We start from the raw sequence: 55,522 nt of genomic DNA on the forward strand, positions 1-55,522 counted from the left end.
GCCGACAACCTCAGCGTAAATCATTCTCATTTGTTTCGTCAATACAAACGAGAATCTTTTTTAATAAAGCAGGGGCCTGGTCTCGACTTGCCCTCAGGTCAGCTGCATCCACAGCGGCAGGCTGATCATCGCCGCCAGGGTCTGGGCGGTGATCAGTCCGGCCATCAGCTCAGCGTCCCCCCCCAGCTGGCGTGCCAGAATATAGGCGGAGGTGGCGGTGGGCAGGGCGGCGTACAGTAGCGCCACATCCTGGCTGACAGGGTCGAGGCCCAGCAGCCACGCCAGCACCAGCACCAGCGCCGGCATCAGCACCAGCTTGACCAGGCTCGAGACCCACAGGCCAAGATCGCGCCTCAGCAGGGCCTGGGGTCGCAGTGCCACCCCTACGGCCACCAGCCCCAGCGGCAGCGCCGCTCGTCCCAGCAGCTCCAGGGTTCCCGCCGACCAGCCCGGCAGGCCGATATCCGAGAGATTGAGCCCGATACCGATCAGGCAGGCGAGGATCAGCGGGTTCTGGGCCAGGGCGAGCAGTGAGCGCCATAGACCCGAGCGGCCGAGGGTGCCCGCGGCGATAAAGGTCAGCACGCACAGCACATTGACCGTGGGAATCATCAGCGCCAGGGCCACCGCTGCCACCGTGGCGCCCTGGGGACCGTGCAGCGCAGCGGCGCCGGCGACGCCGACATAGGTGTTGAAGCGCACCGCGCCCTGGAAGACAGAGGTAAAGGCGGCGGCGTCGAGATTCAGGCGGGGCTTGAGCCACCACAGCAGGGTGGAGAGCACCAGCATGGTGCCCAGCAGCACCAGGGCGAGCCTGGCCACCGGTACCTGGCTTATGTCCGCCCTGGCCAGGGTCGCCACCAGCATGGCGGGAAACAGCAGAAAGTAGATCAGGCGCTCCATGCGCGCCCAGAAGTCCCCGCCTGGGATGCGTCCGACACCCAGCACGGCGCCAAGCAGGATAAGCAGAAAAAGCGGGCCCAGGGCCGCAGTGATGGAGGCCATGTACGTTCCTTGTCCGGGCGAGGCCGGTGGCAGAATAGTGCGCCGTCGAGCGTGAGTAAGCGCGCGTTGACGGCTGCGACATTGTCGCGCAGGGGGCGTCGGAGTTTTGCTGATAAGCTTACCCTACGCCCATTCCCTTTGGAGGCAGCCCTCCGACATGCATTCGCGCCAGTCCCCAGCCTCGCGCGGCGCCCGTCGTCCTCGGCTTCGCCTGCTGATCACGGTGACCGTGGTCACCTTGCTGATCGCCCTATGGTACCTGCTGCGCTACGAGCTTGGCGATCACCAGGAGACGACCTGGTATCCGGCCGCGCCCGGCTGCGATCTGCACCAGGGGCCCTGCGGCGTCGGCCTCGAGGAGGATGAGCGGCTGACCCTGGCGATCCCGGTGGAGGGTGACATCCGCCCGCTGGAGTCGTTGCCCCTCGAAGTGCGCGTCGACGGCGTGGAAGCGCAGAACGTACGGGTGGTGTTCGAAGGGGGCGGCATGGACATGGGCGAGCATCGCTTCCACCTCGACGCCGTGCAAGGCGGCGAACCGGGCCGCTTTCAGGGGGTGGGACAGCTCGGCATCTGCACCCGTGAGCGCATGACCTGGCGTGCCCGGGTCAGCTTCGATGCGCCGCGTGGGCGTCTCGGAAGTACCTTCGATCTGGACGTGGAGCGAAGCCTGCCATGACCCGACGGCAACGACAGCAGCAACGACGACACGGCTTCGATCGACGGACCCTGGGGCTGGTCCTGGCGGCGGTGGTGATGCTGGCGGCGGCCCTGTTGTGGACCTTCAAGCCCTGGCAGCCCGCCCAGCAGGACGGGCTGGTCGCTGGTGAGATACGCCTGGCGTCGACCGTGGGCGACTTTGCGCTGAGTGATCTCGATGATGACCAGCTGGCGGTGATCTTCTTCGGCTACACCTGGTGTCCCGACGTCTGCCCCATGAGCCTGGCGGTGGTGCGCCAGGCGCGCCAGGCACTGCCCGAAGACCAGCGTCGGCGGGTGGTGCCGTTGATGATTTCGGTGGACCCCGAGCGTGACACCCTGGAGCGGTTGTCGGAGTACCTTGAGGCCTTTGGCGACGACTTCATCGGCGCCACCGGTAGCCAGGCCGAGCTTGTCGATATCGGCGAGCGCTACGGCGTCGTCTGGCGCAAGGTCGAGACGCCGGAATCCGCCGTGGAGTATATGGTGGATCACTCAGCCTCGCTCTATCTGGTGGACGCCAGCGGCGAAATCATCGAACGGGTATTGCACGCGCCGACCCCGGGGCCGCTTTCGGCGGCGCTGGATCGGGTGTTGAACTAACTTCCTGCAGCCTGTCGACCATTTGGCTCAGGGCGCTTCCTGCAGTCTGTCGACCATTTGCATCAGGGCGCTGACCTGACTACCGTCCCGGCTGTCATGCAAAGGGTCGCGCTGCCAGGTACTCTCGCTGAACCCCCACCAGTCCCAGCATCCCTTGGGATTGGCCAGGCTGGCCTCGGCCTGGGGGTAGAGCACCACCAGGTCGTTGCTCTCGGCGTAACGGTTCAGGCCGCTTGCCCGGGTGAATGGCGTCGCTGCGCCTTCATCGTCGTCCACGCCCATCTGGCAGCCATGCAGCGCCACCAGCAGTGCGCAGTCGCCGCTCTCGCACTGCTTCGGCAGATAGACAAAGCCGGTGTCGGCGAGTCCCTTGGCGTCGAACTCGCTCTGGTCGAAGGCCTGCAGGCGCTGGTCGTCGGCCTCGCCGGCAGGCGCCAGATCGTCCCACCACCAGCCCAGCGCCTCGCCGGCCAGGTCCAGGCCGCAGTCGAGCAGGAAGGGCGCACCGCCCTCTTCGCAGTCGGCCAGGCCCGCCTCGCCAGCGGCGTCCAGCGCCGGCCAGCCGTGCCCCGCGCCGTCCTGAAACACCGTCTTCAGTTGATCATCGTCGGCGAGCCAGTCACGCCATTGTCGAGCGGCGGCGTGTCCGACGTCGGGATCGATGGTGCCATCGTCCTCACCGTGCCAGAGATACACCTTGAGGTCGTCGAGCGATTCAGCGCTACCCGCGCGATCGAGCTCGCGGTAGTCCGCAAGGCGGCTGTCGATCGCCGCCAGGTCGGGGTCGCCAAGGCGAGTGAACATGCACTGACCCAGCGCCACTCCCAGCTCGCCCCGGGCACAGCCCCAGGGGCCGGCGGCGACCAGCCCGAGTGCATCGAAGCGCTCGGGCCAGGCCACCGCCAGCTGCGCGGCCATGTAGCCGCCGGACGAGACGCCGATGGTGGCCAGACGGTCCTTCGAGAGACCCAGCGCGGGCAGGGCGTCGGGGGAGTCGGCCGTGGCCTGAGGTGCCAGCACGAAAAACGCCAGCCCCGCGAGGAGGCTGGCGTTGGCACGACTAAGGTGAGTCATCGACTCAGCCTTCGTCGCTGGGGTTCACGTCAAGCAGCTCGACCTTGAAGATCAGGGTCTCGTTGGGGCCGATGGGGCCCTGGCCACGCGCGCCGTAGCCCAGCTCCGGCGGAATCACGACTTCCCAGGTGTCGCCCACGTTCATCATCTTCAGGGCTTCCTGCCAGCCCTCGATGACCTGGCCCACCTGGAAGGATACCGGCTCGCCGCGCTCGTAGGAGCTGTCGAACACGGTACCATCGATCAGCTTGCCTTCGTAGTTGACCTGCACGGTGTCGCCGGCCTCGGGGGAGGCGCCGTCACCTTCCTCGAGCTCCTTGTACTGCAGCCCGGAGTCGGTAGTGGTAACGCCGTCCTTGTCGGCGTTCTCGGCCATGTAGGCCTCGCCTTCCTGCTTGTTGGCGTCCGCCTGCTGGGCCATCTCTTCGGCACGTTGCTGCTGTTCTTCAGCACGCTTGGCCATGGCCTCTTCCTGGAACTTGGTCAGGGCGGCGGCGATCTCCTCGTCGGTCATGTCGAGGCCGTCGTCGGCGAACACGTCCTTGATCGCCTCGCTGAAGGCATCCGTGTCGAGGTCTTCCACGTCTTGCTTGATGCTCTGGCCCAGGGTCACACCCAGGCTGTAGCTAAGCTTTTCCTGGTCGCTCTCGGGGGCGGAAAAGGCCATGGGAGCGGCGCCCAGCAGGGCGATCAGGGAGGCGGAAGTCAGCAGTGTCTTCATGGAAATCCTTGGCTGGCGCGTTGGCCGTAGTGTGAATGTCGTTGTTGTGACTGTAACAGGGGCAAAAGGGTTCCGCACCCGCCGTGCGTTACCCCCTACGAGGCAGGCCCGGGCATGACCCGGGCCTGTGGTTGCGGCTACGTCTGTGGTAGCCGTGATGAGTGTGGCGCTAGACCACCAGGGTCGGGCACTGCGCCGACCCCGACACCCGCTGGGCGACACTGCCCAGGATCAGGCTGGCGTCGCCGTTGGTGCCCTGGGCGCCGATCACGATCAGGTCGCACTCGCGCTTGCGAGCGAAGCGCACGATGGTGCGCGAGGGGCGGCCTCCCTTGACGAAGGCGCGCACCTTTTCCAGCGGCACCCCCAGTTCCACCGCGTGGTTCTTGGCATGCACTGCGATCTCCGAGGCGTACTCCTTGAGGGCATCGTCGGGCAGGTCCAGCTTGTCCGGGCGAACCATCGACAGGGAGGCCTCGAGCAGACTGTGGTGCTTGAACACGCACAGGATGTAGAGCTCGGCGCCGGTCAGGTACTGCAGCCCCACGGCCTTCTCCAGCGCCTTGAGGGCGCCCTTGGAGCCGTCCACCGCCACCAGGATTCGATTGAACATCGGTCTCTCCTCAAGCTTGGTCTCCGCGCATCCGACAGACGCCGCCTAGCGGAAGGCGACGTCGCGCAGGAACAACGCAATCTGCGGGAACATGATCAGCAGGGCTGCGGCCAGGATCAGCAGGAACACGAACGGCGGTGTGCCCTTGATCACGTCCAGATAGGGCCGCTTGAAGATCGCGATGGCGGTGAAGATGTCGCAGCCGAAGGGTGGCGTCGCCGAGCCGATGGCCACTTGCAGGGTGATCAGGATACCCACCAGTACCGGGTCGAGTCCGGTGGCCTCGATGGCCGGCGCGAAGATCGGCGTCAGCACCAGGATGACCACGATCGGGTCGACGAACATGCAGGCGACGAAGAAGGCGATGCAGATGGCGATCAGCACGCCCGTGGGACCCGCTTCGTTGATCCCGGCCGCCTCGAGCATGGCCTGCGGAATCTGGGCGAAGGAGATGATCCACGAGAAGCCGTTGCCCACGGCGACCAGGATGAACACCACCGCGGTGATCAGGCCGGTGGACTTGGCGATGGCGTAGATGTCGTTCATCTTCAGCGATCGAAACACCACGAACTCCAGCAGCACCGCGTACAGCACGCAGGCCGCGGCGGCCTCGGTGGGGCTGAAGATGCCGCCGTAGATGCCGCCGACGATGATCACCGGGAAGCCCAGCGGCCACAGCGCCTGACGCACCGCGGAGAGACGCTCGCTCCAGGACGCCTTGGGCTCGGTGGGGACGTCGCGGATCACCGCGTAGAGCACGCAGTAGATGGAGAACATCAGCAGGATCAGCAGGCCTGGCCCGATGCCGGCGATGAACAGCTCGCCGATGGAGGTACCCGAGATCACGCCATAGATGATCATGCCGATGCTGGGCGGGATCAGAAAGGCGATGTCACTCGAGTTGATGATCAACGCCAGGGTGAAGGAGTCGGAGTAGCCGGCCTTGAGCATGCGCGGGCGTAGCGGCGAGCCCACCGCCACCACGGTGGCCTGGGTCGAGCCGGACACGGCGCCGAACAGGGTGCAGGAGGCCGCGGTGGATACCGCCAGGCCGCCCTTCACGTGGCCGATGAAGGCCATGACCATGTTGATCAGGCGCTCTGCCGACTGGCCGCGGGTCATGATGTCGGCGGCGAGGATGAACATCGGCACGGCGATCAGCGAGGCCGGCCGGATGCCCGCCATCATCTGCTGGATCAGCGTGTCCATCTGGTCCAGGCCGTTGAACATCATGAAGAAACCGATGACCGCCGCGGTGATCAACGGGATCATCATGGGGAAGCCCAGCAACAGCAGGGCGATCATGGTGGTGACCATTATGGTTGTCATTGGGGCTGTCCTCCTGCTGCCACCGTCACGTCACTCATACTTCGGTCTCCGTATCCTTGTAGCCATCCAGCACGCCGGTCGACAGGTAGACGTCGCGGGAGGTCAGGTTCTTGATGGCGGTGAGCAGGTACTGGATACCGGTGATCAGAAAGCCCAGCGGTACCCACAGGTAGATCCAGAAGATCGGGATGCCAAGGGCGGGCAGAATGCGCCCCTTGTCATACAGGTCGACGATGTAGATCACCGAGTAGTACAGCAGGAAGAACATCACCAGAGAGGTAAACAGGGAGATGAAGATCATCAATGCCTTGCGGCCACCCACCGGCAGGGCATCGTAGATCGCCGACATGCGAATATGGCGCCCGTGGCGCGCCGCATAGCCGATACCGGCAAAGGTGATCATGATGATCAGAATGCGGTTGATCTCGCCGCTGAAGAAGATGCTCTCGCCGAGCACGAAGCGGCCAACGACGTTGGCGATGGTATTGGCCGCCATCAGCAGCACACCCACTGCAAGAATGATGGCTTCCAGCTTGCTGATCCACGTATCGATGGTGCCCAGAAAACCAGGCAACCCCGAGTGGTAGTGCTGTTCGGATTCTTCTTCGGTCATGATGGGATCCTTGGTCGGGAATTCCGGGAGAAACGCACGTACCTGTATCGCAGCGTACGCCCTCTGGGTCGCGGTTCGCAGCCATCTGGTCAACGCTGGATGCACGCAGCGCGCCTGGCGTGGCGGCGACTGTCGGGTCGCTATTCAGGGCTCTGGAAACACAAAAGGGGCAGCCGGGTAGGGCTGCCCCTTTCGGGAGCGATGGCTCAGACGAGGATTACTCCTCGCCGGACTGAACCGCTTCCAGGTCAGCCTTGAACTGGTCGAGCAGTTCCTGACCGCCTTCACCGGTCATCTCGATGAACTTCTCCTCGACCTGCGGAGCGCGATCCTTGAAGGCCTGGATCTGTTCGTCGTCCAGGCGAGTCACGGTGACCTCGTCAGACGCTTCCTGGATCTTGCCGAGTGCTTCTTCGGCGAGGCCCTGGATGTGCTCGATGGTGGTGTCGTAGGCGGAGTCGGTGGCGTCCTGGACGAGTTGCTTGTCCTCGTCGGACAGGCCGTCATAGAAGTCCTGGTTGGCCATCATGGCGGTGGTGAACCAGCCGTGGCCGGTGAAGGTCAGGTTCGGGGAGACCTCGTACAGACCGCCGGACTCGATCCAGAAGATCGGGTTTTCCTGACCGTCGATGATGCCGGTCTGCAGACCGCCGTAGACCTCACCCCAGGGCAGCGGCGTGGGAGTCGCGCCGAAGGCGTCGTAGGTCTCCGCCAGCAGCGGGTTGGTCATGGTGCGGATCTTCTTGTTGTCGAAGTCCTCCGGCGAGGTGATCGGCTCGTCGGCGGTGACCACCATTTCCCCTTCCGGGTACATCTGCATCAGCTTCAGCCCGTGCTCGGCGTAGAGCTCGGGGAACATCTCGTTGATCGCCTTGCTCTCGTCGAAGAACTTCAGCACGGTTTCTTCGTCGGTGGGCAGCAGGTAGGGAATGAAGAAGATCTGGGCTTCGGGAATCAGCGCGCCGGTGAAGCCGGGAGACTGGTTGACGAACTGCAGGATGCCGTTCTGGGTCTGCTCCATGATGTCGTCGGATTCGCCCAGTTCGCCGAAGCGGTAGACCTGGACGGAATGGTCGGAATTCTCCTCGACGTACTGCTTGAACGCCTGGGCAAAGACGTCCTGGACATCGCCCTCGTACTCTTCGTGGGCGTAGCGCCAGTTGTCGGCCATGGCGGTGGAGGAAAGGCCCAGCATCAGGGCGCCGATGCTGGCGGTGGTCAGCAGCTGTGTTGCCTTCATTCTTGTGGTTCCTCTGCAGGTGTTGGAGCTATGGGCGGATCGCGCTCGCCTGTTGTATTGCTTCGTGTCTCGCTTCGGAATCTCGGACCTTGTGCTATTGGCGCGAACAAGATCGATCATGCAAAAAATGCAGGAATTCTCATGCAGTTAACGTCAGGCTAGCGCGCTGCCGGAAGAGGGTCAAGCTGGCTTTCCACGCTTCTTATGGCCATAAGTTGCGTTTTTTTCTGCCGTTGTTGGCTAGAAAGCAGCACATTTTCTAGACCTTGGAGTCTGGCGGGTATCGGCGAGAAAGCCAGTTCGTTCAGGCTAATTTTCATGAGCATCTGCAGGCATTGTTGCTCGGCTTCGAGCTCCGCCTGCTTGATCCGCGAGCGAACGCTCGCCACCTGCGAGTCGGCTTGCGCCTGGGGCTTCAGATCCCTGCGCAGTCGGCGCAGAGGCTGGGTGACCTCGCGCTGCCAGGCGGCGACCTCTGACGGCAGTGCACCTGCCTGGGCGCCCTGTTGATACAGCCAGCATCGCCACAGCAGTTCACACACGTCCCAGCCGTACTCATCCTGCAGCGTCAGGCAGGCTTGCTCGACGCCTGGCCGGGCATAGATTGCCAGGGCGAAGTCCCATAGCGGCGAAGTCGCCAGGCGAGGGCGCAGGCGAGCGGTGAATTCGGTAGAATCGGGGTCCAAGACGATATCCTTCTTTTATTAGAGAAGCTCGCGGGTGCCCGGCCCGGCGGGCTCATCCCGATGGAGCCGTGATGATTGCACTGCGCCAAGTAACCCTGCAACGCGGCGCCGAGCCGTTGTTCGAGGGTGCCGACCTGACCCTGCACGCCGGCCACAAGGCCGGTATCGTGGGCCCCAATGGCGCCGGCAAGTCCAGTCTGTTTGGCCTGATCCTCGGCGAGATCGGCGCCGACAAGGGCGCGGTCGAGATGAGTGGCGGCCAGCGTATTGCCCATATGGCGCAGGAAGTCGAGGCGCTGTCTCGCCCCATCATCGAGTACGTGCTCGACGGGGATGCGGAACTAAGGCGTACCGAGGTTGCCCTCGCCTCTGCCCAGGCCGACGGTGACCATCACCGCGAGGCCGAACTTCACGGCGCCATCGAGGCGCTGGACGGCTACAGCGCGCCAGCCCGCGCGGCCCAGTTGCTGGTCGGGCTGGGCTTTGCCCAGCACGATCTGGACAAGCCGCTGTCGGCGTTCTCCGGTGGTTGGCGCATGCGAGCCAACCTGGCGCGTACCCTGTTCATGCCCTCCGACGTGCTGCTGCTCGACGAGCCGACCAACCACCTGGACCTGGACGCCCTGCTGTGGCTAGAGCAGTGGCTGACGCGCTATCCCGGCACCCTGTTGCTGATCTCCCACGACCGCGACTTTCTCGATGCGGTGTGTGACCACATCGTGCACTTCGATCGTCGCAGCCTGGTGCTCTATCGTGGCAACTACACCACCTTCGAGCGGACCCGGGCCGAGAAGCTGGCGCTGCAGCAGGCCCAGGCCGAGAAGCAGCAGGCGCGTCGCGAGGAAATCGAGAAGTTTGTCGCCCGCTTTCGCTACAAGGCGACCAAGGCGCGCCAGGCCCAGAGCCGACTGAAGATGCTCGAGCGCATGGGCGACATCGCCCTGGCCCACGTCGATTCCCCCTTTCACTTTACCCTGCCGGCGGCGGACAAGACGTCTCATCCGCTGCTGGTGATCGATGACGCCAGCCTGGGCTATCGTCGCGAGGACGGCAGCGAGCGCACCCAGCTGTCCGACGTGAAGCTGACTCTGCTGCCGGGACAGCGCATCGGTCTGCTCGGTCCCAATGGCGCGGGCAAGTCGACCCTGATCAAGTCGCTGACCGGCGATCTGCCGTTGCTCTCTGGCCGTCGGGTGCCCGGCGAGCACCTGGCGGTGGGCTACTTCGCCCAGCACCAGCTCGAAGGGCTCGATCTCAAGGCGACCCCCTTCACCCACGTGCAGCGCCTGTCGCCCCAGGCCGCCGACAGCGATATCCGCAACTTCCTGGGTGGCTTCGGCTTTCCGGGAGACGACGTGTTTGCCCGGGTCGAGCTGTTCTCCGGCGGCGAGAAGGCACGCCTGGCGCTGGCCCTGATTGCCTGGCAGAAGCCCAACCTGCTGCTCCTCGACGAGCCGACCAACCACCTGGACCTGGAGATGCGCGAGGCGCTGACCGAGGCGTTGGCGTCGTTCGAAGGGACGGTGATCGTGGTATCCCACGACCGCCACCTGCTCAAGGCCACCGTCGACGAGTTCTGGAAGGTCGCCGACCATCGGGTCGAACCCTTCGATGGCGACCTGGAGGATTACCGGGCCTGGCTCAAGTCACGCCTGGAAAGCGATCGTCGCGCGGCCAGGGAAGACAAGGCCGACAGGGCCGAGGCTGGCCAGGCCGCCCCGCGGGAGGATCGCAAGGCCTCGCGCCGCGCCGCCGCCGAGCTGCGCGAGAAGCTCAGGCCCTTGAAGCGCGAGCGGGACAAGGCCGAAAAGGCCATGGAGAAGGTCCAGGCTGAACTCGGCGAGGTGGAAGCGCAGCTCGGCGACGCTGAGCTCTACACTGACGCGGCGCGCAAGCAGGAACTGACCGACTGTCTGGCGCGCCAGGGCGAGCTCAAGGCGCGCCTCGAGGAGCTGGAGGCCGACTGGCTCGCCGCCGAAGAGGCGCTCGAGGAAATGAACGAGGCGCTGTCGGGCTGAGCCACGCTCGGTTCGATAGCGCCTCGGGTCGCTGGGTCGCCCGATAGCCGGGGCGAGTGGGCGTGGCGAACGGCTATTGCGAGTCGCACCGGGATGAGGCGGGCACGCTTGCGGGAGCCGTGTCGCTGGCTTCCATGCGCGCGGCCAGTCGCTCGCGCTCGGCCTGCTCGTCGGCCAGGCTCTTGTGAGGCAGCAGCAGATTGAGCAGCACGGCGGTGAGCGCCGCCACCACCACGGGTGATCCACCGATCGCCATCTCGATCGTGTCCGGCAGCGCGGCGATGGCCTGCGGCGCCGCGGCGAGCCCGAGGCCCAGCGCCAGCGCCAGGCTGGCGATGGTCATGTTGCGCCCGGACAGCTCGTCGCGGGTCAGCAGCTGGATACCGGTCATGGTGATCATGCCGAACACCGTGATGGTGGCGCCACCGAGCACCGGATAGGGAATGGTGGTCATCAGCGCGCCGAACTTCGGCATCAGTCCCGCCGCCAGCAGAAACAGCGCCGCCAGTGCCAGCACCGAACGACTGATGACCTTGGTCATGGCGACGATACCGACGTTCTGGCTGAACGACGCCGTCGGCAGAGCCGCGAACAGGGCACCGACCAGAGTGCACAGGCCGTTGCCCAGCAAGCCCCCGGACAGCTCCCGATGGCCCAGCTCGCGATTCATGCCACCGATGGTGGTAGCGGATAGATCACCGATGGTCTGCACCGAATTGACCACGCAGATGATCACCATGGACAGGATCGCCACCGGCGCGAATTCGAGCGTCACGGGGAGCGGGCGCGGCGCACTGAACCAGGCAGCCTGATGCACCGCAGTGAAGTCCACCATGCCCAGCGCGAGTGCCAGCGCGTAGCCCACCACGATGCCGCAGATGATCGCGGCGAGCTTGATGAAGCCCCGCCCGAACTGGGAAATCGCCAGCACCACGGCCAGAGTGACCAGCGCCACCAGCCACTGCCTGCCGCCACCGTAGCCAGCGCTGCCCTTGCCCCCGGCCATGTAGTGGATGGCGATGTCGTAGAGCGACAGGCCGATCACCAGCACCACCACCCCCGCCACCACCGGCGGAAACAGGTGACGCAGCGGGCGTATACCGAACCCGACCAGCAGCATCGCCGTGCCGCCGATCAACTGGGCGCCGAGGATGCCGCCGAGGCCATACTGGGCGCCCACGGCGGTCAGGGTGGGCACGTAGGCAAAGCCGACACCGAAGATGGTCGGCAGGCGGGCACCGAAGCGCCAGACGCCGAACAGCTGGATCAGCGTCGACAGCGCCGAGGCCACCAGCGAGATCTGGATCAGCAGCAGGGTTTCGGCGGTGGAGGCGCCGATGGCACCGGAGACGATGATCGGCACCGTGATGGTACCCATGATCATGGCGAGGATGTGTTGCAGCGACAGTGGCAGGGCACGGCTCAGTGGTGGCCGGCCGTGGAAGTCGAAGACCGAGACGCTGGCGGGGTAGCGGGCGTTGCTCATGGATACGATCGCCGGTTGTTTTTGTATACAGGTGATTGTGGTAAATGTTTCCATAAACATCAAGGTGAGACGGGGCGAGACGAGACAGTCCGGTTTACCGCCCCGCCGACATCGCGTTGCGATCGGGCTTTTGAAAGTCAGAAAGGTGGCACGACGCCGCGTGCGCTGCATGTTGGCGCTCGGCGCCAGGAGGGGGCTCTCAGCTCTCCAGCAGAAAGGTCACCGGCCCGTCGTTTATCAATGCCACCTGCATATTGGCGCCGAACTCGCCGCTGGCCACCGGCGCATGGCGCTGGCGGGCCTGGTCGAGCAGGTAGTGAAACAGACGATCGCCTTCGGCCGGCGGCGCCGCGCTGGAGAAGCTGGGACGCAGCCCCTTGCGGGTATCCGCGGCCAGGGTGAACTGGGATACCAGCAAGAGGCCACCGCCGGCCTGCTGCACATTGAGATTCATCTTGTCCTGGTCATCGGCGAACACGCGATAGTGCAGCAGCTTGTGCAGCAGGCGGTCGGCCGAGGCCTCGTCATCTCCTTTTTCCACCCCGACCAGGGCCAGCAGGCCGTGGTCGATGGCGCCGACGGTGCGATCCTCGACCTCGACACTGGCACGGCGGACACGTTGGATCAGGGCTTTCATGCAGGGCTTCCTCTGGCAACAGGTGGGGGATTGCACACAGCAGGGCCCGCTAGCCTAGCACGGGCCTGCCTGGCCAGGCGTCAGCGCCCCAGCAGAGCGTCGCGGAAGTCGCGGTCCAGGGGATCTTCACCGAGCCAGATGGCGAACATGGCGTTGGCAAGCGCCTTGTCGTTGGAGCGGTACAGCGGGGCGCCATTGAGCGCCAGGATCAGGCTCTCGCCATCCCAGGTCAGCGAATAGCGGTCGCCCGGCGCGACGGAGCGATAGCTGTCGACCAGCGCGGTCAGCGGGCGGCGAACTGAGGGAAAGTCCACGGCGCCGACCTGCTCGCGTACGGTCTCGAGGGTGGTGCTGGCGAAGTCGTCGGCCTCGATGGCATGGAAGTAGTGCAGCACCAGCCGGCGCGGGACGTCGGATTCGGGAGCGGGGCGCGGGTACCCCGCGGCCTGGTAGTAGGCGCCGGCGTAGGCGTCCCACACCAGATAGGTGAAGAGCCCGTGGCCGATCATCTCGTAGCGCCGGCCATCGTCGATCTGGGTGGCAAAGCTCGCGCTCTTGACGCTGACCTGCTGCGTCGACGTCTGGGCGTTGGCCTCGGGGGGCGCGGCCATGGTCAGGGTCAGACAGGTGATCAGGCTGACGGCGGCAAGCAGCCGAACCAGCGGGTGCTGTCGGGGTTGTCGCGAAGGCATGATGAAACTCCCGTGACATGATGTTGTACACATCATGGCGCGAGATATGACTTATGTACAGTTTTTGTAGAGCGTTCTTCCCGTGACTACCAGGCGCGGCACAGCATGATGTCGCAACGGGGCTCGGCCAGCAGACGCTTGGTAATCTGACTGCGTCGGCCCGCCTGACTGCGGTTGCCCAGCGCCAGCAGATCGGGAGGCTGACGGCGCAGATGGGCGATCAGCACGTCCAGGGGGTCGCCCTGTTCCAGCACCAGTTCCAGTTCCGGCACCCGATCGAATTCCGCCATCAGGTGGTCGATCTCCTGTTCGAGCTGCTGTCTAAGTCGGATGACCTCACGATCGCGCCACTGAGCAAAGTCGGTATCGGAGCCGAGTTCGCGCTCGCCTGGCACGTCCCAGGCGTGGAGCAACTCGAGGCGGGATTCCGGAAAGTGTCGCAGGGTCTCGCGCAGGGTGCGACGGCAGGTCAGGGAGAAGTCCACCGGGACCAGAATGTCGTTCCACGGCTCTGCGGGGGGCTGGCTGACGGTCAGCACCGGACAGGGGGCGCTCAACAGCACCCGGGCCAGGGTGGTGCCGCCGATCAGGTCAGGGTGTCCGCGCTTGCGATGGGTGCCGAGGATGATCATCTCGGCGTTGCGATCGTGGGCCTCACGGATGATCTCGGCGTAGGGGGCGCCGGTCACCGTCTGCACCAGCAGCGGCGGTTCGGCCAGTGCGTAGTCTTCGCGCAGGTCGGTGGCGATGGCGTGGATGTCATCTACTACCGCACCTTCCAGGTCGCGCAGCACCCGGTGGGGCAGGTAGGGATCCAGCACGTGCAGTACATCGAGACGGGCGCCCATCTCGTTGGCCAGGCGGATGGCGCGGCCGAAGGCGGAACGGTTTTCTGCCGACAGGTCACAGGCAAACAGCAGGGTGCGAGTCATGGCTCTGCCCTCACGACGCCAGTGGGTGAACCTTCAGCATGGGCGGACGTGCCGATTCGCGCAAGCGACGGCGTCGTCAGTCCCTGTCAGTGCACGATAGCGCCCGTCCTGCGCTCGGATCAGATCAGACCGGGCGCATCGTGGCTTCCACGACCCGCCATCGCCCGCCACGGCTCCTGCCGCTACCACCAGGCGTGGAAGTGATGCACCGGGCCGCGCCCCTGGCCCACCGACAGCCGCCGGCTGGCGTCGAGCGCCTGGTGCAGCCAGCGCTTGGCGTCGCCGATGGCGTCGATGACCTGCGCCTCGTCGGCGTCCTGTGGCAGATGGGCCAGCTTGGCGGCGATCGCCGAGGACAGGGCACAACCGGTACCATGCAGGTTCTGGGTATCGATGCGCGGTGCCGGCAGCCAGCGATCGCCACCGGGCGAGGCCAGCAGGTCGGGGCAGCTGTCACCATCGAGATGGCCACCCTTGAGCAGCACATAGGGGGCGGACAGTTGCTTGAGCGCGGGCAGCATCGCCTCCATGGCATCGGCGCTGGTGGGCGGCTCGACCCCCAGCAGTACCGCCGCCTCGGGCAGGTTGGGGGTGATCACGTCGGCCAGCGGCACCAGCACATCGCGTACCGCACTGATCCCGGCTTCATCCACCAGGATGTCGCCGCTCTTGGCCACCATCACCGGATCGAGCACGATCCAGCGGGGACGCCTGGCCTCGAGCGCTTCACGCAGGGTCTCGGCGACCTCGCGGCTGGCGACCATGCCGATCTTCACCGCGTCGATGCGCACGTCGTCGAGCAGGTGATCGAGCTGCACCCGGATGCTCTCTGCAGCCACCGGGTGCACCTCGCGTACCCCACAGGTATTCTGCGCGATCACCGCGGTGATGACGTTGGTGGCATAGGTGCCCAGGGCCGACAGCGTCTTGAGGTCGCCCTGGAGGCCGGCGCCGCCAGAAGGGTCGGAGCCGGCGATGGTCAGCGTGTGAGGGATGGATACGGCGTGGGACATGAAAGACACCCGAAAGTCAGCAGAAGACACAGAATACAAGAGGCGGCGCTGAGAGAGCCAATGTCGAGCGCATCATGCTGAGTCTGTTTGTCATGGCGTTTGCCAGCGCCACCCTGCTGCCCGGAGGGTCCGAGCTATGGCTGGCCGGGCTGTGGTGCCGGGGCGAAGCGCCGCTGGCGCTGTGGCTGGTTGCCACCCTGGGCAATACCCTGGGCAGTCTGGTCAATGTCGCCCTGGGCCGCTACGCCACCCAGTATGTGGATCGGCGCTGGTTTCCCGCCTCCCGGGCGGGACTGGCACGAGCCCAGCGCTGGTATCGCAAGGGCGGAGAAGCGAGTCTGCTGCTGGCCTGGCTGCCGGTGGTGGGGGATCCGCTGACGGTACTCGCGGGAATCGCCCGGCTGCCGTGGTGGCGTGCCACGCTGTGGATCGTCGTCAGCAAGGGCGGGCGCTACGCGGTGCTGCTGTGGTTTGCCGAACGCTATTTCAGCTGCGGCTGATCACTGCTCGAGAGCGAGCGCTTCGAGCAAGGCTCGAGAGTCGACACGATGTCCGTCCGTGCCCCGAAAACGGACAGGGGCCGCGCGAGGCGGCCCCTGGGTGCTTGTGTCGGCAATGCTCGACACCTTCTGGATGGGTTACTCCTGGCCGAAGTCGGTGCCGCCGTCCGGGTTGCGGGCGTTGTAGTAGGCCTGCTCGGAGATGGCGTGGTAGTTAACCACCTTGTCCTGGAAGTCGCGGTACGACTCGTAGATGCGACCGGCGATATCGCTGGAGTCGGCCAGTTCCTGCACCACCTCGGCGGAGATCTCCTGAGCCTGGGCGAGCACGTCGTCGGGCAGCTTGCGCAGCTGGACGTCGTGTTCGTTGATCAGGGTGGCCAGGGCATCGTTGTTGCGCGCGGTGTACTCGTCCAGCACGTCCTGGTTCACGTCGCGTACCGCGGTGCGCAGGATCGCCTGAAGGTCGGCGGGCAGCTCGGCCAGGGCCTCATCGTTGACGATGGCCTCGAACATCACCGTCGGCTCATGCCAGCCCGGGTAGTAGTAGTACTCGGCGGCCTGGTGCAGGCCGAAGGCCAGGTCGTTGTACGGTCCGATCCACTCGGTGGCATCGATGGCGCCGGACTGCAGCGAGGTGAAGATCTCGCCGCCGGGCATATTGACGATGGCCACGCCCATGCGGTTCATGACCTCACCACCGAGGCCCGGCATGCGCATCTTGAGGCCGTCCAGGTCGTCGACCGAATTGATTTCCTGGTTGTACCAGCCGCCCATCTGTACGCCGGAGGCGCCGGCGGTCATGACCTCGACGCCGAAGTCATCGTAGAGCTCGTTCCACAGCTCCAGGCCGCCACCATAGTGCAGCCAGGCGTTCATTTCCTGGGCGTTCATGCCGAAGGGCACGGCGGCGAAGAACTGGGCGGCGGGCGCCTTGCCCTTCCAGTAGTAGGAGGCAGAGTGGCCCATCTGGGCGGTGCCTTCGGCGACGGCGTCGAAGACCTCGAAGCCCGGTACCAGCTGGCCGGCACCGAACACCTCGATCGTCAGGCGGCCGTCGGACATTTCCTCGACCAGCTTGGCCAGACGCTCGGGACCCTGGCCGACACCGGGGAAGTTCTTCGGCCAGGAGGTGACCAGCTTCCACTCGAAGGTGTCCTGGGCCTGGGCCTGGGCTCCGACCAGCAGTAGACCGGAGGCACCGGCGAGGGTAATGGCCTTGGCGATTGAGCTGCGTTGCATGTAAGTCCCCTTTGTATGGTATTGGCGTTGTCGGGACCTGCCGGCCAGGGTAGGGCCGGCGGGTAGTTGGCGTCTCGCGGGATGGCCCGAGACGCCGTGAAGCGGGCGATGGCTCGTCGGGCAACTATAGACGCCGGGGGCACCCCCCGGCGTGGGCTGCCGTCCACGCATCGCCAACGCGCCGGGTCAGAACTGCTCCGGCAGCCAGGTGGCGAGTTCTGGGAAGAATGACAGGGCCAGCAGCATGCCGAGCTGAAGCACGATGAACGGAATGACGCCTCGGTAGATCGCGGACGTCGGTACCGACTCCGGGGCCACCCCGCGCAGGTAGAACAGGGCGAAGCCGAAGGGAGGCGTCAGGAAGGACGTCTGCAGGTTGATCGCGATCATGATGCCCAGCCAGATCGGATCCAGGCCCATGGCCAGCAGAATCGGACCGACGATCGGCACCACCACGAAGGTGATCTCGATGAAGTCGAGAATAAAGCCGAGCAGGAAGATCACCAGCATCACGATGATGGTGGCGCCGACTACCCCGCCAGGCATGTTCTCGAACAGATGGGTGACCAGCTCTTCACCGCCGTAGGCGCGGAACACCAGTGAAAACAACGCCGCGCCGATCAGGATCAGGAACACCATGGTGGTGACGTGGGTGGTGGAGCGCAGCACGTCCTTGAGCGTGGCCAGATCGAGGCGACGATAGGCCAGAGCCAGCACCAGGGCGCCGAAGGCACCCACCGCGGAGGCTTCGGTGGGGGTGGCCAGTCCGGCCAGGATCGAGCCGAGCACCGCGACGATCAGCACGATGGGCGGCACCAGGCCCTTGAGCAGCAACAGGCCGATGCCCGAGGTGTGGCCCAGCTCGGCCATCAGTTCCTGGCGATCGGCGGCAGGAGCGGCGCTGGGCTTGAACAGCGCCACCAGGCTGACGTAGACGATATACACCAGCACCAGGATCAGGCCCGGGACCAGCGCCCCCATGAACAGATCACCCACCGACACCGTCTTGGGGCTGAAGATGCCCATGGACAGCTGGGCCTGCTGGTAGGCGCTGGACAGCACGTCACCAAGCAGCACCAGAGCGATGGACGGCGGGATGATCTGACCCAGGGTGCCGGTGGCGCAGATGGTGCCGGTGGCCAGCGACTGGCTGTAGCCGCGCTTGAGCATGGTCGGCAGCGACATCAGGCCCATGGTGACCACGGTGGCGCCGACGATGCCGGTGGAAGCGGCCAGCATCATGCCGACGAGGGTCACCGAGATGCCGAGTCCGCCGCGCAGCGAGCCGAACAGCAGGGCCATGGCGTCGAGCAGGGTTTCGGCGACCTTGGACTTCTCGAGCAGCACGCCCATCAGCACGAACAAGGGCACCGCCAGCAGGGTGGTGTTGGTCATGATGCCGTAGAGGCGATTGGGGAAGGCGTTGAGGTAGCTGCCGTCGAAGTTGGCATCGATGCCAAGGGACTCCAGGCCGTAGCCGAGCCCGGCAAAGGCCAGGGCGGTACCGGCCAGCGACAGCGCGACCGGAAAACCGAACATCAATACCGTACAGATGACACCGAACAGCACCAGGGGCATGAACTCCAGCATTTACAGGTGCTCCTCGTCGGCGTCATGGGGAAGGGCGTTGGGGTCGAGACGTCCCTTTAAAATCAGGATATTGCGGTAGATCTCGACGAGGCCCTGGACAATCATCAGCACGGCGAAGGCCGGTATCAGCGTCTTCAGCAGGAACACCCCGGGGATGCCGCCGGCGTCGGGCGAGCCCTCGAAGATGGCCCAGGACTTGCCGACGTAGCCGAGGCTGGTGGCGATCACGAAGCCCATCACCGGCAGCAGCAGCAGCAGGGTGCCGAGCAGGTCGACCAGCGCCTTGCGCCTGGGTGACATCGCGCGATAGAAGATGTCGACGCGCACGTGCCCGCCGTGCTTCAGGGTGTAGGCCGCCGCCAGCATGAACACGGCGGCGTGCATGTACATCACCGATTCCTGCATGGGGATGCTGTTGACGCTGAAGGCATAGCGCAGCACCACGATCAGGAACTGGATGATCATCATCGCCAGGATCAGCCAGGAAAGGCCCCTGCCAAGGCGTTCGGAGAAGGCGTCCAGGGCCGCCAGTGGCCCCGGCAAGCCGGAAGATGTAGACATTAGGAACTCGCTGGTGGTGTCAGGGCGATCATTGTCCAGGCTGGCGCCCGGGCACGCCGTCGCCAGGGCAGGACGTCGGCTTGCCGGGGGGACCTGGCGTCATGGATAGTGTGGCACGCGGAGACATTAGCGAATCTCGGTGCACGTCAACGCTGACTATACGGCAGTCGAGGTAGCACTGTCATGACACCAAAAGTCGAGGTCCGCTGGCGTGGCGTCCGCCGCCGACAGGATAGCTCAGGCAGGTTGCTCGGGCTGATCGGCCTGGATGGCGGCGAGGCAGGGCTGGGGCAGGCGAATATCGACGGCCACCGGCAGGTGGTCCGAAAACAGTCGGTCGAGGACTTCGGCCTCATCGGCCTCCAGCGACGACGACAGCAGGATATGGTCCAGCGCTCGGCTGGGGCGCCAGGAAGGGTAGCTCAGTGCCGGTCGCACCGGATGCAGCGGCAACGAGGCGCAGAAGCGGTCGTGGGCGTGCAGGCGATCCGGGGTGCAGTTCAGGTCCCCCATCACCACCACGTGCTTGAGTGGCTGGATCAGCTCGCTGAGGTAGTCGAGCTGCAGGTTCTGGGTGCGCTGGCCCAGGGCCAGGTGGGCGACGAACAGGTGCAGGGCCTCGGGGCCCTGGCCGAAGCGCGCATGGATGGCGCCCCGGCCGGGCAGGGTTCCCGGCAGGCGGTGCTCCTCGATGCGGCTGGGTGCCAGCCGGGAGAGCAGGCCATTGCTGTGCTGGGCAAGTCGACCGAGGTTGCGGTTGAGCTGCTGATAGTGGTGGGGGAAGCCGCCTTGCATGGCCAGGTACTCGAGCTGATTGACCTGGTTCGAGCGAAAGCTGCCGCCGTCCACCTCCTGTAGCCCCACCATGTCGAAGTGCGACAGCACCTCGGCGATCATGTCCAGACGTCGTTGCCGACGCGGGTGAGGCAACAGGTGCTGCCAGCTACGGGTGAGGTAGTGGTGGTAGGCCGAGGTCTGGATACCCACCTGCAGGTTGAAGGTCACCAGCCTCAGGTGGCCTCTGTCCAGCGTGGGGTGGCGTTCCTCGGCCAGTGACGTCATTGGGCTCCAGACTCCTGTTCGCTGCGGATCTGCTCCACCAGCGCCTCGGCGATGCGCGGCATGTTGTCGAGGCTGCCGGCGGTGCTCGGCGAGACGATGTAGCGACCATCGACGATCAGCGCGGGGACGCCCATCAGTTCGAGGTTGCGCATGGTGGCGCTGGCGCGATTGATCTGGGACTTCACGCCGAAGCCATCCAGCGCCTTGAGCGCCTGCTCTTCGCTGACACCGTAGTCGCTGAAGAAGGCGGCGATGTCTGCTGGCTCGGTAAGCTGCTCGCCTTCCTGGTGGATGGCGTCGAAGAAGTCCTCGTGCACCTCGTCGAGGATCTCGAGCTGCTGGGCGGCATAGAAGGCCTTGGCGTGCTTGACCCAGGTCTCGCCCAGGGTTGCCGGCATGCGTTCGAACTCGACGTCATCGGGCAGCTCGGCGACCCAGGCATTGAGCGGATCTTCCAGCGAGTAGCAGTGCGGGCAGCCATACCAGAACACTTCGGTCACGTTGATCTTGCCATCGTCGCTGCCCAGCTCGACCTGATTGGGGGCGACGGTGTAGTCCTCGCCCTCGGTGATCGAGGCGGCGACCGCCATGGTCGACAGGCTAAGGCCAGCGAGGCCCATCATCAGTGACTTCAGCATAGAATGTTTTCTCCTTGATTGAGGCGGGCATGCCATGGCGGCGCGAGGGCGCGACGAACCTGGAGCCGCAAAGCGAACGCTGTTTTGAGTCTACAACGTTCGAAGGGTTCCCGAATATCCCGATTGGGCAGGCGTCGCATGTCTATCTTTGCTGGTAAACGCAACGGGGCGGCCACAAGGGCCGCCCCGCGGGACGCATCGAAAGGTGAATCGATCAGTGCAGGCCCTGGACGTAGTTGGCCACGGCTTCCATGTCGGCATCGCTCATCTTGGCGGCGATGTCGGCCATCACGCCGCCGGGGCTGTTGGCGCGGGCGCCGGAGGCGAATGCCTGGAGGGTGCTGACCACATAGCCGGCGTGCTGGCCGGAAAGCCCCGGATAGACCGCCGAGCCGATGCCGCTGCCGGTCGGGCCATGGCAGGCGCTGCAGGCCGGGATGCCCTTGGCCAGCTCGCCAGCGCGGTAGAGCGCCTCGCCGCGCTCGAGCAACGCCTCGTCATCCTTGGCCTGCCCCACCACCGGGTCCTGGCCGGCGAAGAAGGCGGCCACGTCCCAGGCGTCCTGGTCGCTGAAGTTGTCCACCTGCCCCGCCATCTGCGGCACCGGACGGGTGCCGTCACGGATGTCGATGATCTGCTTGGCCAGGTAGGAGGCCTGCTGGCCGGCCAGGTTGGGGAAGGTCGGCGCGATACTGGCGCCGGTCTGGCCGTGACAGGCGGCGCAGGCGGTGGCCTTGTCGCGTCCTGCGGCGGCGTCTGCGTCACTCTGGAGGTCGGCATGGGCGGCGCCGACGACGCCGATGGAGATTGCCAGGCTTGCCAGTAACTGTCTCATCGCTAGTTCACTTATGCCGTTTTTAATGTTTTCACGGTCCCGCGGAAGGCGTGGCCTTCACAGCAGGGGGAAGCGCCCGCGCTGAGGCCGGTCGCTGGCGACAGCGGCACAATGTTATGATGATTCCCCGGGTCGCAGCCGCCTCAAAGCTTACTATAACCAAACACCCCGGGGGCGGGAATGCCAGGGCCCTCGACCCTACCTTTGATCACCGTCAGGATTTCTTCCATCTCATGGCTTTCAACTACTCCTTGGCCCGATTCCTCACCAGTGCGCCGACGCTGGCCCGATGCCCCGAAGACAGTGGTGTCGAGGTCGCCTTTGCCGGACGTTCCAATGCCGGAAAGTCCAGCGCGATCAACACCATCACCCAACAGAAGGCGCTCGCTCGTACCTCCAAGACGCCGGGGCGCACCCAGCTCATCAACGTCTTTTCGCTGGGCGAGGACAGCGAGCGCCGGCTGGTGGACCTACCCGGCTACGGCTACGCCAAGGTGCCCGAAAAGGTCAAATTGGAGTGGCAGCGCCACCTGGCCGAATACCTCCAGAAGCGAGCTTCGCTCAAGGGGCTGGTGCTGGTGATGGACGTGCGTCACCCATTGACCGAGTTCGACCTGGCGCTGCTGGATGTGGCCGATGAGCGCGACCTGCCGGTGCATATCCTGCTGACCAAGGCCGACAAGCTGAAGCAGGGCCCGGCCAAGAATGCCCTGCAGCAGGTGCGCTCGCGGCTGCGTGAGTGGGAGGACCTGGTCAGCGTGCAGCTTTTCTCGGCGCTCAAGCGCCAGGGCGTCGACGAGGCCCATCGGCGCCTGGACGGCTGGCTTGCGCACGAAGGCTAGCCAGCCTGACGAGCCCTAGCCAGCCTGACGAGCCCGCCGGCTACTTGTACGTAGCGGTGACCTCCAGCAGCCCCTTGACGCGCCCACCGGATGCCTGCTCGGCATAGCGGTAGTAGCTGACGCGTAACGGAACCTTGGGCGCCTCCCCCATCAGGCCAACCGCTCGCGAGCCAGACAGGTCCACGGGGTCGAAGTCGTGGGCTGAAAAAGCGTCGATTTCCAGCGCCAGCCCGATGCCCTTGGCGCCGTCACCCGAGGTGTCGGCGTTGCCGAGGATGCCTTGGCGGGCGTTGATGACGCTGGCGCCGCTCGAGCGTATTGACAGATCCGCCATGTTGACCTCATCGCAGTCGTTGAAGCTCAGGTAGGCGGTGGTGGTGCCGCCCCGAGATCCGGTGCTTGGCAGTTCACTGAGGTCGATATCGGGCAGGGTGATGTAGGGGGTCCACATCTTGCAGGTGCTCTCGATCACGGTGACGTAAGCGCCGCCAACTCCGACTACCGTACCGGTATAGTTGTCGCTGGCGCCGGTGCTGGTCGCCACGTGGGTATGAGGCAAGTAGGTAAACTGGTCGTAGTTGCCCGGTTCGGTGTCGCCATGGCGTACGATCGGTATCTCCTTCGTGACGCTGCCGGACACACAGCCAGATGCGTGGTTGGCGGTGCGCAGGGAGGCGACCAGGGTCTGGTGGTGATGGCCGCCCATGCTGGTGTCGGCCTTGTCGAAGTAGAAGCCCGGTATTGCACTTTTGGCGTCACCGGTGGCGCTGTCGTAGGAACCCTGGGTATCGAGCAGGATATAGACGCGGCCGTCGCTGCCGGTCTGGCAGGCGTAGGTGGTGTGGAAGGAGGCTATCCCCGCGGTGTTGCCTTCCGGCGTGGTGCCGGACAAGGTCGAGGGGTAGGACATGCCGGTGCTGTAGAGGCCGCAGGTACCGGGCGGGCGTACGGTGTCGCAGGTAGGGCGTGCCGCCAGGGCTGGCGCGATGCCCAGCGGCAGGGAGAGAGCGGGCCCCAGTCCTGAAACACGCCCCGAAGACAGCCCAGAAACAAGCCCCAGTCCCGAAACCAGGGCAAACGCCAGCCCGAGCTTGAGCGCTCGTCGCAGGTGACGCCGGGTCGGCGGTGATGAAGCGAGGGGGCGATAGAGCGGGCGGGGCATGGCGGCAGGCACTCAGGGTACAGGTACCTGCCGGTTTACCACGTGGCGCCGGCGGTCGCCGGGGTTTTTCTCGCTTTATTGATCCTGATGCTCACCGAGCAGGGCTGGCAGCTCGGTGACCCGAGACAGTCGGGTCACGCCGCGTGGCAAGGGAGCCGTCTCGGCCTCTGGCGGCGCGATCCAGATCGCCCGCAAGCCCAGGCGAATCGCCGGCAGCACGTCTTCCTCCCAGGAATCGCCCACGTGCAGGGTCTCGCAGGCCTTGACCTGAAGCCGTGCCAGCATCGCCAGAAAGGGCCGTGGATCGGGCTTGGGTGCGAACATCTCGCCGGCAGCGATACGCGCCTGGAAGTGGCGGGCCAGCGGCAGACGGTGGAAGGCCACGTTGCCGTTGGTGATGCTGCCGAGACGATAGCGGCCCTTCAGTCTTTCCAGCATGGCGTCGGTGTCGGGGAAGGGCGTGACCAGGATGCGCAGCGAGTGAAAACGCTGCATCGCCAGCGCCGCCCACCAGTGAGCCGCCGCCCGGTTCACGCCGCTTTCCTCCAGCAGCTGGATCAGGGTGCGCTCACGCAGCCAGCTGAAGTCGCCGCGCCGCGACCAGCTGCGCCTGGCCAGGGCCTGGCGTTCACGCAGGTAGTCCGAAAGCGCGATGGGGGGCGTCAACGGCTCCTCGCGGCCGCGCTGCCAGGCGCCGAGCTGTTCGGTCAGCCAGTCGACGTGGCCCTGCTCGGTGCGCTGCATGACGCCGCTGTTGTCCCACAGGGTGTCGTCCAGATCGAAGGTGATGGCCTTGAGTCGGCTGAAGTCGTCCGCTGCCGCGTGGTCGATCAAGGGGTGTCTCCGGGATGGCTGTCGTCGCTCCGGCTGCGCCGCGCGCGGGGGTGGGCCTTGTCGTAGCTCTCCGCCAGGTGCTGCCAGTCCAGCCGGGTATAGACCTGGGTGGTGGACAGGTTGGCGTGGCCCAGCAGCTCCTGGACGGCGCGCAGGTCCTGGCTCGATTCCAGCAGGTGGCTGGCGAAGGAGTGGCGCAGGCGGTGGGGATGCAGGTGCTCCGGCAGGCCGCGCCGGCGGGCCTGGGTGACCAGGCGTGCCTGGATGGCACGATGGCCGAGCCGGTGGCCCTGCTGGCCGACGAACAGTGCCGTCTCGTCGTCGGCGGCCAGCACCGAGCGCACGCTGAGCCACTGGTCGATGGCCTGGCGCGCACGCGAGCCCACCGGCACCTGGCGCGGCTTGTTGCCCTTGCCGAGGACCCGCACCCGGCCGCCGTGAAGGTCGGGGAGATCCAGCGCCGCCAGCTCCGCCAGCCGTAGCCCGCTGGAATAGAGCAGCTCCAGCATCGCCTGGTCGCGTACCGACAGCGGCGAGCCATCGTGGGGGGTGTCGAGAAAGCGCGCCAGCAGGTCCACGTCCACCGGCCGCGGTAGATCCTTCGGCGCCCGGGGGCCGCGGCTCAGGCCGACCGGGTTGTAGTCGAGTCGGCCAGCCGCCACCAGGTGTTCACACAGTCGCGACAGGGCGGCGCGGCGGCGCTTCAGGCTGCGTGGTGCCATGCCTCGGCTGCGTTCGGCGGCCAGAAAACGCCTGAGCGTGTGGGACGTCAGGGCCTGATCATCCGGCGGCCTGGCGTCGGTGTCATTGGCCTGGGCGTGCCACCAGTTCTCGAAGGTGGCCAGGTCACGCCGGTAGGCGTCGACGGTGGCAGCACTGGCGGTGCGTCCCAGCTCATCGAGAAAGTCCGCTACCGCGCCGGCAAGCTGCCACTTGGGCGTCGTCTCAGCCGTCGTCTCAGCCGCCTTTTCAGCCATCATCACGCTCGCACAGGCGCACGCTGAGGCGCACCAGCACCTCGGCCAGGTACTCGGTAAACAGGGTGTCCATGCTGGCACGGAAGTGGTCGGGATCAGGGCTTGCCAGCACCACAAAGCCCTGGGGCTCGCCCAGGGTCATGCGGGCGATGGCGCAGGAGCCCGACTTGGTCGGCGCCTTGGCGTGGGGCAGCAGGCGCTTCCAGTCGGTGGGGGTAAGACGGGTACAGCGGCTGGCGCGCCCATCGAGCAGCGCGGTCAGGCGCTGGCCGGTGTGGTCGTCGAGCACGTGACGCGGGGCCTGGGGCGGTCTGGGGTCGCGATCGGTCAGGCTGGCGGGGCACCACAGCGACACCGCTGGCGTCTGGAAGCGCTCGCTTAGCTGGGTGGCCAGGGCCTGGCCCAGGGCGTCGTTGTCCTGGGCTTCCAGCAGTGCCAGCACCAGCTCGCGGGTGCGCCGATACTGCGCCTCGTTGTGGCGGGCCGAGTCGAGCAGTTGCTCGAGCCGCAGTTCCGCGCCTTCGGCGCGCTTGCGCAGGTCATGGACCAGCCGTTCCAGCAGCGAGGTGGCGCCCTGGGTCTCCGGGTGGGGAATCGTGAGGCTCTGCAGCAGGCCTTCGCGACCGACGAAGAAGTCCGGGTGGCGTGCCAGCCATTCGGCGACGCGGTCCGGGTCGAGCGTCTTGCGGGGCTCTGGGGCGGCTTGAGGCATGCGCGTCTTCCTGTTGGAGTTCAATGTCTAGGCTGGATCGAGTTTCCGGGAAAGCGAGGGACCGGTACCTTGCTGGCAGCTTAGCCCAGTCCCGTCGAGTCCTGTGCGCCTGGGGTCAACGCAGCGGAATTCGTCCATCGAACACCCGCTCGGCGGGGCCGGTCATGATCAAGGGGCGCTCGCCACCTTCCCAGCGGATCGTCAGGCTGCCGCCGGGCAGGTGGACGGTCACCGGGCTTTCGAGCAGGCCCTGGCGAATGCCGCAGGCCACCGCAGCGCAGGCGCCGGTACCACAGGCCAGGGTCTCGCCGCTGCCGCGCTCGAACACCCGCAGGCGAATCTCGTGGCTGGAGACCACCTGCATGAAGCCCACGTTGACCCGCTTGGGAAAGCGCGGGTGGTGTTCGACCAGCGGTCCCAGGCGCTCCACCGGCGCCTGGTCGACGCTGTCGACCTTGATCACCGCGTGGGGGTTGCCCATGGAGGCGACGGCGATCTCGAGGGTCTCGCCGTCGACCTCGAGGGTGTGACGCAGGCGGTCCTCGTCGGCCTCGAAGGGCAGGCTCGGCGGGGCGAAGCGCGGGGCACCCATGTCGACGCTGACCTGCTCGTCGTCATGCACATCCAGCACCAGCGGGCCGCCGGCGGTCTCGACCCGGATCTGGCGCTTGTGGGTCAGCCGCTTGTCACGCACGAAGCGGGCAAAGCAGCGCGCACCATTGCCGCAATTCTCGACCTCGCTGCCGTCGGCGTTGTAGATCCGGTAGCGAAAGTCCATGTCCGGGTCCCGCGGCGGTTCCACCACCAGTAGCTGATCGAAACCGATGCCGAAGCGCCGGTCGGCCAGACGGCGGATTTCCTCGGCCTCGATGCGGGCCCGCTGGGTGACCAGATCGACCACCATGAAGTCGTTGCCCAGGCCATGCATCTTGGTGAAGTGCAGAAGCATCAGCGCGCTGCTCCTGACGTCGATCCCGATGCCGATCCCGGTTGCGATTCGCCGGGCAGCGACTCGCCGGCCCAGAGGTCCTCGAGGGTCTCGCGTCGGCGCACCACCTGATAGCTGTCGCCGTCCACCAGTACCTCCGCCGGACGCGGGCGGCTGTTGTAGTTGGAGGCCATCACGAAGCCGTAGGCGCCGGCCGAGCGCACCGCCAGCAGGTCGCCCGGCGCCACCGCCAGTTGACGCTCCTTGCCGAGGAAGTCGCCGGTCTCGCACACCGGGCCGACCACGTCGTAGACGTCGCTTGCGCGGTCCAGGCGAGAGTCGACTTCGATGATCGCCTGCCAGGCCTGGTACAGCGAGGGCCGAATCAGGTCGTTCATGGCCGCGTCGACGATGGCGAAGTTCTTGGTTTCGCCGGGCTTCACGTAGGTCAGCCGGGTCAGCATGACGCCGGCGTTGGCGGCGATCGAGCGGCCCGGCTCGAACAGCAGCGTCAGGCGCTCGCCGCCGTCCCAGCGCGACAGGCGCTCGAGCAGCTTCGAGGCGTAGTCGAACGGGGCCGGCGGCGTCTCGTCCCTGTAGGGCACGCCGAGGCCGCCGCCCAGGTCGAGGTGCGAGACCTCGATGTTCTCCTCTCGCAGGCGGTCGAGCAGCAGCAGCAGACGCTCCAGGGCGTCGAGGAAGGGAGCGATCTCGGTGAGCTGCGAGCCGATATGGCAGTCGAGCCCGGTGACCTTGAGGTGCGGCAGTTCGGCGGCCAGGCGGTAGACCTCCAGCGCCTCGTCCACCGGGATACCGAACTTGTTGTCTTTGAGCCCGGTGGAGATATACGGATGGGTGCCCGCGTCGACGTCGGGATTGACCCGCAATGACACCGGCGCCACCTTGCCCAGGCGGCCGGCCACTTCATTGAGCACTTCAAGCTCTGGGCGCGACTCCACGTTGAAGCACTTGATGCCGACCTCGAGCGCGCGCGCCATCTCGTCGGGGCGCTTGGCGACGCCGGAGAACACCACCTTGGCCGGGTCACCACCGGCGGCCAGCACCCGCTCGAGCTCGCCCTGAGAGACGATGTCGAAACCGGCCCCCTGGCGCGCCAGCACGTTGAGCACCGCCAGGTTGCTGTTGGCCTTGACCGCGTAGCAGATCAGATGCGGGTGGCTACCCAGCGCCTCGCGGTAGGCCTGGAAGTGACGCTCCAGGGTGGCACGTGAATAGACGTAGCAGGGGGTGCCCACCGCCTCGGCGATGCGGGCCAGAGGCACTTCTTCGGCGTACAGCTCGCCGTCTCGGTAGTTGAAGTGATCCATGCTCAGCTCTCGTCCTCGGTCGCGCTCTGGTCGCTTTCCTGGCTGTCCTCTTCGCCCTCTTCGCCCTGTTCGTCCTCGACGGTTTCGCGGGGGCCGTAGCGCTCCGCCGCTTCTTCGTCACCGGGCAGGTACAGGGGGCCTTTCTGGCCGCAGCCCGCCAGGGCCATCAGGGCCAGCAGCAGGGCCGGCAACAGGGCGGGTCGCAGCACCTTGACGAGGCGGTTCATTGGGCGCCTCCCTGGCCGGACGCAAGGGTCTTGAGGGCCTCACGGGCGCGCTGGGCAGCGGCGCGCACCTGGTCGGGTGCGGTGCCACCGATATGGTTGCGGGCGGCCACCGAGCCTTCCAGGGTCAGCACCTCGAACACGTCCTCGCCGATGACGTCGGAGAACTGGCGCAGTTCGTCGAGGCTCATGTCCGACAGATCCTTGCCGCTCTCGATGCCGTAGGCCACGGACTGACCGACGATTTCGTGGGCGTCACGGAAGGCCACGCCCTTGCGTACCAGATAGTCGGCAAGGTCGGTGGCGGTGGAGAAGCCCTTGCGAGCGGCCTCACGCATGGAATCGCCCTTGGAGACGATGGCCGGCACCATGTCGGCGAAGGCGCGCAGGCAACCCTTGACGGTATCCAGGGTGTCGAGCAGCGGTTCCTTGTCTTCCTGGTTGTCCTTGTTGTAGGCCAGCGGCTGCGACTTCATCAGCGTCAGCAGGCCCATCAGGTGACCGTAGACGCGGCCGGTCTTGCCGCGCACCAGCTCGGGCACGTCCGGGTTCTTCTTCTGCGGCATGATCGAGGAGCCGGTGCAGAAGCGGTCGGGCAGGTCGATGAAGTCGAACTGGGCGCTGGTCCACAGCACCAGCTCCTCGCTCATCCGCGACAGGTGCATCAGCAGCAGGCTCGCGAAGGCGGTGAACTCGATCGCGAAGTCCCGATCGCTGACCGCGTCGAGGCTGTTCTCGGCGGGGCGCTCGAAGCCGAGCAGCTCGGCGGTCAGGTGACGATCGATGGGGTAGGTGGTGCCGGCCAGGGCGGCGGCGCCCAGCGGCAGCACGTTGACCCGCTTGCGGCAGTCCAGCAGGCGTTCGTGGTCGCGGGCCAGCATCTCCTGCCAGGCTAGCAGGTGGTGGCCGAAGGTCACCGGTTGAGCGGTCTGCAGGTGGGTGAAGCCCGGCATGATGGTGTCGGCCTCGCCCTCGGCCAGCTCGATCAGCCCGGCACGCAGCCGCGCCAGCTCGCTGGCGACCAGGCCGATCTCCTCGCGCAGGTAGAGGCGTATATCGGTGGCCACCTGGTCGTTGCGCGAGCGCCCGGTGTGCAGCTTCTTGCCGGTGATGCCGATCTTCTGGGTCAGCCGTGCCTCGATGTTCATGTGCACGTCTTCCAGCGCCACCGACCACTCGAAGCGCCCTTCGGCGATCTCCGTCTCGATCTCCTTGAGCCCGGTCAGGATGGCGTCACGTTCCTCTTCGCTCAGCACGCCAACCTGGGCGAGCATGGTGGCATGCGCGATGGAGCCCTGGATGTCATGGCGGGCCAGGCGCTGGTCGAAATCGACCGAGGCGGTGAAACGAGCGACGAAGGCGTCGGTGGGTTCGCTGAAGCGGCCGCCCCAGGACTGGTTGGTGGTCTGGCTCATTGAATGGACTTCCTGAATGACGATGCGATGGCGACGTGATCGGTGGCCGGCGCCGAGGGCGCTGACGGAGCCGGCAGCCGTTGTCGTTGGTATGCCCAAAGTGTACCAGAGTCGGCCCTTGAGGCGAGGGTGCAGCGGGCCGGCAAGGAAGGTGCGGCATCAGCCCCTGAAGCGAGGGTGGCAGCGGGCGCTTCTGGCAGGCGCGGCAACGGGTCCCGTCGCCGTCGATTTTACTGACGGAGACCGTGCTTTATGATGACGCCATTCATTTAACATGGCGGACGCGGCGATTTGGTCGCAAGCCCGACCAGGGAGAGCAACGTGCAACAGATGTCCAGGCTGCGTATCGCGACGCGCAAGAGCCAGTTGGCCCTATGGCAGGCCGAACATGTTCGCGATCGTCTGATGGCGATTCACCCCGGGCTCGAGGTCGAGCTGGTACCGATGTCGACCCGCGGTGACAAGATTCTCGACACGCCCTTGGCCAAGGTTGGCGGCAAGGGGCTGTTCGTCAAGGAACTCGAGGAGGCGATGCTCGACGGCCGCGCCGATATCGCGGTGCACTCCATGAAGGATGTGCCGATGCAGTTTCCCGAGAGCCTGGGGCTTTCGGTGATCCTGGAAGGCGCCGAGCCCACCGATGCCTTCGTCTCCAATGACTATGCTCGCTTCGAGGACCTGCCCGAGGGCGCCCGTCTGGGCACCTCCAGCCTGCGCCGCGGATTGCAGATGCGCGAGGCCCGCCCTGACCTCGAGGTCATCAGCCTGCGTGGCAATGTCCAGACTCGCCTGGCCAAGCTCGACGCTGGCGAATTCGACGCCATCCTGCTGGCCACCTCCGGGCTCAAGCGGCTGGGGCTGGGTGAACGTATCGCCCAGGAGCTGCCGCCGGAGATCTGCCTGCCGGCCTGTGGTCAGGGCGCGCTTGGCATCGAATGCCGCATGCACGACACCGAGCTGGTGTCGCTGCTGGCACCGCTCGACGATATCGAGACGGCGACCAGAGTGCGTGCCGAACGGGCCATGAATACACGTCTGGAAGGCGGCTGCCAGGTGCCCATCGGTGGGCACGCCATCTATCAGGACGATGGCAGAACCCTGTGGTTGAGAGCCCTTGTCGGCACGCCCGACGGTTCCCGCGTGCTGCGTGCCGAGGGGCGTGGTTCGGTGGACGAACCCGAGGCGCTGGGGATCCGCGTCGCCGAGCAGCTGCTCGAGCAGGGCGCCGGGGATATCCTGGCCGAGGTCTACGGGCCGCGTTGATGGGCACTCCGGTACTGATCACCCGGCCCGGCGAACGCGCCCAGGCGCTGGCCGAGGCCATCGAAAGCAAGGGGTTCAGCACCGAGCGGCTCGAGGTGATGCGGCAGGAAACTGTGCCAGAGACGGCAGATGTGCGCTCGGCCTGGCTCGACATCGACCACTTTCATAAGGTGGTAGTCATCAGTCCCGCCGCCGCCGAGCGGTTGGTCGAGGCGCTGGATCGCTACTGGCCACAGCTGCCCCAGGGGCTTGAACTGTACGCCGTCGGGCAGGCCACGGCGATGGTCTTGCACCAGGCGCTGGGGCTAAAGGTGAGGGTGCCTGCCCCCGCCGCCGGAGAAGAGACCAGCGAGGCCTTGCTGGCGCTGGCCTCGCTGCAGCGCCTGGAGCACCAGCGAGTGTTGCTGGTGGCGGGCGAAGGTGGCCGCCCGCTGCTGGGCGACACCCTGGGGCAGAGGGGCGCGCGTGTCACGCGTCTCGAGGTGTATCGACGTCGCCTGATCACTCCCGACGCCGGGGCCAGAACATGGCTCGAACAAGGGGGCTATCAGGCGTTGGTGGTCAGTAGCGGAGAAATCCTTGAACATCTGGCAAGATGGTGTTCAGAGGCCGCCTTTCAACAACCGCTTGTCGTATCCAGCCAGCGGTTGGCTACACTGGCGAAAACGCTGGGATTTCGCATCCCGGTCGTGGCGTCTGGCGCGTCTCCTGCGGCGCTGGCGGCCGCGGTGGCAAGGACCTGCGACCCAGAGGATGGCGAATGAAGATCTCTAAAAGGGCTAGCGACAGATGAGCAACCAACAGCACGATCAGGACGAGCAGCAGACCCCGTCCGCTTCCGGCCAGCAGGGCACAGGAAGCGCGACCTCAGGCACGGACGCCTCGAAGGGCGGCGCGGGCAAGGGGGGCTCCCAGCGGCGGTCGCGGCGTCGCGACAAGAGTGGCAGCAGCTCGACCGGATCCACTTCGTCCAGTGCCAGCGCGGCATCCTCCACACCCGCTGCGGCGACGGGCGGCTCATCGCCTGCCGGCGCCACATCGTCGAGCGCAGGCACCGCCAAGGCCACGCCGAGTGACGCCGCTCCGGTTGCAGCGAAGGGCGCCGCCGGGGACAGTGCCAGCAAGCCCAGTGCAAGCAAGCCCGACAACAGCGGCAAGGCCAGTGCCGGCAAGCCCGGCGATGGCAAGTCCAGTGACACCAAGGCCAGTGGCGCCAAAGCTAGTGACAACAAGCCCAGTGACAACAAGCCCAGTGACAACAAGCCCAGTGACAACAAGCCCAGTGACAACAAGCCCAGCCCAGCGGCAGGCAAGGGTGGTAACGGTGGGGCTTCCGCCGGCGCTGCGACCTCGTCTTCCGGTGGCTCTGGTAGCAGCTCTGGTGGCGGCAAGGCCGGCGTCGTGGCCCTGGTGCTGGTGCTGATCCTGATCGCCGGTGTGGCCTTTGTCGGCTGGAAGGGCTGGCAGCTGCAGCAGGCGATGTCCGCGCGCATCGACCAGCTCAAGCAGAACAGCCCCAGCGTGGCCGAGGTCCAGGAGCTGTCGTCCCAGCTGGAAAGCGGCCTTGCCGAGCGTCGCGAGACCATGGGCCAGGCGGTGGACGGCATCAAGAGCGACTTCGACGCCTACAAGTCCGACGTCAACCAGACCCTGGATCGGGTACTGGCCGAGCTGTCCAAGGAACAGAACGCCGACGAGCGTGACTGGCTGCACGCCGAGGCCGCCTACCTGCTGCGTCTGGCCAATCAGCGCCTGCAGCTCGAGCGTGATGTCGAAGGTGCTGCGGCGCTGCTGCGCACCGCCGACGCTCGCCTGGAAGAGGCCAACAATCCGGCACTGGTCCCGGTGCGCCGCGCCATCGCCGAGGAGCTTGCCGCCCTGCAGACGGTGCCCAAGGTTGACCGGACTGGCCTCTACCTGGCCCTGAACGCCCAGCAGGAGCAGATCGCCGGCCTGCCGCTGGCCCAGGACATCGAGCAGTTCACCGCCGATACCACCATCGAGGAGGCTCCTTCCGGTGCCTGGCAGGAGCAGCTGGCACGGGTCGGTGAAGAGCTCAAGGAGCTGGTGACGGTACGCCACCACGACCAGGCGCTGGAAGCCTTGATCACCCCGGAGCAGGAGTCGTACCTGCGCCAGAGCCTGCGTCTGGTGCTGGAGCAGTCCCAGCTGGCCCTGCTCAAGGAAGAGACCGGCCTGTACGAGGCCAGCCTCGACAAGGCCATCACCCTGCTCGAAGGCTACTACGACGTCGACGACGAGTCGGTGCAGTCGGTGATCGCTCGTCTGGGCGAGCTCAAGGGCAAGTCCATCCGCCCGGAGCTTCCCGATATCAGCGCTTCCCAGCAGGCGCTGGCCCGGTTCATCGAGCAGCGCTTCGAAGCGGGCGCTTCCGGCCAGGGAGATAACGCATGAGAAAGCTGATCCTGCTCATTGTCGTTGGCCTCGCGCTCGGGGCGCTGTTCGGTCAGCTGATGATGTCGGTGCCCGGCTACTGGCTGGTGCGGGTGGGCGACACCTCCTTCCAGACTTCGTTCTGGTTTGGCCTGGTGATCCTGCTGGCCCTGTTCATGGTGCTGCACTTTGCCCTGCGCGTGCTGTTCCGCCTGAGCCGTCCGGTCAGCCGCTTCAAGGTGTGGAACTCGCGGGCACGCAATCGCACCGCGATGAAGCGCACCGTGCGCGGCCTGGTGGCATTGGCCGAAGGCCGCTGGAAGCGCGCCGAGAAGGCCCTGGTCAAGGCCGCCGATGACTCCAGCACCCCGCTGGTCAACTACCTGTCTGCCGCCCTGGCGGCCCACTACCAGGGCCGCTATGACCAGGCCGACACCCTGCTGAAGCGGGCCCACATCTCCACCGACGGCGCCGATCCCGCGGTGGGCATGATGCAGGCCCAGCTGATGCTGGACCGCCAGCAGTACGAGGAAGCACTGGCGATCCTGACCCGCCTGGACCGTCATCTGCCGCGCCATCCCCAGGTGCTCAAGCAGCTCAAGGCCGCCTATATCAGCGTCAGCGACTGGGATGGCCTGCGTCGCCTGCTGCCGCGTCTGGCCGACCAGCAGCTGATCGCCCGGGAAGAGCGTGAACAGCTCGAGCTGCAGGCCTACCGCGAGCTGATCCTGCAGGAGACGCGCAATCCCGAGGATATCGAGCGGGTGCGCAACCTGTGGTCCGACATGCCCGAGTACCTGCGTACCAACATCGACCTGCTGGTGCTCTACGTCGAGACGCTGGTGCGCTGCGACGAACAGGTGATCGCCGAGAAACTGCTGCGCCACTCGCTCAAGACCAACTGGGACAGCCGTCTGGTGCTGCGCTATGGCCTGCTTGGGGTGGACGCTTCGCGTCAGCTGGTGACCGCCGAGAAGTGGCTGCAGGAGCGTCCCAACGATCCCGACCTGCTGTTGACCCTGGGTCGCCTGGCGCTGCGCAACGCTTACTGGGGCAAGGCCCAGGAGTACTTCGAGGCGAGCCAGCGTCAACGTCCCAGCGGAGTGGTCTGTGCCGAGCTGGCGCGGCTCTATGCCAACCTGGGCGAGCACAACAAGAGCCAGCTCTACTATCGCCAGAGCGTCGAGCTGCTCGACAAGTCGTTGCCCTCGTTGCCGCAGCCGAGCGACGCTCAGCAGGCCTGAGCCAGGCGTTCGATCTACTACGCAGTACCCACAAACGCCACGGGCGGGGCTTCGGCCCCGCCCGTGGCGTTTGTGGTCCTGGTGGGTGGGTCTCGTGCGCCGCGCCAGTCAAGGGGGCGGCGGCGTGGCGTCACCGTACTGAAGGCGAGAACAGGCCCGGCGTGCAGCTGCCGCCACGCCTGTGTTGTCAGAGTTGTGGCGCCACGCCTGTGTCGTCCGGGCTGTGGCGTCAGGGCTCGGCACCCTGGCGATTCGATCAATAAAAAGGGGCGGCCCGTAGGCCGCCCCAGAAGCGTTGCAGGTAAGGTCTGTCAGTTGCCGTCGGGGTCGTAGTCGCCCCTGAACTTGGCGTTGGTCTCGGCATCCTCGCGGGTCTCGTGCTCGCGGGGCGAGTCGATACTGCCGTCCTCGCCGGGCAGCGGTGCGGTATCCCTGGCTTCGCCGGTGGCCACCACATCCTTCTCGACCAGGCGCAGGTTGGCGGCTGGCGCCTGGCCCTGCTTGTCTTCGCCAAAGAAGATCGTGGTGTGCGGGAAGGGGATCTCGATGCCCGCCTCGTCCAGGTGCAGCTTGACCAGACGGTTGTAGGCACGGCCCACCGCCCACTGGTTGCCCGGGGTGGTCTTGATGCGCACCCTGATGTTGACCGAGCTGTCGGCCAGGGCGATGACACCGGCCACCTCGAGGGGTTCGAGGATCTCGGACTTGAGGTCCTCGTCGGAGGACAGTTCGTCGAAGGCGTTGCGCAGGGCGACGATCGCCTCGTCCACGTTCTCGCGGTAGGCGACGCCGTATTCGCCCACATGGTAGCCGAAGCCACGCATGTAGTTGGAGACCACATCGACGCTGGAGAACGGCACCAGATGGTAGGTGCCGTGCAGGTCACGGATACCCACCGAGCGGATGCTGAGCTTCTCGGCGGTGCCGGTGATGCCGCCCAGGGTCACCACGTCGCCGGTATTCATGGCGTTTTCCACCTGGATGAAGATACCGGTGATGATGTCCTGCACCAGCTTCTGGGCGCCGAAACCGATGGCCAGACCGAGCACACCGGCACCGGCGATCAGCGGTCCGATGTTGATGCCGATTTCCGACAGCACGATCATCGCCGTCATGGTGACGATGGCGATGGCCAGAGCATTGCGGAACAGCGACAGCAGCGTCTGGGCCCGGGCCGAGGGCATGCCGCGGCCGGTGGTCGGGTTCAGCTTGTGTTCGATCAGGCTGGCAAGGCCGATCCAGACCGCCGCGGCGACGATCAGGATGATGGCCACGTTGATCACCTGGCTGACCAGCACGCGACCCGCTTCGGAGGCGTACCAGGTGGCCATGTCGAACACGCCCCAGGCGTTGAGCAGGGCCATGGCGGCGACGATCAGGATCAGCACGTTGAAGGCGCGCAGCATCGTCGGGACATAGGAGTTGAGGCGTGCCTCGAGCAACGGCAGCTTCTTGCGCAGCTCACCGGACAGGGTGATGCGACGACCGATGGCCTGGGCCAGCAGGCGCGACACCAGCATGGCAGCCAGCACGATACCGAGGGTCTTGAGGGTCGCGATCAGCACGAACGGCAGGGCGTCCTCGGGGCGTGTCAGGGTCAGCACCAGTACCACGGTGAAGTAGGTGATCGCCAGCAGATGCCAGATGCGGCCGAGCAGGCGCAGCGCGACACGGGAGGCCGACAGGCTGGACCTGACGGCAGCATCGAACAGCCCATCGCGCAGGCGGCTGCGATTGATCAGCACCACGGTGATGGCGTACAGGTAGGCGCCGATCATGATCAGAGCGCCGATGCCCTCACCGACACGGTAAGACAGGTAGGTGTTGATCAACGGGACCACCACCATCAGGCCGTAGCCGGTAAGGCCAATCAGCCGGGCGATCCAGCGATTCCAGTAGGACGCGCTGGGAGCGGTGATGGGCAGCAGTCGCAGGCCCTCGTAGCGTGAGGCGAACAGCATGCGCACGGCCGCCTTCAACAGCTCGATGACCAGGAAGGCATTGAGGAACAGCGACGCCCGGGTCGACAGGCTGCCCGTCTCACCGATGGCGAAGGTGGCGGCCAGGTTGCCGCCGACGTAGGCAAGACCCACCACGGCGGCGTCCACGATCACCGCCAGCACCACGCACAGCACCAGGCGGATGGTGGGGTTGAGGTTCTGACCGTTCTGCGAATATTGGCTCAACCGCGTGAACAGTGGCCTGACCAGACGCCTGATGATCACGAACAGCACAAAGGTCGCCAGAATCACCAGGCCGAGGTTGATCGCCGCCTGGGTGAACAGATCGAAGTTGAGTTCGCCTTCGGTCAGGGCGCCGTCGATCATGCCACCGAAGATGGCGGCGAGATTCTCGAACTGATTGCCGAACTCGCTGACCACGCGGCTGGTCATGTCCGCCAGTTGCTTGGGCAGGGTAGCCTCGGCGGCGCTGTCGACGGCCTGTTCACCGGCGGCCTGGGCCTGCTCGGGGGCGTTTTCCGCCATCTGTCGCAGTTGTTCGATCAGCTGGCTGCGGGCCTGTTCGTTTTCCAGCAGGTCGGCCAGGGTCGAGTAGGCCGGACCGTCACTGGAGGAACCGCCAGAGCCGCTGGCGTCACCGCCCTGCTGGGCGATGGCAGGTCCCGCGAGCAGCACGAGCGCGAGCATCAGCACGCTGAAGAGTCGAGAGCAGAGTCGTGATCGCATCACGCAAACCTTCTCCTTTGATGGGTGGGCCCGTCGGGGCAGAGGGGCGTCCTTGGACGAATCTGTCGCAGGCTAACATGCCCGTTTGCCGCTTGTACGCAATCAAGGATGTACAAAAGTTGTACGGATTGCCAATTCTGTGCCATATTGATCGTGAACGCATCCCATGCGCTTCATCCCTGCTAGGCAAGCACAACTTCGCCGCCCCCTCGGGCGGCGTTTTTTTTAGATTTTCAGCACCTTCAGCATCTTTGATCTCCCGCCTTCCGAGGCTCGGCATTGTTTGTGCCTTGTCGCTTTACGGGCCATCTGCGATCAGCCCGTTTCGCCACGCCGAGGGCGAGGTCCAGCGGTATTGCCACCGGTCACGACATCGCCCAGGTATTTGCATACCATGGCGGTTTTGGCCGAGGCGATTGGTGATGGAGTGGTGGACGCTGGCAGCGGTAGCGCTGGGGGGCGCCGCAGGAGGCATGGGGCGACTGTTCGTCAGTCGCCGGGCAGCGGCCGCCTGGGGAGTGCGCTTCCCCTGGGGGACCCTGATCGTCAATCTGCTGGGAGCCTTAGTGATCGGCCTGCTGGCCAGTCGCCTGGTGGCAGGCTCGACCGCGGCACTCATGCTGCTGAGCGGGGTGATGGGCGGCTTCACCACGGTGTCCTCCTTCAGTCTGCAGACTCTGGACCTGATGCGCGAAGGTCGTCATGCAGCGGCGGCGCTCAACGTCTCTTTGACCCTGCTGGCCGGCCTGGGCGCCGTGGTGGCGGGGCTTGCCCTCGGGGGTGGCCTGTGAGGTGTCGGCAGAGGGGAGAAGCATGAGTCAGGCAACAAGCGTCTGGCGGCTCTATCTGGCGGTGGGCCTTGGCAGCGCCCTGGGATCGGTGTGTCGCCTCTTGACCGGCGTCGCGGTCTCGGGCCTGGTGGCGTCGTCCTTTCCCTGGGCGACCCTGCTGGTCAACGTGCTGGGATCCTGGTTGATTGCCCGCTTTGCTACCCATGCGGCCCTGAGCGACAGCCCTCGGCTGGCGAGCCTTCATCCGCTTGTCGTGGCGGGCTTCTGTGGAGGTTTCACCACCTTTTCGCTGTTCAGCCTCGAAGCGGCCCGCCTGGCCACCGGCGGCAGCCCCTGGCTGGCGCTGGCCTATGTGGTGCTGAGCGTGCCGCTATGGCTGGCGGCGGCCTGGGCCGGTGACGTCAGCGCACGGCGGGCCCTGGTCAGAGGCTCGTCCGAGTAGCCCAGACGCTCGTCAGAGTCGTCAAGGCCTCGTCTCGGCAAGCCAGGCGCTCGTGCCAGGCGCTCACGCCAGGCGCAATCCCGCTATTCCAGCCCCCGCGAGCCAGCGGACGGAGGGCCAGACCAGCGCGAGCCAGAACAGCGCGAGCCAGACCAGCGCGAGCCAGAACAGCGCGAGCCAGACCTAGGCGGGCCACCCTGGAGCGCAGACTCCGGGGTGGCCCGTTGGTCATTCTCGATCTTTTCTTGCCCGTCGCTGGGTGCCCGCCATGGCGGGCCCGTGCCGAGCACTCGATGCTCGGCACCTTCCGCCTCCGCCCTGCTTACTTGGCCTTGGCGTCCTTGCCGGCGGGCTTGGCGGTCTTCTTCGCTGCCTTTTCGGCGGCCTTTTCCACGCTCTTGCCGGGCGCCTGGAAGTGCTCCCGCACCAGGCCCAGCAGTCCTTGGGTCGAGGCGTCGAAGTCCTGGCTGCGCTCGTCGATCTTCTCGCTGATCTCGCCGGCGATGCGCTTGCCCAGCTGGACACCCCACTGATCGAAGGAGTTGATGTTCCAGATCACCCCCTGGACGAACACCTTGTGCTCGTAGAGCGCGATCAGCGCGCCCAGGTTGCGCGGTGTCAGTTCGTCGAGCAGCAGCACGCTGGAGGGGCGGTTGCCGGGGCAGCTGTAGGGGTCGAGGTCGCCGCCCTTGCTGCTGCCTTCCATGAAGGCGTTGGCCTGGGCCAGCATGTTGGTGAGCAGGGCGAAGTGGTGGTCCTCGACGCCGGGCTCGGGCTTCAGCGAGGCGATGAAGTCGATGGGCACGTAGCGGGTGCCCTGGTGCAACAGCTGGAAGAAGGCGTGCTGGCCGTTGGAGCCGGTCTGCCCCCACACGATGGGGCCGGTCTTGTAGTCTACCGGGCGACCGAAGATGTCGACCGACTTGCCATTGGACTCCATGTCGAGCTGCTGCAGGAAGGCCGGCAGCTGATGCAGGGCCTGGTCGTAGGGCACGATGGCCTGGGTCTCGGCACCGACGAAGTTGATGTACCAGATACCGATCAGCGCCATCAGCACCGGCATGTTCTCGCCGAGCGGGGCGTTCTGGAAGTGCTGGTCCATCTCGTAGGCGCCTTCGAGCATCTCGATGAAGCCTTCATAGCCGATCGCCAGGGCGATGGGCAGGCCGATCGAGGACCACATCGAATAGCGACCGCCGACCCAGGCCCAGAATTCGAACACGTTCTCCTCGCGGATGCCGAACTCCATGGCGGCCTTGCGGTTGGTCGAGGCGGCGATGAAGTGAGCGCCGATGTCGGCGTCATCGCCGGCGTTCTCGACAAACCAGCGCCGTGCGGTGCGGGCGTTGAGCAGCGTCTCCTGGGTGGAAAAGGTCTTGGTCGAGACGATAAACAGGGTGGTGGCCGGGTCGAGGCGGCTCAGCACCTTCTGGATATGCGCGCCGTCCACGTTGGAGACGAAGTGGAAGTTCAGGTCCGCCTGGCGGTACTTGAGCAGGGCGCGGCTGGCCATGTTGGGGCCGAGGTCGGAGCCGCCGATGCCGATGTTGACCACGTCGCGAATACGCTCGCCGCTGTAGCCCTTCCAGTTGCCACTGCGGACCTCTTCGGAGAAGCGCTTGATCTGCTCGCGGGTGGCGTGGATCTCCGGCATCACGTCCTTGCCATCGGCGATGACCGGGCTGTCACCCAGATTGCGCAGCGCCGTGTGCAGCACCGGCCGGTCCTCGGTGACGTTGATGATGTCGCCGGAGAACATTTGGGCGCGACGCTGGACCAGTGCCGAGTGTTCGGCCAGCTCGACCAGCTTCTCCAGCACCGCGTCGGAGATCTGGTGTTTGGAGTAGTCCAGAAAAAGCCCGCCCACGCGCAGACTCATCTTGTCGAACCGCTTCGGATCCTTGGCAAAGTAGTCGCGAATCCGGTCGTCGGCGGTCTCGTCGCGAAGCTTCAACAGCGACTGCCAGGTCACGCTTCGGGTCAGCTGGAACACGGGAGAATCCTCGATATTGGTCAGTTGTTATCGCTGCGAGAGGAAATCCAGGCGTTGGCATCCGGGATCTGCATCTCGTAGTCCTGGCCGAGCCAGGGCGAGCTCATCATGAAGTCGGCGCTGGAGGGGTTGCAGGCCACCGGCACATTCCACAGGGCGGCCAGGCGCAGCAGCGCCTTGACGTCAGGGTCGTGGGGCTGGGGGGCGAAGGGGTCCCAGAAGAAGATCAGCAGGTCGAGTCGTTGCTCGGTGATGCGAGCACCGATCTGCTGGTCGCCTCCCAGCGGACCGCTCATCAGGCCTTCCACCTCCAGCCCCAGGGTGCGGCTGAGCCGCGCGGCGGTGGTGCCGGTGCCGAGCAGCTGGTGAGCGATCAGGGTGTCCTTCCAGCGGGAGGCCCACTCCATCAGTTCCTGCTTCTTGCCGTCGTGGGCGACCAGGGCGATGCGCTTGCGAGCCGGCAGAATGCGGCTGACTTCCTTGACGGGTTGGGGCATGGGGCCTCCGGGATAAAGGCGTGGTGAATGGTGTCACCGGGATGAGGGATACCTTAGAGCGTTGAAGGTAATATTACTACGGCTTGGCGATGCGACTAAGGTCTAGCGCGGGCCTTCATAGAGAAGGCGCGGGCAGTAAGTTGTCGAAATTTCGTGCTTATTAGAGTGTCCTTCATCAATGTTTTTGGAGAAATGTTGTAAGTTTAACAAAATAGTGCTTGAGTCCCGGCGCTGTCTGTACCACATTGGTGCCCACTGACGACGTCCTTGCGGGGGATTTGCATCTTTAGTGAATCCGCCTACCGTCGACTCACCAGCTTTCACGCAAGAACGCTTTCGCCGCTCAGGGGGATATTCGCTATGACGCTCAAGGTTGCCATCAACGGTTTCGGACGTATCGGTCGCAACGTGCTGCGCGCACTGTACGAGAACGGTTACCGGGACCGGATTGAGGTCGTTGCCATCAACGATCTCGGTGATCCTTCGCTCAACGCCCACCTGCTGCGCCATGACACCGCTCACGGTCACTTTCCCTTCAAGGTAGAACATGACGAGGAGAGTCTGAGCGTCGATGGCGACCGTATCGCTATTCTGTCCGAGCGTGACCCGGCCAGCCTGCCCTGGGCGAAGCTCGGCGTGGACATCGTGATGGAGTGCACGGGCCTGTTCACCACGCGCGCCGACGCCGGCAAGCACGTCGAGGCCGGTGCCGCCAAGGTGCTGGTCTCCGCGCCTAGCCCCGACGGCGACGCCACCATCGTGTTCGGCGTCAACGACGGCGTGCTCAAGGCCAGCGATACCATCGTCTCCAACGGCTCCTGCACCACCAACTGCCTGGCGCCGGTGGCCAAGGCGCTCAACGACGCCGTCGGTATCGAGAATGGCCTGATGACCACGGTCCATGCCTACACCAACGACCAGAACCTGTCTGACGTGTACCACAAGGACCCGTACCGCGCGCGTAGCGCCACCCACTCCATGATCCCGACCAAGACCGGCGCTGCCGCTGCCGTGGGCAAGGTGCTGCCGGAGCTCAACGGCAAGCTGGATGGCCTGGCCGTGCGCGTGCCGGTGATCAACGTCTCGCTGGTGGATCTGGTGTTCAACGCCTCGCGCGACACCACCAAGGAAGAGATCAACGAGATCGTGGCCAAGGCGGCGGAGAATTCTCCGGTGCTCAACGTCAACGCTCAGCCGCTGGTGTCCATCGACTTCAACCACGATCCGGCCTCCTCGACCTTCGACGCCAACCACACCCGCGTCAACGGTCGCCTGGTCAAGGTCATGGCCTGGTACGACAACGAGTGGGGCTTCTCCAACCGTATGCTGGATACCGCCCTGGCCATGCAGGCCGCCAAGTAAGCCAATAGCCCCCGCCCGCTGCCATCGGCGGGCCTGGTGTGGCACTCTGATGGTCGGGGCGATTCGCCGCCCTCATCATTGGTACAGACGCCGAAGCAGTCACCGCTTCGGCGTCTTTGCGCGCAAGGAATGCCATGCTGCCCGAATACTCCTGGCTCGCCTGGGGCCTGATCATCCTCTCCACCTACCTGACCGGCATCTCCAAGGGCGGCTTCGCCGGGGGCTTCGGTACCCTGTCGGTGCCGCTGATGGCGCTTGCGATAGATCCTATCGCCGCCGCTGGCCTGTTATTGCCCTTGCTGCTGGTGATGGACGTTCTGGCGGTCAAGGCCTGGTGGGGGCACCAGGATATGGCTGAGGTGAAGCGATTGATCCCCGGCATGGCGATCGGCGTGGTGGTGGCTACCCTGGTGGCGGGCAGCCTCGACGAGGACCACGTCAGGCTGCTGCTGGGGGTGATCTCGCTGTTGTTTGTCGCCTACATGATCGTGAAGCCTGCGGCCTCCAGGCCGATCGCCTCTTTCTGGGCCTGGCCCGCGGGCATCGCCACCGGTATCACCAGCTTTATCGCCCACGCCGGCGCCCCGCCGATGAACCTCTACCTGGTGCCCAGGCGCCTGCCCAAGACCACCTTCATCGCCACCACCACATTGGTGTTCGCCGCGGTCAATACCATGAAGCTGCCGCCTTACCTGTGGCTTGGCGAGATCAACCTGACCAGTATTTGGGCGTCGCTGGCGCTGGTGCCGGTGGCCTGGTTCGGCATCAGGTCCGGCCTGTGGCTGCAGCACCGGGTCAACGAGCGGTTGTTCTACCGGCTGGTGATACTGGCCATGGCGGTGGTCGGGGTACAGTTGATCATCAAGGCGCTCGCCTAGGGCTCGCCTGAAAAGTGCCTGCGCTCGGTAATACGGCGTTAAAAATCGGCTGGTGCGCCAGCCCGGTCAAAATGCTCATTTACACCCTGTAAACTGCGCTTTCTCACCGATTTTTGCCTTGTCTAACCTTCGCTCGTCGACTTTTCGGACAGAGCCGAGCGACGGGCTGTAGCGGGCTCACGCCGACATGAAGTCGTTCCAGCGCCGCACCAGATAGTTGTGCTCGTCCATGACCGTGTTCCACACCGCGATGCGGCTCATGCGCGTCATGTAGTCGCCGCCGTCGCGTACCTCACCCTTGTGGATCATGCCGCAGGGGCCTGACGGTCCGGCGAGTTCCTCCGCCGCGGGCTTGCCGGCGTACCAGTAGTCCCATTCCGCCGCAGACAGGTGAGGGCGGGTCAATTCAGGGGTCGAGATGTAGTAGCCCTGTCGTGCCATGACGGCGCCGGGCCAGCCCGAGATCCACCAGTTGAGATACTCATAGGCGGCGTCCAGGCTGCGGCCTTCGATGCTGCGTGACAGCGACATGCCGCCGTACCAGGCGCGATAGCCTTCCCTGGGTGCCGCCATGCGCACCTTGAGCTGGCGCTGCTTGAGGTCGGTCATCGCCGGTGACCACAGGCTCTCGATGCCGACGCGACCGCGCAGCATGTCCGAAGAGGCCTGGTCCTGGTTGCTCCAGAAGGTGCGGAAGTGCTGAGCCCGCTTGAGCTCGATCAGGCAATCGATCAGGCAGTCGATCTCGGCGACGCTCAGGTTGCCCAGGTCCTCGAACTGCACAAGGCCCGCGGCCTTGGCGGCCAGGGCCGCGTCGATGGCGCCGATGGCGCTGTCGTTCTGCAGGCTGACCATGCCGCGCCAGCGCGGGTCCAAAAGCCAGCCCCAGCTTTCCTGCTCGCTGTCGAGGCCGTGGGGCAGCATGTCCAGGCGGTATCCGAAGCTGTCCACGTTGTGGCTGACCGGCAGCATGGTGATGCGCTCGCTGGGACGGGCGCCACAGCTGCCGTCGGCCTGGATATAGAGCCGGTCGACCGGATTACCGCCGGCACCGAGCGGCGCGTGGGGCGTCAGTCGGCCGGTCTTCGGCAAGTCGTTGATCGCATCCCAATGGTGGATGCGGGAAAGCTCGATGGGCTGGATGGCCCCGGCCGGCCACACGAAATCGACGTTGTGAAACCACTGGTCGTAGATGTCGAAGCTGTCCGGTGCCAGCACTCCTGCACGCTGTGCCGCCACCCCGTCCATGACGGTGAATTCCAGGCGCAGGCCCAGGTCCTCGCGAGCGCGCTGGCGAATGCTCTCCAGCAGTGTCACCGAGGTGCCCAGTACCCGCAGGGTGACCGGACTGCGCTGGACAAAGGGGGCGCTGGGCTTGGCGGTGTCAGGCATGCAGGATCCTTGGGCTGGGATGGTCGCTGACCTTGTCCATGAAGGTCGCAAGCGATTGTGTCACGCGCTCGGCGTCGATGTCCCGAGTGATGAAGATCAGCTCCGAGCGGCGGTCGTCCGAAGGCCAGGCCTCCACGTGCTCCGGCGGGTGGATGGTGTGCTGGACACCGTGGAGTACCACCGGTCGATCGTCGCCCTGGACGTGGAGCACGCCCTTGACCCTGAGGATATCGCTGCCATGGCGGTTGAGCAGCATCGACAGCCAGATGCCGAGGCAGGTCCAGTCGACCTCGCCCTCGAGGCCGAGGCGGAAGGAGCGAATATCGCCGAGATGCTCCGGATCATGCTGAGGTGGCTTGCGCCAGGGGCCGAGCCAGGACTTCACCTGGCCGGGGGTGAAACGCTGCAGGTGCGGTCCGCTGGCGAACAGTTCATCACTGGGCTGACGTAGCGCCTCGGCGCCCAGCCGCTGGGCCGCCGGGTTGATCGTATCGAGCATGGCCTCGAGTGCTGCCAGGGTGTCTTCCTCGACCAGGTCGGCCTTGCTGATCACCAGCTTGTCGGCCACCGCCACTTGGGCCTCCCAGACGGGATGCTGGGCGCGACTGTCGACGGCGTTGAGCGCGTCGACCAGGGTCAGGTTGGTGCCGGGGCGCAGGTGGTGGCGCAGTACCGGGTCGGCGGTGATGGTCGAGGCGATCGGGCCCGGATCGGCGAGCCCGGTGGTTTCCAGCACGATCCGCTTGAACGCCGGGATCTCGCCGTCCTGGCGTCGGGACAGCAGGCGTCTGAGCGCCTCTGACAGTTCGCCGCGGATGGTGCAGCAGACGCAGCCGCTGGACAGCAGCACCGCATCCTCGGCGATCTCGCCGAGCAGGCGGTCGTCGAGACCGACATCGCCGAACTCGTTGATCAGTACCGCACTGTCGCCGAAGGCTTCGCTGGCCAGCACCGACTTGAGCAGGGTGGTCTTGCCGGCGCCCAGAAAGCCCGAGATCACGTGCACCGGCACCAGGGGTGTCGTCTCGTTCATGGTGGTGTCCTCGTCGTGGCGGTCTGGCGTCATTGCAGCGAGGCCAGGAAGGCGGGATCGAGCGGGTCGAGTTCATGACCGCCCATGCGTTCTGCCTGCAGCCATACGCCGCCCAGATCCTGCACGATCTCGCGCTTGCCGGTGGCGGTGGCGAGCACGAAGCTCGCTGCCTGGAAGTCCTCGATGGTGATCCGGCGGGGGCTCAGCACGCGATTGATCAGGGTGACCCGGTAGGCGCGGGCGCGCCTGCGCGCGAAGTGGGCCTGCTCGGGGTCCTCGATGTTGGTGCTCCAGTGGCTTTCGCCGCCGAGTGCGCCGCACAGTCCGCACATGCCAACCTCCGATGGCGCCGTCGGCGCCGAATGAATGTGATTTATGCCGTCAGCGCCGAGCTGGCGCCAAGGGCTACCCGCAGCAGCGCTTCGTCCTCGCCGCAGGGGCCGCTCAGCTGCAGGCTGGTGTGCTGGCGGTCGTCGTCGCGCCCGCTGGGCAGCGCCACCGCCGGCGAGTCGAGCAGGCTCGCCACCATGCTCAGGCGCAGCGTCGCCAGATTGACCTCGGCAAAGTGCTCGGGGTCGGCTTCCAGCGGCGCGAGCAAGGGCGCCACATGCGCCACCGTGGGCGTCAGCAGGGTCGCGCCCGCGAGCTCCTCGCGCAGCCGCGTCTTGAGCGCCTGACGCAGGCGATACAGGCTGACCACGCTGTCCGGGGGCATCTGGCGGGCGGCCTCCAGGCGCTTGCGTACCCTGGGGTCCATGGCCTCGGCATCGGGGCCTTCCAGCAGAGCGCGGTACTCGGTGTAGGCCTCCGCCGCGCCCAGCCAGCCGTGGCGGGTGATGGCCTCCAGGGTGTCGGCGACGCTCGCCACACGGCGACGGACGATGTGGAAGCCGGCATCCTCGAGACGGCTGGCGCAGGCCTCCAGATTGTCGCCCACGGCACGGGATACCCTCGGGTCGTCGAGGCAGCCTGCATCGAGCACGATCACCGACTGTTCGGGCACGGCGGCGGCACGAACCGGCGGCGCGCTGCCGCGCATCGTGTCGTCGATGGCCAGGCAGTCCTCGAGGGTGCTGGCGATGACGCCGATGGTGTCCAGGCTGTCGGCCAGCGGTGTCACTCCCTGGCGCGAGTGGCGGGCCTGGGAGGGGCGATAGGACACCAGCCCATTGAAGGCCGCGGGGACGCGCAGCGAGCCGGCGGTGTCGGTGCCGATGGCGGCCGGCACGATGCCTTGGGCGACCGCCACCGCGGAGCCGGAGCTGGACCCGCCGGGGGCCCTGGGCTCGTTCTCGTTTCTGCTTTCGTGCTCGCTCGAGGTGGGGGGAGGGGTATGGTGCGGCGTACCGTAGTGGGGGTTGAGGCCAAGCCCCGAGTAGGCGATCTCGGTGAGGTTGGTCTTGCCGATGCAGACCATGCCTGCGCCGGCTGTGTGGCGTACCGCCTCGGCGTCGCGCTCGGCCGGCGTCTTGCCCAGCACCTTGCCGCCGGCGGTGGTGGCGGTACCGGCGATGTCGAACAGATCCTTCCAGGCCAGCGGCACGCCGTCCAGCGGCCCGCGCAGGGTGCCCGAGCGCTGACGCTGGGCACAGGCCTCGGCCTCGACCAGGGCGCGTTGTTCGGTCAGCGAGATAAAGACGCCGTCACTGTCGGCGGCCCGGGTCAGGCATTGGCGGGTCAACGCGACCGGATCGAGTTCGCCGCGTCGGATGGCCTCGCCGATGGCCAGGGCGGTGAAGGGTTGTGCAGGCATGCACGTCTCCTGTAGCGGGTGGTGGGCGCCGCCGCGGGCGGCGCCAGACGACGACTCAGCGATCCTCGCGCTTGAGCGCGGAGTCGGGGATGTCACCGGTTTCCAGGCGTTCGAAGCGTCCCTTTTCGGTGTAGACCCAGTTGCGGCCCACCGAGGTGGCGAGGAATCGGTCGTCGTAGCCGGAGGTGATCTCCTCCTGAGGATAGCGCCGCAGCACCCAGGCTTTCATCAGTACGATATAGACCACCAGGGCCGAGCCGAAGCCTACCGCGTAGGCGTACTCGAGGAAGATCAGCGCCAGGCCACCGCCGATGATCCAGGCGATGAGGCCGGCGGGGTTGAAGCCGCCGCTGAAGCGGAACTGGCCGTTGGGATCGTACAGCGCCGGAACGTTGAGGCGACGCCGACGCAGCAGGTAGTAGTCGGCCACCATGATGCCGCCCACCGCCGACAGCACGGCGCCGTAGTAGCTGAGGAAGGTGAACAGGTTGTTGAGGATCAGCCAGGGCATCGAGGCGGTGCCGATGATGCCGGCGATGACCAGGGCGACCGGGTAGCTGACCCTTGGCGCGCCGGCGTTGACGAAGGTCAGCGCCGCCGGGATCAGGTTGGCTGCGTTGTTGGTCGACCACTGGGCCAGGATCACCATCGCCAGCAGTGCGATCAGGGTGAGGCCGCCGCCCTGTCCCTGAATGACGGTGACCGGATTCCAGTCACCGGCGGCGATGAAGGACACGCCGCCGATCAGCGCGATCCAGGCCTGGGTGGCCGGCAGTGCCAGAAACTGGGCGACGAAGACGTTCTTGTTGCGCTGAAAGAAACTGCGCTCGCCACCTTTTGTCTTGAGGAAGCGGGTCAGGTTGGGGATATCCACCGCCAGCGCCGACCAGAACGCCATGTTGGCGAAGAACAGGCCGAGGGCGGCCACATTCTGGTCGCCGACGAAGGTCCAGATATTGATGCCCTGGGTCTCGGCGAGCACGTCGAGGGTGAAGTACATCCACACCGAGATGGCCACGATGCAGGGGGCGGCGATCGACGCCAGCAACTCCACCGCGCGGATGCCCAGGGCGGTGTTGACGATCTGGACCACGGCAAACAGCACATACCACAGGATCCAGTTGTCCAGGCCCCACAGGTACTCGACGATGCCGTTCAGGGCCAGCGCACCCAGATAGGTCTGTACGCCGAACCAGATGGCCGCCACTACCCCGCGAGACACCGCCGGCAGGTGGGTGCCCTTGAGCCCGAAGGGCGCGCGCAGGTAGACCGCGAACGAGAGCCCGTGTTCGGTGCCGATGTCGGCGGTCAGGCTCATCACCACGCCGAGCACCAGGTTAGCCAGGAAGATGATGGCGACGACCTGAATCAGTGGAAGGCCCGCGACCCCGCCGGCACCCAGTTGGAAGGTGGCGATGATCACCGCCATGCCGATCCATAGCCAGATGAAGCCAAAAAAGCCGATGGTGCGTTGATTCAGCCAGACCGGCAGGATCGCCGCTTCCAGCAGGTGGTCGCCGCTGTCGCGGGCTGCCGCCGAAGTGGCGGGGGTGGGGGCGTCTTGTGGTGTGGCCACGGGAGCGCTCCTTGAATGTCGTTGGTTGTTGTTGGAGGCGATAGCGACGTCGGACGAAGAGATATCTCCGTTTCGCATAAATGCAGTATGGATACAAAAATCATTTTTTGGCAAGGGCCGTCCTGCGCCTTAAGCCGCATAGGGGCCGAGGACAATCTGTAATAGGCTGTTTTCCGGTAAAAAGGCTTTTTTGTGTTCGTGCAGACGGGCATGGATCTTGTGAAGTTGGCAACAAACGTCATTTCCGAGTGGCTCGAAAGGGTCCTGAAGAGGTGTCAAGATGGGCGCTTGTTGCCCGGCTGCCGGGCCTTGGATCGTGGCTGCCGGATATCGGTGGCGTGTAAGCGAGAGGTCAGGTGATTGGACGTCAGGGAGGAACGGGTGCTGAGTACGCCAGCTAGGTCGAGGCAGGAGGGCAGTCGCGCCCCCCGCTACGCGCTGATCCAGGATTCACTGCGAGAAGCCATCGAGTCGGGGCGGGTGCCGCCCAATCAGGTGTTGCTGGAAGGGCCTATCGCACGGCTGTTCGGCACCAGTCGTGGGCCGGTACGCAAGGCGCTGGAGCTTTTGCACCAGCAGGGCCTGATCAGCCGCTTTGAAGGGCGCGGCTTTCTGGCGACACCCGATCCCGGAGCGGTGGAGCCGGCGCGGGAGGCGCTGACCCCTGAGCGTCTTGGTCTCGGCATCGATGAGTCACCGGTGGTGGATACCCGTCCGGCGGCCGAGCGCATCCACGCCGAGGTCGAGGAGGCGGTGGCCACCTGTCTGGCGTTTGGTCACTTCCGCATCGTCGAGACCAGCCTCAGCGACTACTACGGCGTCAGCCGCACCGTGGCGCGAGAGGTGCTGGGACGGCTGCGCAGCCAACGGCTGATCGAAAAGGATCGCCACTCCCATTGGCTGGCGGGGCCGCTGACCGCCCAGGCGGTGGCCGAGGACTACGAGATTCGAGTGCTGCTGGAGCCGGCGGCGCTCAAGGCCTCTGGCCCGCTGATCGAACGTGAGGAGCTCGAGCTGATGCGCGACCGGGTGCAGCGACTGATCGACCACCCCGAGCAGCAGGCTGCCGCGACCATCGCTCGACTGGAACGTGACCTGCACCAGGGTTGCCTGCGTCACTACCGCAATCGCAAGGCCGGCGAGATGATTGCCCAGAGCCAGTTGCCGGTCATCGTCAATCGCATGTTCTTCCAGACGCTGGGGGTTCCTCGGGACGAGCCCCTGTTGATGGAGCACAAGCTGGTGATCGATCACCTGCTGTTTGGCGCCTTCGACGCCGCCGCCTCGAGTCTGCAGTCCCACCTTCAGGCGGCTGCCGAGCGCACCCGCCGTCGGCTCAAGGTGCTGTCGGTGTTCCCCGAACCCGACCTTCCCCCCTACCTCCAGCGTATCGTCTGACGCAAGCGCAGGGCGCAAGGCGAGCGTCGGTGCCGCCTTGCGCTCCGTCCTCTGCATGTTTCTTTCTTTCCGGTCTCTTGCCTTTTGCGGCCTTTCCTCAAGTCTAGCGGTCGGCCTGCCCCAGGCCGGCGTGCTGTCCTGTCCCCCCCCCCTGGTCTGGAAATAAAAAATGTCAGTTGGATACCGCGTCCATAAAAAATGACGTTTTATTCGATCGGCATTTTTGGGGCTCGTCTGTTCTCACCTATTGGTCGAAGAAGGTTTGCACTTTTGGCTGTTGCTGAAAGCCTGAATGGTCGGCCTTGTATCGCCAGTCCTGCCTGTAACCGGGCTTTGGCCGCAGGTTTTGGTCATTGGCGAGCGTCGCGACGCGCTGCTCTACGCCTGAAATCTCCGTCTTGACAAAAATGACCTTTGTATCCAGTCTTCAATTGATGGCGGTCGACACAACCGCTGACGCCGCAGGACCGATGGCACGTCGGTAGTCCAGCAAGCGCACGACCGACACCAGGGCCAGCGGCGCCACCGCAAGCCCCAACAAGACCAAGCAACAAGACGAGGTGTTCAAGATGGCGAAGAAAGAGATTCTCTGTGCATTTGGTGTCGACGTGGACGCCGTGGCCGGCTGGCTCGGTTCCTACGGTGGCGAGGACTCCCCCGACGATATCTCCCGCGGCCTGTTCGCCGGTGAGGTCGGTGCACCGCGCCTGCTCAAGCTGTTCGAGCGCTACAACCTGAAGACTACCTGGTTCATTCCTGGCCACAGCATCGAGACCTTTCCCGAGCAGATGAAGGCGGTGGTCGACGCCGGTCACGAGGTCGGGGTCCACGGCTACAGCCACGAGAACCCCATCGCCATGACCCGCGAGCAGGAACGCGACGTGCTCGACTACAACATCGAGCTGGTGACCCAGCTGTCGGGCAAGCGGCCGACCGGCTATGTGGCGCCCTGGTGGGAATTCAGCCCGGTGACCAACGAGCTGCTGCTCGAGCGTGGCATCAAGTACGACCACAGCCTGATGCACAACGACTTCCACCCCTACTATGTGCGCGTCGGTGACTCCTGGACCAAGATCGACTACTCCAAGCCGGCCAAGGAGTGGATGAAGCCGCTGGTACGCGGCGAAGAGACCGACCTGATCGAGATCCCGGCCAACTGGTACCTCGACGACCTGCCGCCGATGATGTTCATCAAGAAGTCCCCCAACAGTCATGGCTTCGTCAGCCCGCGCCAGCTGGGCGAGATGTGGCAGGACCAGTTCGACTGGGTCTACCGCGAGAACGACTACGCGGTGTTCACCATGACCATCCACCCCGACGTCTCCGGCCGTCCCCAGGTGCTGATGATGCTCGAGCGACTGATCGAGCACATGCAGAGCCACGAAGGCGTGCGTTTCTGCACCTTCGACGAGATCGCCGACGATTTCGCCAGCCGCCATCCACGCGGCTGAGCGCGACCTCCATCGCGCCTCCCCTGACAACCACACCACAATAACGAAAGAGGGTGACGTCAATGACCGAGCCAACCCAAACCGCGCCCTCCGGGGCCCGTCCCGACGCGGACGAGCCCTGGAACGCTGTCATCACCAAGAAACAGATCGGCTACGCCTCGCTGGTCTGCTTTATCGCCTGGGTGGCGTCGGTCTACGACTACACCCTGTTCGGCACCCTGTTGCCGGTCATCGCCGAGGACTTCGGCTGGACCACCGCCAAGGCCACCGCAGTCAACACCTGGGCCACCATCGGGGTGTTCCTGGTGTCGCTGGTGGTCGGCACCATGCTCGATCGCTTCGGTCGCAAGAAGACCCTGATCCTGCTGGTGATCGGCGGCGCCGTCAGTTCCGGCCTGTCCGGTATCGCCATCGGCGCCGCTTCCATGGTGATCATTCGCGCCTTCTCCGGCTTTGCGGTCTCCGAAGAGGTGGTCAACGCCGTCTATCTCAATGAGATCTACAAGAAGGCCAAGGGCCGCGGCTTCATGTACAGCCTGGTGCAGAGTGGCTGGCCGGTCGGTGCCCTGCTGGCCGCCGGCATGACCTCGCTGCTGCTGCCGATCGTCGGCTGGCGCGGCAGCTTCTTCGTCGCCGCCTGCGCCTCGATCATCGTTATCGTGATGGCGGTCCGGCTGCCCGAGTCGCCGGTCTTCGCCGCGATCAAGGAGGTCGAGCGGCGGCGCAAGGCGGGTGACGCCGAGGGTGCGGCCCAGCTTGCCGCCGAGCACGATGTCGAGGTCAACACCGGCAGCAACCTGGGGCTCAAGGGCGTGTTCACGCCGGAACTGCGTCGTCACACCATCTCGCTGTCGCTGGTCTGGCTGTTCAGCTGGATGGCGATCCAGGTGTTCGCGGTGCTGGGCACCACGGTGCTGGTGGAGGCCAAGGGCGTCAGCTTCGAGAGCTCGCTGTACGTGCTGATCCTGGCCAACGCGGTGGGCTTTGTCGGTTACCTCAGCCACGGCTGGCTGGGCGACCGCATCGGTCGGCGCAACACCGTGCTGATGGGCTTTCTGCTCGGTGGCGTCGCCAGCATCCTGATGCTGCTGGGCCCGGCCAGCGACGGTTTCGTCTACCTGATGTACGCCGTCACCCTGTTCTTCCTGCTCGGTCCGTTCGCCGCCATCCTGTTCTACATGGGTGAATCCTTCCCGCCCCATGTACGCGGCACCGGGGCCAACGTGGCCCACGTCATGGCACCGGTGGGGGCTATCATCGGCTCCGGTCTGGTGTCGGTGCTGCTGACCGCGGGTGTCAGCATGACCTGGTCGGCGATCCTGGCGGGCTCGCTGCCGCTGGTGCTCAGTGGACTTTTGATGTTCGGCACCCGTCATGTGGACCATCGTGAACACGACACCCTCGAGGAGGCGGTGGCATGAGTGCTCTGACACGCGACGATGGTCTGGCCGGCAAGGTCGCCATCATCTCCGGTGCCGCCAGTGGCATCGGCCAGGCGCTGGCGGTCAGCTACGCCAGGGCAGGCGCCAAGGTGGTTGCCGGCTACTACCCCGGTGACCCCCATGACGTCGAGGCGACCGTCTCGGCGGTGGCCGATGCCGGCGGCGAGTGTGTGGCGGTGGCGCTGGACGTGCGCGATGGCGCCCAGTGCGACGCCCTGGCCCAGGCCGCCATTGACCGCTTCGGCAGGCTCGATATCGCGGTGGCCGGTGCCGGCATCCTGCGTCAGGCCGCGCTCGAGGATCTGACCGACGACGCCTGGAACGACATGCTGTCGGTGGACCTGACCGGCGTGATGCGGATATTTCGCAGCGCGGCGCGGGTGATGACGGGGCCTGGCGCCATGGTCGCGGTGTCGTCCATCGCCGGCGGCGTCTATGGCTGGGACGAGCACGCCCACTACGCCACCGCCAAGAGCGGGCTGATGGGCCTGGTCAGGTCGCTGGCGGTGGAGCTTGCCCCTCGGGGCATCCGCGTCAATACCTTGATCCCCGGGCTGATCGAGACCCCGCAGTCACTGGACCCGGTCAACTCCCTGGGCCCGGATGGCCTTGCCGCCGCAGGCAAGGTGATCCCTGCCGGCCGGGTCGGCCACGCCGACGAGGTCGCTCGCACGATACGTTTTCTGACCAGTGACGACGCCTCCTACGTGACCGGCCAGCAACTGATCGTGGACGGCGGCTTGACCGTGCGCTGGCCGAGCTGAGGCCAGCCGTCAAGGCGCCGGCCAAGGCGCATCCAAGCCAGCGACGCGAGGCGAGGGCGGCGGCCCTCGCCTCGTGCCCCCAGCGAGTGGAGAGAATCCCATGTCACAGAAACTTCAGGGCAAGGTTGCCCTGGTGGTGGGCGGCGCCAGCGGTATCGGCCGTGCCATCGCCAACCTGTTCCACGCCGAAGGTGCCACCGTTGCGGTGGCCGACCTCAACGCCGATGCCTGTGATCAGGTGGCCCGCGCGCTGCGCGCCCGGGTCAGCACCCATCGGGTCGATGTTTCCGACGAAGCCTCGGTGAAGGCCATGGTCGATGAGGTGATCAGCACCCACCAGGTGATCGACGTGCTGGTCAACAGCGCCGGCATCCTCGACGAGACGCCGTTTCTCGAGATGACCAGCGAGACCTTCGACCGCATGATCGGCATCAACCTGCGCGGGGTCTTTCTGGTCAGCCGCGCGGTGGCCCCGCATATGGTCGAGCGCAAGGCCGGGCGGATCATCAATGTTGCCTCGCAGCTGGCGCTCAAGGGCGGCATGGGGCTGTCCCACTACTGCGCCGCCAAGGCCGGTGTGCTGGGGCTGACCAAGTCCATGGCGCGGGAGCTGGCCCCGTTCAACGTGCTGACCAATGCCATCGCGCCTGGCCCCATCCTGACCCCGATGCTCGAGGGACTGAGCCCGGAATGGATCGCCGACAAGGAGGCGGAATTGCCGCTCGGACGCTTCGGCAGGGCCGAGGAAGTGGCGCCTTCGGCGCTGATGCTGGCGGCGTCTCCGGATGGCGACCTGTACCTGGGCCAGACCCTTGGTCCCAATAGCGGCGACGTGATGTAGCGGCCAGACAGGAGTCCGTGAATGCTCACCCTTCTGCTGGTCAAGTGGCTGTCCACCGCCCTGGTAGTGATCGGCGTGTCGGTGGCGGTGGTGCGCCTGGGGCCACGCCT

General features: G+C 65.7%; 54 protein-coding genes (1 of these 54 only partly in view). 19 read left to right on the forward strand and 35 right to left on the reverse strand.

The genetic code is table 11. The features are described 5' to 3' along the window. Positions 1-93 precede the first annotated feature (93 nt). A complete protein-coding gene (locus NFG57_RS00530; RefSeq protein WP_348815132.1) occupies positions 94-1,005 on the reverse strand; it encodes an AEC family transporter in 912 nt (303 codons plus the stop codon). A 157-nt stretch (positions 1,006-1,162) separates the two neighbouring features. Between NFG57_RS00530 and NFG57_RS00535 the strand changes: the two genes are divergently transcribed. Together NFG57_RS00535 and NFG57_RS00540 are read left to right on the forward strand one after the other, a co-directional pair. Next, positions 1,163-1,684: a hypothetical protein gene (locus NFG57_RS00535; protein WP_348815133.1), complete on the forward strand. Its 522-nt coding sequence runs from the start codon at positions 1,163-1,165 to the stop codon at positions 1,682-1,684. After that, entirely contained in the window at positions 1,681-2,307 is a 627-nt protein-coding gene (locus tag NFG57_RS00540) for an SCO family protein (RefSeq protein ID WP_348815134.1), read from the forward strand. Before NFG57_RS00535 ends, NFG57_RS00540 begins: the two co-directional genes overlap by 4 nt. 27 nt (positions 2,308-2,334) lie before the next feature. Here the strand turns inward: NFG57_RS00540 and NFG57_RS00545 are convergent, their stop codons facing one another. The 7 genes from NFG57_RS00545 to NFG57_RS00575 form a co-directional block, all read right to left on the reverse strand. Next, positions 2,335-3,381 (reverse strand): PHB depolymerase family esterase, encoded by a 1,047-nt coding sequence (locus NFG57_RS00545; protein ID WP_348815135.1) that lies wholly within the window; start codon positions 3,379-3,381, stop codon positions 2,335-2,337. A gap of 4 nt (positions 3,382-3,385) precedes the next feature. Then, on the reverse strand, positions 3,386-4,102 hold the full coding sequence (locus NFG57_RS00550) for an FKBP-type peptidyl-prolyl cis-trans isomerase (protein WP_045993921.1): 717 nt from the start codon (positions 4,100-4,102) through the stop codon (positions 3,386-3,388). 169 nt (positions 4,103-4,271) lie between these two features. Then, the gene (locus NFG57_RS00555; protein ID WP_045993922.1) at positions 4,272-4,715 is read right to left on the reverse strand and encodes a universal stress protein; all 444 of its coding nucleotides are present in this window, start codon (positions 4,713-4,715) and stop codon (positions 4,272-4,274) included. Between the two features lie 45 nt (positions 4,716-4,760). After that, the gene (locus NFG57_RS00560; protein ID WP_045993923.1) at positions 4,761-6,044 is read right to left on the reverse strand and encodes a TRAP transporter large permease; all 1,284 of its coding nucleotides are present in this window, start codon (positions 6,042-6,044) and stop codon (positions 4,761-4,763) included. Positions 6,045-6,078: 34 nt separating this feature from the next. Beyond that, positions 6,079-6,657, reverse strand: coding sequence for a TRAP transporter small permease (locus tag NFG57_RS00565; RefSeq protein ID WP_045993924.1), 579 nt, complete (start codon positions 6,655-6,657; stop codon positions 6,079-6,081). 217 nt (positions 6,658-6,874) lie between these two features. Next, the gene (dctP, locus tag NFG57_RS00570) at positions 6,875-7,897 is read right to left on the reverse strand and encodes a TRAP transporter substrate-binding protein DctP (RefSeq protein WP_108131873.1); all 1,023 of its coding nucleotides are present in this window, start codon (positions 7,895-7,897) and stop codon (positions 6,875-6,877) included. A 158-nt stretch (positions 7,898-8,055) separates the two neighbouring features. After that, a complete protein-coding gene (locus tag NFG57_RS00575; protein ID WP_348815136.1) occupies positions 8,056-8,583 on the reverse strand; it encodes a TIGR02444 family protein in 528 nt (175 codons plus the stop codon). Between the two features lie 71 nt (positions 8,584-8,654). Between NFG57_RS00575 and NFG57_RS00580 the strand changes: the two genes are divergently transcribed. Then, positions 8,655-10,601, forward strand: coding sequence for an ATP-binding cassette domain-containing protein (locus NFG57_RS00580; RefSeq protein WP_108449484.1), 1,947 nt, complete (start codon positions 8,655-8,657; stop codon positions 10,599-10,601). 73 nt (positions 10,602-10,674) lie between these two features. Here NFG57_RS00580 and NFG57_RS00585 read toward each other — a convergent pair whose 3' ends face one another. The 5 genes from NFG57_RS00585 to thiD all read right to left on the reverse strand — a co-directional run bounded on the left by NFG57_RS00585 (position 10,675) and on the right by thiD (position 15,361). Further along, entirely contained in the window at positions 10,675-12,087 is a 1,413-nt protein-coding gene (locus NFG57_RS00585; RefSeq protein ID WP_348815137.1) for a solute carrier family 23 protein, read from the reverse strand. A 199-nt stretch (positions 12,088-12,286) separates the two neighbouring features. Beyond that, complete coding sequence (gene dtd / locus NFG57_RS00590) at positions 12,287-12,724, reverse strand: D-aminoacyl-tRNA deacylase (protein WP_045993928.1); 438 nt, start codon at positions 12,722-12,724, stop codon at positions 12,287-12,289. A gap of 80 nt (positions 12,725-12,804) precedes the next feature. Then, positions 12,805-13,416, reverse strand: coding sequence for a chalcone isomerase family protein (locus NFG57_RS00595; protein WP_348815138.1), 612 nt, complete (start codon positions 13,414-13,416; stop codon positions 12,805-12,807). A gap of 86 nt (positions 13,417-13,502) precedes the next feature. Then, positions 13,503-14,348 (reverse strand): universal stress protein, encoded by an 846-nt coding sequence (locus NFG57_RS00600; protein WP_045993929.1) that lies wholly within the window; start codon positions 14,346-14,348, stop codon positions 13,503-13,505. 182 nt (positions 14,349-14,530) lie between these two features. After that, positions 14,531-15,361: a bifunctional hydroxymethylpyrimidine kinase/phosphomethylpyrimidine kinase gene (thiD, locus tag NFG57_RS00605; RefSeq protein ID WP_124805046.1), complete on the reverse strand. Its 831-nt coding sequence runs from the start codon at positions 15,359-15,361 to the stop codon at positions 14,531-14,533. Positions 15,362-15,435: 74 nt separating this feature from the next. Between thiD and NFG57_RS00610 the strand changes: the two genes are divergently transcribed. Continuing rightward, positions 15,436-15,861 (forward strand): YqaA family protein, encoded by a 426-nt coding sequence (locus NFG57_RS00610; protein WP_045993931.1) that lies wholly within the window; start codon positions 15,436-15,438, stop codon positions 15,859-15,861. A gap of 138 nt (positions 15,862-15,999) precedes the next feature. Here NFG57_RS00610 and NFG57_RS00615 read toward each other — a convergent pair whose 3' ends face one another. From NFG57_RS00615 to NFG57_RS00640, 6 genes are all read right to left on the reverse strand, one after another. Next, on the reverse strand, positions 16,000-17,103 hold the full coding sequence (locus tag NFG57_RS00615; protein WP_045993932.1) for a TRAP transporter substrate-binding protein: 1,104 nt from the start codon (positions 17,101-17,103) through the stop codon (positions 16,000-16,002). 186 nt (positions 17,104-17,289) lie between these two features. Further along, positions 17,290-18,693: a TRAP transporter large permease subunit gene (locus tag NFG57_RS00620; RefSeq protein ID WP_108131869.1), complete on the reverse strand. Its 1,404-nt coding sequence runs from the start codon at positions 18,691-18,693 to the stop codon at positions 17,290-17,292. Then, positions 18,694-19,254 (reverse strand): TRAP transporter small permease subunit, encoded by a 561-nt coding sequence (locus NFG57_RS00625; RefSeq protein ID WP_124805047.1) that lies wholly within the window; start codon positions 19,252-19,254, stop codon positions 18,694-18,696. 237 nt (positions 19,255-19,491) lie between these two features. Beyond that, on the reverse strand, positions 19,492-20,316 hold the full coding sequence (locus NFG57_RS00630) for an endonuclease/exonuclease/phosphatase family protein (RefSeq protein ID WP_045993935.1): 825 nt from the start codon (positions 20,314-20,316) through the stop codon (positions 19,492-19,494). Continuing rightward, positions 20,313-20,954, reverse strand: coding sequence for a thiol:disulfide interchange protein DsbA/DsbL (locus NFG57_RS00635; RefSeq protein WP_045993936.1), 642 nt, complete (start codon positions 20,952-20,954; stop codon positions 20,313-20,315). The genes NFG57_RS00630 and NFG57_RS00635 overlap by 4 nt, the downstream gene beginning before the upstream one ends. 214 nt (positions 20,955-21,168) lie before the next feature. Beyond that, positions 21,169-21,789, reverse strand: coding sequence for a c-type cytochrome (locus NFG57_RS00640; RefSeq protein WP_348815139.1), 621 nt, complete (start codon positions 21,787-21,789; stop codon positions 21,169-21,171). A 233-nt stretch (positions 21,790-22,022) separates the two neighbouring features. Between NFG57_RS00640 and yihA the strand changes: the two genes are divergently transcribed. Beyond that, the gene (gene yihA, locus NFG57_RS00645; protein WP_348815140.1) at positions 22,023-22,631 is read left to right on the forward strand and encodes a ribosome biogenesis GTP-binding protein YihA/YsxC; all 609 of its coding nucleotides are present in this window, start codon (positions 22,023-22,025) and stop codon (positions 22,629-22,631) included. A gap of 40 nt (positions 22,632-22,671) precedes the next feature. Here the strand turns inward: yihA and NFG57_RS00650 are convergent, their stop codons facing one another. From NFG57_RS00650 to argH, 8 genes are all read right to left on the reverse strand, one after another. Beyond that, positions 22,672-23,793, reverse strand: coding sequence for a hypothetical protein (locus tag NFG57_RS00650; RefSeq protein ID WP_348815141.1), 1,122 nt, complete (start codon positions 23,791-23,793; stop codon positions 22,672-22,674). 75 nt (positions 23,794-23,868) lie between these two features. Then, entirely contained in the window at positions 23,869-24,627 is a 759-nt protein-coding gene (locus NFG57_RS00655; RefSeq protein WP_231498545.1) for an HAD family hydrolase, read from the reverse strand. Continuing rightward, positions 24,624-25,607, reverse strand: a complete 984-nt coding sequence (locus NFG57_RS00660) for a tyrosine recombinase XerC (protein WP_231498544.1) — start codon at positions 25,605-25,607, stop codon at positions 24,624-24,626. Before NFG57_RS00660 ends, NFG57_RS00655 begins: the two co-directional genes overlap by 4 nt. Beyond that, positions 25,597-26,316 (reverse strand): DUF484 family protein, encoded by a 720-nt coding sequence (locus NFG57_RS00665; protein ID WP_045993941.1) that lies wholly within the window; start codon positions 26,314-26,316, stop codon positions 25,597-25,599. The genes NFG57_RS00660 and NFG57_RS00665 overlap by 11 nt, the downstream gene beginning before the upstream one ends. Positions 26,317-26,431: 115 nt before the next feature. After that, positions 26,432-27,265 carry a diaminopimelate epimerase gene (gene dapF / locus NFG57_RS00670; RefSeq protein ID WP_045993942.1) on the reverse strand — a complete coding sequence of 278 codons (834 nt, stop codon included), beginning with the start codon at positions 27,263-27,265 and terminating at the stop codon, positions 26,432-26,434. After that, positions 27,265-28,572: a diaminopimelate decarboxylase gene (lysA, locus tag NFG57_RS00675; RefSeq protein ID WP_108131864.1), complete on the reverse strand. Its 1,308-nt coding sequence runs from the start codon at positions 28,570-28,572 to the stop codon at positions 27,265-27,267. The genes dapF and lysA overlap by 1 nt, the downstream gene beginning before the upstream one ends. A gap of 2 nt (positions 28,573-28,574) precedes the next feature. Further along, positions 28,575-28,799 (reverse strand): lipoprotein, encoded by a 225-nt coding sequence (locus NFG57_RS00680; RefSeq protein ID WP_181248648.1) that lies wholly within the window; start codon positions 28,797-28,799, stop codon positions 28,575-28,577. Continuing rightward, positions 28,796-30,211 (reverse strand): argininosuccinate lyase, encoded by a 1,416-nt coding sequence (gene argH / locus NFG57_RS00685; RefSeq protein WP_348815142.1) that lies wholly within the window; start codon positions 30,209-30,211, stop codon positions 28,796-28,798. Before argH ends, NFG57_RS00680 begins: the two co-directional genes overlap by 4 nt. 321 nt (positions 30,212-30,532) lie before the next feature. Here argH and hemC point away from each other — a divergent pair, with 321 nt between their 5' ends. Genes hemC through NFG57_RS00705 form a run of 4 tightly spaced genes read left to right on the forward strand, consistent with a single transcriptional unit; the run spans position 30,533 to position 35,112 of the window. Beyond that, positions 30,533-31,474, forward strand: a complete 942-nt coding sequence (gene hemC / locus NFG57_RS00690) for a hydroxymethylbilane synthase (protein WP_108131862.1) — start codon at positions 30,533-30,535, stop codon at positions 31,472-31,474. Then, positions 31,474-32,238: a uroporphyrinogen-III synthase gene (locus NFG57_RS00695; RefSeq protein WP_045993947.1), complete on the forward strand. Its 765-nt coding sequence runs from the start codon at positions 31,474-31,476 to the stop codon at positions 32,236-32,238. Before hemC ends, NFG57_RS00695 begins: the two co-directional genes overlap by 1 nt. A gap of 25 nt (positions 32,239-32,263) precedes the next feature. Next, positions 32,264-33,889 (forward strand): uroporphyrinogen-III C-methyltransferase, encoded by a 1,626-nt coding sequence (locus NFG57_RS00700; RefSeq protein WP_348815143.1) that lies wholly within the window; start codon positions 32,264-32,266, stop codon positions 33,887-33,889. Continuing rightward, a complete protein-coding gene (locus tag NFG57_RS00705) occupies positions 33,886-35,112 on the forward strand; it encodes a heme biosynthesis HemY N-terminal domain-containing protein (RefSeq protein ID WP_045993949.1) in 1,227 nt (408 codons plus the stop codon). The genes NFG57_RS00700 and NFG57_RS00705 overlap by 4 nt, the downstream gene beginning before the upstream one ends. A 311-nt stretch (positions 35,113-35,423) precedes the next feature. On the opposite strand, the gene ybiO is transcribed toward NFG57_RS00705, so the two are convergent. Then, positions 35,424-37,799, reverse strand: a complete 2,376-nt coding sequence (ybiO, locus tag NFG57_RS00710; protein WP_045993124.1) for a mechanosensitive channel protein — start codon at positions 37,797-37,799, stop codon at positions 35,424-35,426. A gap of 422 nt (positions 37,800-38,221) precedes the next feature. Here ybiO and NFG57_RS00715 point away from each other — a divergent pair, with 422 nt between their 5' ends. Both NFG57_RS00715 and NFG57_RS00720 read left to right on the forward strand, forming a co-directional pair. Further along, positions 38,222-38,590 (forward strand): CrcB family protein, encoded by a 369-nt coding sequence (locus NFG57_RS00715; RefSeq protein ID WP_108131860.1) that lies wholly within the window; start codon positions 38,222-38,224, stop codon positions 38,588-38,590. Between the two features lie 22 nt (positions 38,591-38,612). Next, positions 38,613-39,032 (forward strand): CrcB family protein, encoded by a 420-nt coding sequence (locus NFG57_RS00720; RefSeq protein ID WP_108131859.1) that lies wholly within the window; start codon positions 38,613-38,615, stop codon positions 39,030-39,032. Between the two features lie 322 nt (positions 39,033-39,354). Here NFG57_RS00720 and pgi read toward each other — a convergent pair whose 3' ends face one another. Together pgi and NFG57_RS00730 are read right to left on the reverse strand one after the other, a co-directional pair. Continuing rightward, the gene (gene pgi / locus NFG57_RS00725; protein ID WP_045993127.1) at positions 39,355-41,025 is read right to left on the reverse strand and encodes a glucose-6-phosphate isomerase; all 1,671 of its coding nucleotides are present in this window, start codon (positions 41,023-41,025) and stop codon (positions 39,355-39,357) included. Positions 41,026-41,045: 20 nt separating this feature from the next. After that, complete coding sequence (locus tag NFG57_RS00730; RefSeq protein WP_045993128.1) at positions 41,046-41,522, reverse strand: methylglyoxal synthase; 477 nt, start codon at positions 41,520-41,522, stop codon at positions 41,046-41,048. A 360-nt stretch (positions 41,523-41,882) separates the two neighbouring features. On the opposite strand from NFG57_RS00730, the gene gap reads away from it, so the two are divergent. Beyond that, positions 41,883-42,884: a type I glyceraldehyde-3-phosphate dehydrogenase gene (gene gap / locus NFG57_RS00735; protein ID WP_045993129.1), complete on the forward strand. Its 1,002-nt coding sequence runs from the start codon at positions 41,883-41,885 to the stop codon at positions 42,882-42,884. Between the two features lie 134 nt (positions 42,885-43,018). After that, positions 43,019-43,762, forward strand: coding sequence for a sulfite exporter TauE/SafE family protein (locus NFG57_RS00740; RefSeq protein ID WP_045993130.1), 744 nt, complete (start codon positions 43,019-43,021; stop codon positions 43,760-43,762). 177 nt (positions 43,763-43,939) lie between these two features. Here the strand turns inward: NFG57_RS00740 and NFG57_RS00745 are convergent, their stop codons facing one another. From NFG57_RS00745 to NFG57_RS00765, 5 genes are read right to left on the reverse strand one after another with little or no spacing between them, the layout of a single operon-like run. Further along, positions 43,940-45,154 carry an extracellular solute-binding protein gene (locus NFG57_RS00745; protein ID WP_045993131.1) on the reverse strand — a complete coding sequence of 405 codons (1,215 nt, stop codon included), beginning with the start codon at positions 45,152-45,154 and terminating at the stop codon, positions 43,940-43,942. Beyond that, the gene (locus NFG57_RS00750) at positions 45,147-46,187 is read right to left on the reverse strand and encodes a GTP-binding protein (protein ID WP_348815144.1); all 1,041 of its coding nucleotides are present in this window, start codon (positions 46,185-46,187) and stop codon (positions 45,147-45,149) included. Before NFG57_RS00750 ends, NFG57_RS00745 begins: the two co-directional genes overlap by 8 nt. 29 nt (positions 46,188-46,216) lie before the next feature. Continuing rightward, positions 46,217-46,519 carry a hypothetical protein gene (locus tag NFG57_RS00755; RefSeq protein WP_045993133.1) on the reverse strand — a complete coding sequence of 101 codons (303 nt, stop codon included), beginning with the start codon at positions 46,517-46,519 and terminating at the stop codon, positions 46,217-46,219. 41 nt (positions 46,520-46,560) lie between these two features. Continuing rightward, positions 46,561-47,940 carry an amidase family protein gene (locus NFG57_RS00760; RefSeq protein ID WP_348815145.1) on the reverse strand — a complete coding sequence of 460 codons (1,380 nt, stop codon included), beginning with the start codon at positions 47,938-47,940 and terminating at the stop codon, positions 46,561-46,563. Between the two features lie 55 nt (positions 47,941-47,995). Continuing rightward, positions 47,996-49,516 (reverse strand): NCS1 family transporter, encoded by a 1,521-nt coding sequence (locus NFG57_RS00765; RefSeq protein WP_231498543.1) that lies wholly within the window; start codon positions 49,514-49,516, stop codon positions 47,996-47,998. Positions 49,517-49,876: 360 nt separating this feature from the next. Between NFG57_RS00765 and NFG57_RS00770 the strand changes: the two genes are divergently transcribed. The 6 genes from NFG57_RS00770 to NFG57_RS00795 form a co-directional block, all read left to right on the forward strand. Continuing rightward, positions 49,877-50,914 (forward strand): GntR family transcriptional regulator, encoded by a 1,038-nt coding sequence (locus NFG57_RS00770; RefSeq protein ID WP_348815146.1) that lies wholly within the window; start codon positions 49,877-49,879, stop codon positions 50,912-50,914. 569 nt (positions 50,915-51,483) lie between these two features. After that, entirely contained in the window at positions 51,484-52,365 is an 882-nt protein-coding gene (locus tag NFG57_RS00775) for a polysaccharide deacetylase (RefSeq protein WP_045993136.1), read from the forward strand. 62 nt (positions 52,366-52,427) lie between these two features. Continuing rightward, positions 52,428-53,786, forward strand: coding sequence for an MFS transporter (locus NFG57_RS00780; RefSeq protein WP_213227432.1), 1,359 nt, complete (start codon positions 52,428-52,430; stop codon positions 53,784-53,786). Continuing rightward, positions 53,783-54,571, forward strand: coding sequence for an SDR family oxidoreductase (locus tag NFG57_RS00785; RefSeq protein ID WP_045993138.1), 789 nt, complete (start codon positions 53,783-53,785; stop codon positions 54,569-54,571). The genes NFG57_RS00780 and NFG57_RS00785 overlap by 4 nt, the downstream gene beginning before the upstream one ends. Before the next feature lie 100 nt (positions 54,572-54,671). Then, a complete protein-coding gene (locus NFG57_RS00790; RefSeq protein WP_045993139.1) occupies positions 54,672-55,412 on the forward strand; it encodes a 3-oxoacyl-ACP reductase family protein in 741 nt (246 codons plus the stop codon). A gap of 21 nt (positions 55,413-55,433) precedes the next feature. Continuing rightward, a protein-coding gene (locus NFG57_RS00795; protein ID WP_108131852.1) for a hypothetical protein crosses the window boundary here: on the forward strand, positions 55,434-55,522 show its beginning. It continues 700 nt past the right edge of the window; only the first 89 of its 789 coding nucleotides appear in the window; it begins with the start codon at positions 55,434-55,436; its stop codon lies beyond the right edge, outside the window.

The organism is Halomonas sp. H10-59 (genome assembly GCF_040070555.1).
Taxonomy (GTDB): domain Bacteria; phylum Pseudomonadota; class Gammaproteobacteria; order Pseudomonadales; family Halomonadaceae; genus Halomonas; species Halomonas litopenaei.

What these genes read in the sequence shown, in the direction of transcription:
- gap (WP_045993129.1), top strand. Translation starts at nt 41,883, where the DNA reads ATGACGCTCAAGGTTGCCATCAACGGTTTCGGACGTATCGGTCGCAAC.
- NFG57_RS00580 (WP_108449484.1), top strand. Translation starts at nt 8,655, where the DNA reads ATGATTGCACTGCGCCAAGTAACCCTGCAACGCGGCGCCGAGCCGTTG.
- NFG57_RS00700 (WP_348815143.1), top strand. Translation starts at nt 32,264, where the DNA reads ATGAGCAACCAACAGCACGATCAGGACGAGCAGCAGACCCCGTCCGCT.
- NFG57_RS00775 (WP_045993136.1), top strand. Translation starts at nt 51,484, where the DNA reads ATGGCGAAGAAAGAGATTCTCTGTGCATTTGGTGTCGACGTGGACGCC.
- thiD (WP_124805046.1), bottom strand. Translation starts at nt 15,361, where the DNA reads ATGTCCCACGCCGTATCCATCCCTCACACGCTGACCATCGCCGGCTCC.
- NFG57_RS00540 (WP_348815134.1), top strand. Translation starts at nt 1,681, where the DNA reads ATGACCCGACGGCAACGACAGCAGCAACGACGACACGGCTTCGATCGA.
- NFG57_RS00665 (WP_045993941.1), bottom strand. Translation starts at nt 26,316, where the DNA reads ATGCCTCAAGCCGCCCCAGAGCCCCGCAAGACGCTCGACCCGGACCGC.
- NFG57_RS00585 (WP_348815137.1), bottom strand. Translation starts at nt 12,087, where the DNA reads ATGAGCAACGCCCGCTACCCCGCCAGCGTCTCGGTCTTCGACTTCCAC.
- NFG57_RS00750 (WP_348815144.1), bottom strand. Translation starts at nt 46,187, where the DNA reads ATGAACGAGACGACACCCCTGGTGCCGGTGCACGTGATCTCGGGCTTT.
- NFG57_RS00680 (WP_181248648.1), bottom strand. Translation starts at nt 28,799, where the DNA reads ATGAACCGCCTCGTCAAGGTGCTGCGACCCGCCCTGTTGCCGGCCCTG.
- ybiO (WP_045993124.1), bottom strand. Translation starts at nt 37,799, where the DNA reads ATGCGATCACGACTCTGCTCTCGACTCTTCAGCGTGCTGATGCTCGCG.
- NFG57_RS00785 (WP_045993138.1), top strand. Translation starts at nt 53,783, where the DNA reads ATGAGTGCTCTGACACGCGACGATGGTCTGGCCGGCAAGGTCGCCATC.
- NFG57_RS00635 (WP_045993936.1), bottom strand. Translation starts at nt 20,954, where the DNA reads ATGCTGAAGTCACTGATGATGGGCCTCGCTGGCCTTAGCCTGTCGACC.
- NFG57_RS00740 (WP_045993130.1), top strand. Translation starts at nt 43,019, where the DNA reads ATGCTGCCCGAATACTCCTGGCTCGCCTGGGGCCTGATCATCCTCTCC.
- NFG57_RS00560 (WP_045993923.1), bottom strand. Translation starts at nt 6,044, where the DNA reads ATGACAACCATAATGGTCACCACCATGATCGCCCTGCTGTTGCTGGGC.
- NFG57_RS00595 (WP_348815138.1), bottom strand. Translation starts at nt 13,416, where the DNA reads ATGCCTTCGCGACAACCCCGACAGCACCCGCTGGTTCGGCTGCTTGCC.
- NFG57_RS00650 (WP_348815141.1), bottom strand. Translation starts at nt 23,793, where the DNA reads ATGCCCCGCCCGCTCTATCGCCCCCTCGCTTCATCACCGCCGACCCGG.
- NFG57_RS00610 (WP_045993931.1), top strand. Translation starts at nt 15,436, where the DNA reads ATGCTGAGTCTGTTTGTCATGGCGTTTGCCAGCGCCACCCTGCTGCCC.
- NFG57_RS00705 (WP_045993949.1), top strand. Translation starts at nt 33,886, where the DNA reads ATGAGAAAGCTGATCCTGCTCATTGTCGTTGGCCTCGCGCTCGGGGCG.
- NFG57_RS00600 (WP_045993929.1), bottom strand. Translation starts at nt 14,348, where the DNA reads ATGACTCGCACCCTGCTGTTTGCCTGTGACCTGTCGGCAGAAAACCGT.
- NFG57_RS00660 (WP_231498544.1), bottom strand. Translation starts at nt 25,607, where the DNA reads ATGATGGCTGAAAAGGCGGCTGAGACGACGGCTGAGACGACGCCCAAG.
- NFG57_RS00630 (WP_045993935.1), bottom strand. Translation starts at nt 20,316, where the DNA reads ATGACGTCACTGGCCGAGGAACGCCACCCCACGCTGGACAGAGGCCAC.
- NFG57_RS00745 (WP_045993131.1), bottom strand. Translation starts at nt 45,154, where the DNA reads ATGCCTGACACCGCCAAGCCCAGCGCCCCCTTTGTCCAGCGCAGTCCG.
- NFG57_RS00720 (WP_108131859.1), top strand. Translation starts at nt 38,613, where the DNA reads ATGAGTCAGGCAACAAGCGTCTGGCGGCTCTATCTGGCGGTGGGCCTT.
- argH (WP_348815142.1), bottom strand. Translation starts at nt 30,211, where the DNA reads ATGAGCCAGACCACCAACCAGTCCTGGGGCGGCCGCTTCAGCGAACCC.
- lysA (WP_108131864.1), bottom strand. Translation starts at nt 28,572, where the DNA reads ATGGATCACTTCAACTACCGAGACGGCGAGCTGTACGCCGAAGAAGTG.
- NFG57_RS00755 (WP_045993133.1), bottom strand. Translation starts at nt 46,519, where the DNA reads ATGTGCGGACTGTGCGGCGCACTCGGCGGCGAAAGCCACTGGAGCACC.
- NFG57_RS00780 (WP_213227432.1), top strand. Translation starts at nt 52,428, where the DNA reads ATGACCGAGCCAACCCAAACCGCGCCCTCCGGGGCCCGTCCCGACGCG.
- NFG57_RS00790 (WP_045993139.1), top strand. Translation starts at nt 54,672, where the DNA reads ATGTCACAGAAACTTCAGGGCAAGGTTGCCCTGGTGGTGGGCGGCGCC.
- dapF (WP_045993942.1), bottom strand. Translation starts at nt 27,265, where the DNA reads ATGCTTCTGCACTTCACCAAGATGCATGGCCTGGGCAACGACTTCATG.
- NFG57_RS00695 (WP_045993947.1), top strand. Translation starts at nt 31,474, where the DNA reads ATGGGCACTCCGGTACTGATCACCCGGCCCGGCGAACGCGCCCAGGCG.
- NFG57_RS00565 (WP_045993924.1), bottom strand. Translation starts at nt 6,657, where the DNA reads ATGACCGAAGAAGAATCCGAACAGCACTACCACTCGGGGTTGCCTGGT.
- NFG57_RS00715 (WP_108131860.1), top strand. Translation starts at nt 38,222, where the DNA reads ATGGAGTGGTGGACGCTGGCAGCGGTAGCGCTGGGGGGCGCCGCAGGA.
- NFG57_RS00615 (WP_045993932.1), bottom strand. Translation starts at nt 17,103, where the DNA reads ATGCAACGCAGCTCAATCGCCAAGGCCATTACCCTCGCCGGTGCCTCC.
- NFG57_RS00625 (WP_124805047.1), bottom strand. Translation starts at nt 19,254, where the DNA reads ATGTCTACATCTTCCGGCTTGCCGGGGCCACTGGCGGCCCTGGACGCC.
- NFG57_RS00550 (WP_045993921.1), bottom strand. Translation starts at nt 4,102, where the DNA reads ATGAAGACACTGCTGACTTCCGCCTCCCTGATCGCCCTGCTGGGCGCC.
- NFG57_RS00545 (WP_348815135.1), bottom strand. Translation starts at nt 3,381, where the DNA reads ATGACTCACCTTAGTCGTGCCAACGCCAGCCTCCTCGCGGGGCTGGCG.
- NFG57_RS00535 (WP_348815133.1), top strand. Translation starts at nt 1,163, where the DNA reads ATGCATTCGCGCCAGTCCCCAGCCTCGCGCGGCGCCCGTCGTCCTCGG.
- NFG57_RS00760 (WP_348815145.1), bottom strand. Translation starts at nt 47,940, where the DNA reads ATGCCTGCACAACCCTTCACCGCCCTGGCCATCGGCGAGGCCATCCGA.
- NFG57_RS00620 (WP_108131869.1), bottom strand. Translation starts at nt 18,693, where the DNA reads ATGCTGGAGTTCATGCCCCTGGTGCTGTTCGGTGTCATCTGTACGGTA.
- dctP (WP_108131873.1), bottom strand. Translation starts at nt 7,897, where the DNA reads ATGAAGGCAACACAGCTGCTGACCACCGCCAGCATCGGCGCCCTGATG.
- yihA (WP_348815140.1), top strand. Translation starts at nt 22,023, where the DNA reads ATGGCTTTCAACTACTCCTTGGCCCGATTCCTCACCAGTGCGCCGACG.
- NFG57_RS00640 (WP_348815139.1), bottom strand. Translation starts at nt 21,789, where the DNA reads ATGAGACAGTTACTGGCAAGCCTGGCAATCTCCATCGGCGTCGTCGGC.
- NFG57_RS00730 (WP_045993128.1), bottom strand. Translation starts at nt 41,522, where the DNA reads ATGCCCCAACCCGTCAAGGAAGTCAGCCGCATTCTGCCGGCTCGCAAG.
- dtd (WP_045993928.1), bottom strand. Translation starts at nt 12,724, where the DNA reads ATGAAAGCCCTGATCCAACGTGTCCGCCGTGCCAGTGTCGAGGTCGAG.
- NFG57_RS00530 (WP_348815132.1), bottom strand. Translation starts at nt 1,005, where the DNA reads ATGGCCTCCATCACTGCGGCCCTGGGCCCGCTTTTTCTGCTTATCCTG.
- NFG57_RS00555 (WP_045993922.1), bottom strand. Translation starts at nt 4,715, where the DNA reads ATGTTCAATCGAATCCTGGTGGCGGTGGACGGCTCCAAGGGCGCCCTC.